This is a genomic window from Ensifer sp. 4252 (assembly GCF_050434565.1).
Lineage (GTDB): Bacteria > Pseudomonadota > Alphaproteobacteria > Rhizobiales > Rhizobiaceae > Ensifer.
The window spans coordinates 1-57,671 of record NZ_JBNDIU010000019.1 but is presented as its reverse complement, the minus strand read 5'-3'; the positions used below and the strand labels follow the sequence as shown (position 1 = coordinate 57,671).

Below are 57,671 nucleotides of genomic sequence, written 5' to 3'. Positions count from 1 at the left end.
GGATTAGAGCCTCGCCTCGGCCACCGGCTGCGGCGTGGCCTGCCGGTATGCTAACGCTCTGCAGAGGGCGGGCGGACATGCCTGGCATAGGTCCGTCCGACCCGGATTTCGCTTCCGTCCGATAGCAGTGCGATCAAGGCGGCAAAGGGAGCCTGCCGCAAGCCGACGATACAATGGCGCCGAACGATCGAGCTTCTGTGGAGCCGGAGAAATTCCGTCGGGTCCAGCCGGCCTTCGAGTGACGCCAGGCTCTCGTGGTGCAGGTAGGATTTGTTCTCGGTGTGAATGCGCACATAGTCGCGCTCCGCCTGGAACCGCACCACGCGATCGAGCCCGATGCGAATGAACTCGCCTCTTGCCTTCACCCAGATATCGGCGACCTGCGCTTCCTGCTTGCGAAGCGCCTGCCGGAGCGCCCGCACGGCTTCGTTGAGTTCCAGCACGCGTTCGGCGCTTGTTCGTGCCGCAATCGCCATGCGGGCCCGATCGATCGCAGTTCGTAGACGATTGGGCTCGATCGGTTTGGTGACATAGTCGACCGCGGCGGCCTCGAAGGCGCGAAGGGCATAGTGGTCGAAGGCGGTCACGAAAACGACGGCAGGTGCGTTGTTGCCCAGCCGTTCCAAAATGTCGAAGCCGGTGCCGCCGGGCATCTGGATGTCCAGCAGGATCACATCCGGCAAAAGTTCGGCGACGAGAACGCAGGCCTGCTGCACATTGCCTGCCGTCCCGACGATCTTGATCCCGGGCATGGCCCCGAGCAGGCGTATAAGGCGGCGCCGCGCCAGGGGCTCGTCATCGATGACGAGGATCGACAGGGGCTCTATCTGGACTTCGTTCATGCGAGCCTCAGGGGCATTGTGATTGCTGCTCTGAAACGCTTGGGCGTTATAAGGCCGGATACACAGGCGCCGACGCCTGGAAAGCGCGCCTGCACCCGATCGGCGACATTCTTGAGACCGATCCCGGTGCCGGAAGACTGGCGTCGCCCGCCCCCGGTCTCCGGCGCGATATCGTTTTCGACGGCGATCTCGAGCGCATGGCCGACCTTGGCCGCGCTGATGACGATCTCAACCTGATCAGGAGAGCGGCCGACGCCGTGTTTCACGGCGTTCTCGATCAAGGGCTGCAGGATCAGGCTTGGCACCAGAGCCTCTTCCAGGCCATCGGCGATGTCCATCCGCAGCTTCATCCGGTCGGAGTAACGCTCGCCTTCGATATGCAGATATCCGGTTTGCAGGGCGAGTTCATCCGCGAGCCGCACGTCGTGCAGCGGGTCGAGCTCCAACGTCGTGCGCAGAAAGTTCGAAAGCGACATCACCATGCGGGTCGCTGCCATGGTCTGCCCTTCCTCGATCAGGCCGGTGATGGAGTTCAGCGTATTGAACAGAAAGTGCGGATTGACCTGGTATCGGAGCGCACGCATTTGCGCGGCCAATGCCTCCTCGCGCGAGATCGCCAGGCGCCGTTCGCGCTCACGCAGCTCGAAGCTGTAGAGCAGCGCGACGAAGAAGAACGACCACCCCACGAACGTCGCCATGCTGTAGACGAGCGTGTAACCGGTATTCGTCCAGTCGACCGCGAGCGGGTCGGGACGCACGAATAAAACATAGAGCAGGAAGTCGATGCCGGTATTGGCAAAGGCGGCAATGAGAGAGGTCGAGAATCCAACGACGATCTTGGTGGCGATATGCCGGTGCCTGACCCGAAACATCGCCGCCGCGATACCGTAGGAAAGAGCCATGCCACAGGACATCAGCAGCAATTTGCCGGGGGCAGACACGATCGGATCGATTCCGAGTATGCCCCAAAGGATACTGCTGATGAGGAATTCCACGAACCAATAGAGAAAACCAAGCCAGAGCGTCGTGCGCCGAACGCTGCCGATATAGGCGCTTTCGTCCGGCGATTTTGTTTCGTCCTTGGGTTTCATGCCATTTTTATCGTTCAACCGGCCGCCAATGTCGATTGCCGTTCGTCGGCGAAATCAAGCCGTTTGCAGAAAGTCCTGACCTTTCAGGCGCTGCCATTTGCCGCTTGCGGAATGCAAATCCCCTTGCTTTTACCGGCTTGCCGCTCCGCGGAGGCCTTAGGGTCATGCCAGCCTCAAGGGCATGGTGATCGCCGCCCGAAAGCGGTGCGGTGCGACAAGACCGGAGATGAAGGCCCCCATCTCGGGAAATCGGGCCCTGATGCGGTCGGCGACATTCTTGAGGCCTGTTCCCGTTCCCGGAGGCTTTTTGGTCGCGCATTGCGGTTCGATCGTCAGGTCGTTTTCGACGGAAAGCTCGAGGGTTTCACCGTGACGTGCCGCGCTGATCAGGATTTCGACCGCACCGGCCGAACTGCCGACGCCGTGTTTCACCGCATTCTCGATCAGCGGCTGGAGAATGAGGCTCGGCACGAGCGCCTGCTCCAGGCCGGGTGCGATGTCAAGCTTCAGTCGCATGCGGTCCGAGAAGCGCTCGCCCTCGATGTTGAGATAGCCGATCTGCAGTGCCAGTTCGTCGGCGAGACAGACGTCCTGCATTGGGTCGAGTTCGAGCGTCGTGCGCAGGAAGGAGGAGAGCGACAGCACCATGCGGCCCGCCGCCGTCGAAGAACCTTCCTCGATCAGCCCGGCGATCGAATTCAAGGTGTTGAACAGGAAGTGCGGGTTGACTTGGTAGCGCAGCGCCCGCATCTGCGCCGTTAACGCCTCTTCTCGCGTCAAGGCCAGGCGCCGTTCGCGTTCGCGCAACTCGAAATTGGAGAGAAGCGCAATGTAGAAGAAAGCCCATCCGTGGAACAGCGCCACGCAATAGATGACGGTATAAGCGACATTGGTCCAGTTGACGTCCACCGGATCGCCATGCTCGATAAGAAAGTGGCAGGCGAGGTCGACGCCGGCGTTGATCACTGCCGCGACGAGCGACAAGGCGGAGCCGACCAAGAGCTTGAAGAGAATGGAACGCTCCCTGCACCTGAAGAGCGTGGCTGCCATCGCATAGGACATCAGCGTGCCGTTCAACACCAGGATCAAGGTGATCGGCGCAACTTCTATTGGGTCATATCCGAGGACTGCCCATAGTACGCTGGTGATAACGCCCTGCATGAATTGATAGAGGAAGCCGAAGGAAAGCGTCGCACGGCGAACACCTGCGGTATACTGAGTCTCTTCCGGCGAAGCCGTGTCATTTCCTCGTGCCATGTGGGTTTATCCCTCAGGCCGAGATGGTTGTCGATTGCCGTTCGTCGGCGAAATCGAGCCGTTCGCAGAAAGCCCCAACCATTGGGCGCTGCAATTTGCCGTTCGCAGAAAGCAGAATTCTCCCCTTTCCCCGCCTTGCTATAGCGCCCGATGACCCGCAAGCCCCCGGCTCGTATTCGCCTGGGGGTTGTGCGCTGACGAACGCAAATGAAAAGGGGCAGACATTGAATACCTGTGTGAAGGCGGACGTTTTGAGGATTAACCTTCTGAGTTCGACTGCGCTTGGACGCGCCGGTCTTGTGTCGATCATGCTGGCGGCCGTACCGTTCGGCCCGTCGCCGGCGAAGGCGGCCGGATTGCTCGTTCCAAACGACACGACCTGGACCACCGACCATACGATCAACGGCAATCTCGTGATCCGCGGCGGTTCCAGTGGCGCTACTCTGACGATCAAGGACGGCGCCTCCGTCGAGAGCAAGGGCGGCTACATCGCTGACGGCAAGGGCTCGGTCGGAACGGTCGTCGTCTCCGGTCCCGGCTCGACCTGGGATATCGTCGATCCAGATCCGCGCGGCTACCGCGTGCTTTTCGTCGGGGGTTTCGAGGGCGGCATCTACGGCGGCAAGGGCACGCTGATCGTCGAGAATGGCGGCAAAGTCTCCGCCAAGGAGACCTACATCGGCGCCTTGCAGGAAGGCGACGGAACGCTCGTGGTGCGCGGTGCCGGCTCCATGCTCAGTACCGATTTTCTGGGGGTTGCCTTCGGCGCGCTGACGCTCAACACTGGCGCGGTCAGGATCGAGGACGGTGGCGTCATCAACTCCAACAAGGCCATTTTCGAGAACGGCACGGTTCTGGTGAGCGGCGAGAATTCGCGCTGGATCAACGCCGGCGACTTTACGATCGGCGACAGCTTCACGATCGAGAAGGGCGCCGTGGTCTCGACCAACACCGCGACCCTCCGGGAGGATGAGAGCGTCAACACCATTCATGTGTCTGTCGACGGCGCTGGCAGCGAGTTCAAGGTCAATGATAAGCTGACGATTGGTGAGGCCGGAGACGTCAACCTTTCGGTCGCTAACGGCGCAAAGCTGTCAGCGGGCGGTGGTATCGTCCTTTCTGGCGTCGGTGGTGCGATCCGGGAAGGCATGGGCAGCCTTTCGATCGGCGGCAAGGTCGATATGGATCGTGTCGGCGGTCCGATCGCTCGGCAGGCGCAGGCGGCCGGTACGGTCGATCCCTCCTCGAAGATCGATTTCGGCCCAAGGAAGGGCCACGTCAATTTCAACCACACGAACACCGGCTATGAATTTGCCAACACGATCGGTGGCCAAGGGTCGATCAACAATTTCTCCGGCGAAACGACCGTGAGCGGCGACCTGACGAAGTTCCACGGCAAGGTGAACGTCTCCGGCGGTAAGCTGGTTCTCAAGAGCAACCTCGACACAATCGATAACGACGCGGACACGGGCCCCTTGGACTACAGCACGACCCGGTTCGACGTGAAGGATGGAACGCTGATCGTCGATGGCGAAGCGGGAAGAGTGCAGACAACTTTTCTTGGCGGAAAGACCTACACCAATTCCGTCGTCGTCTGGGGGGAAACGCTGAACCGCATTGGCAATCCGACATCGACGGCTTTCGGTCGCCTTGGCGGTTCCGGCACCATCGGTGACACAGCGATCGACAAGAGAGCGGTCATTGCGCCGGGAAACAATTCGACCGGCACGCTGACGATCATGGGGCAACTGGAAATGAGCGACGGCTCGATCTACGAGGCCGACATCGCAGGCGACGGTCGCTCCGACAGGATCGCCGTCAAGGGCCTGCAGAACGGTGTGCGGGGCGACGGCGTCGCGACGATCGGCAATGGCGTCAATGTCGAGGTGACGGCGCTCAATGCCAATACCAGCTATCAGAACGGCCAGACCTATACCATTCTGACCGCCGACAACGGCGTCGACGGCCAGTTTGCCCAGGCGATTTCGAAGTCCGCCTTTCTCGATGTCACGCTGGAGCAGAAGGACAAGCAGGTCGACCTCAAGATCGCGATCAAGGATACGGGTACTCCTAATCCTGGTAATCCCAATCCTGGTAATCCCAACCCCGGTAATCCAAATCCCGGCAACCCGAACCCTGGCAATCCCAACCCTGGAAACCCGAACCCGGGCACGCCGGGCACGTCGGCCAAGTTCGAACGCGTGGCCATCAGCGGCAATCAGAGGAACACGGCGCTCGCCCTCAACACGCTCGCGCAGAGCGGGCCATCGCTCGCGCTTTACAACAGTCTCCTGGCGCTCGACGCCGCAAATGCGCGCGGTGCTTTCGAAAAGCTGTCCGGGGAGGTCCATGCCTCGGCGCAGACCGCGCTGATCAACGACAGCAGCCTGCTGCGCAACGCGGCTAACGACCGCATTCGCGACGCTTTCGGCGACGTCGCTGCTGCCAATGTCCCGGTTCTGGCCTACGGGCCGGAGGACAAGATCACGACCGGTGCGGTCGGGGCGATCAACGCGGTCGCTGTCCCGCCGCCGGCTATGGTCGGCTGGGGGCAGGTGTTCGGCTCCTGGACCAATAGCGATGGCAACGGCAATGCCGGTCAGCTTGATCAGTCGACGGGCGGTTTCATCACCGGCTTTGATGCTGCCGTCTCGGACAATGCGTTGATCGGCATCATGGCCGGCTATAGCCGGACGAATTTCGATGTCGACAGCCGTGGTTCGAGCGGCGACAGCGATAACTACCATCTCGGCGTCTACAGCGGCGGTCGCTGGGGCGATGTCGCGCTGCGGTCAGGCCTTGCCTATACCTGGCATTCGATCAACACGTCCCGGACCGTCGCCTTCCCGGGCTTCAGCGATCAGTTGAAGGCCGACTATGATGCCGGGACGTTCCAGGCATTCGGCGAAGTTGGCTACCGCATCGACCTGCCAAGCATGGCGCTCGAGCCCTTCGCCAACCTCGCCTATGTCAGCCTGCACACCGACGGATTCAACGAACGTGGTGCTGCAGCGGCTCTGTCGAGCAGGAGCAACACGACCGATACGACCTTCACGACGCTCGGCCTTCGAGCCTCTGCACCTCTCAGCCTAGGCACTGAGGCGAAGGTGCGGGGCATGCTCGGCTGGCAGCACGCCTTTGGCGACACGACGCCCTTCTCGACGATGGCTTTCGGGACGGGCAATGCCTTCTCGGTTGCAGGTACGCCGATCGCCGAAGATGCGGCGATCATCGAGGCCGGCATAGACTTCGCGCTGACCGCCAATGCGAGCCTCGGTATCACCTACACCGGCCAGTTTGGCTCCGGCACGACACAGAATGCCGTCGATGCCAAGCTTGATGTGCGCTTCTGATGCGGCTTCTACGCTGGGCCACACTCTTGCTGATGGTGACGATCGTCGCCATCAGCCCGCTCCATGCGCAACAGGCGTCGAAGGACGGGCCGGCTCCTTCATCGCTCGCCGAAACCTATGACGACTGGAGTGTCGCCTGTTCAACGACAGACGGCAATCGCAGGTGCGTTCTATCGCAACGCCAGTTTCATGAGAGCGGGCAGCGTGTTCTGACACTGGAACTGGAATCAGTCGACGATGCTGCCGTCCAGGGCCAGCTTGCGCTGCCCTTCGGCCTCTATCTGGACAAGGGTGTCTCCCTTGGGGTCGATGATGCCACGGGCAGCAAGCCCTCGCGGTTTCGCACCTGCATGCCGGTCGGATGCATCGTTGCACTGACGTTCAATGAGGAGACGATCAAGCTGCTGCGTGGTGGCAAGGTGCTGAAGCTCATAGCCTTTGCCAGCGACACCGAGAAGCAGGTGAGTTTTTCGATCTCGCTCAAGGGGTTCGGAGCCGCCCTCGATCGAACCATTGTTTTGATGCAGAAGGCTTAGGCAAAGCTTTTTTTGACCGCGGTTGGCAGCGTGCCAACCGCCGGCTTGGCGTATGCTTTAGGCCGAAGGCTCAGGCGCATTCCGCCATCGGGCCTCTTTCGGTCCTCCGCGGGGAAGGCGCTCTCTCGTTTGGTTGGGCCGCCAGCCCCGACGCGAACCGGGGAGCGCCGTCCTTGCCGGAGATCCAGACGGCGTTTCGCCCTGCAGCCTTTGCCGCATAGAGTGCGCGATCGGCGGAAGACAGAAGCTCGCTTGCCTCCTGCTCGCTGCCGACAAAGGCCACGCCGATGCTGACGGTTGCCGAAAGCGTGGTGTTGCCCGCCTTGACCAGCGCCTGCTCGAAGGCACTGCGGATATCCTCGGCGATGGCTGCGGCCCGTGACCGGTCGACCCCGGGGAAGCAGGCAGCGAACTCTTCGCCGCCCATGCGCGCGAGGAAGGCCTGGCCGCCCACGGCTTGCGAGATGACGGCGGCGCACTCGATCAGCACCTTGTCGCCGACAGCGTGTCCATGGCGATCGTTGATCGCCTTGAAGTGGTCGATGTCCATGTACATCAACGCCCCTTCGCCGGGTTCCGTCGCCAGATAGGCGTCGAGGCTCGCCATGAAAGCGCGCCGGTTCTGCACACCGGTGAGGGCATCGGTTTCCGACGCCAGCTTGTATCTGTACTGCGTCCTTTCCTTGATCAGCGCGAAGAACGAAAACCCGCCGGCAAGGCTGTGAATGAACAGTTCGAAGGTCAGCAACTGGTACCACAGCGGCTGTTCGGCGCCTGACGCCGTGTTGCCGAAGAGCGGCCAGACGAAGATCAGTGGGATTCGCGCGAGGTAGAACAGCCCGTGCGTGGCGAAGAGAAAGGCGACGATGTAGGAGCTTGGAAGCCTGCGGAAATTTTCGGACCGGAAAATCTCGACCGCGATCATCGCCGAGTAGACAAAGATCAGTGCCGAAAACAGCACGATCCTGCTGGTGACGCTGTTCTGCACGTAATCGGAAAAGCCGGTGACCAACAGCCACAACACCGGACCGGACAATGCGGACGCGACCTTCAGCGGTTGATTGTCGAAGGCGCGCAGCCCGAGCCAGATGAGCGCCAACCCAAGAACCGCAAGGGCGTTGCCCAGCGACACCGGGACGAAGGAATAGCCAGGGCCCCTGAAGGCAAGCAGGGTAAATCCAACAGCAGCGACCAGGAATGCACCGGACCACAGCCGCAGCTCCAGACTGTTGCGCTCCTGACGCGACGCGAGTGCGAAGAAGACTGCAAAGACCACCAGCGTCGCGAAGGAGCTGATCATGATCGTCGGGGTATGTAGCGCTTCCACCGTCCACTCCTGGATTCTGCGGGACGTTATGCGCCAGAATCTTAAAGGTTTCACAAATGGCGGCGGCGAGGATTGGCAGGGGTCACGGCCGCCGAGGCGGGCACTTCCGATGTGCTATGACGGCGCGGTTTGTCGCATCGTCAGGTCGGCAACCAGCCGCCGCTGGCCGGCCCGGATCACCTCTTCCATCGCATGTCGGGCGCCTTCGGCGTCACCGCGGCGGATTTCCTCGACGATGCGGATATGGGTCACGGCGACGCGGTCGATTTCACTGCGGTCGGCGGTCGGGTTTGTGAGCTTGAAAACACCAATGAGCGCCGCTTCGATCAGGCTGCCGACCGTGCGCATGAACGGGTTGAGCGATGCCTCGAGCAGGTGCAGATGGAATTCGAGGTCCGCGTGCGCCAGCGTTTCGGCGCTGTGGTCGTCGTTGCCCATGGCGACGGCGAGCCGCATCATCTGGGCAATATCGGCGTCGGTGGCGCGTTCGGCAGCGAGCGCTGCCGCGGAGGGTTCGAGCGCCAGCCGGATCTCGCTCAGGTGGTTCAAGAAGTTCTCGTCGACGCCGACGCTGAAGTGCCAGGAGAGCACGTCGCTGTCGAACAGGTTCCAGTGCGCTCGCGGCATTACCCGCGTCCCGATGCGCGCGCGTGGGAACACCAGGCCCTTGGCCGCCAGCGTCTTCATCGCCTCCCGCAGCACGGTACGCGACACCTTGAAGCGCGCCTCCAACTCGATGTCGCCGGGCAGAATATCGCCGGCTGCGAACTCGCCGCCGATCACCGCGCGCCCGAGTTCATCGACCACATGGCCATGGCTTGAACGTTTCACCGGTTGTCTTGCGAAAGGTCCTGGCAGCATGAGGTACAACTGGACCCTTTCCTAGGCGTGTCGCTGTTTGCTGTGCGACACGTAGACGATGCCCTTCTGCATCAGGATGAAGACGAACAGCAGCAGGCCGATCAGGATCTTCGTCCACCAGCTGGAGAGCGAGCCGTCGAAGGTGATGTAGGTCTGGATCAGTCCCTGGATGAGGATGCCGATGAAGGTTCCCGCAACAAAGCCGGAGCCGCCGGTCAAAAGCGTGCCGCCGATCACCACTGCAGTGATCGCATCGAGTTCGACGCCGACGGCGGCAAGCGAATACCCGGCTGAGGTGTAAAGCGAGAACACGATGCCGGAGAGCCCCGCGAGCAGGCCCGACAACGCGTAGATCATGATGGTGGTACGCCCGACTGGTACGCCCATCAGCTTGGCGGTGGCGGTACCGCCGCCAAGGGCATAAACGTCCGTGCCGAAGCGGGTGCGATGGGCAATGAGGATGCCGATGGCAAAGACCAGCAGCATCAACCCGCCGATGAGCGTGATCCGGCCGCCGCCGGGCAGCTTGTAATAGAACCCCTTCAACGTGCCATAGAACGGATGCTTGATGGCGATGGAATCGATCGACAGCACGAAGGCCATGCCCCGCGCCAGAAACATGCCGGCGAGCGTGACGATGAAGGCGGGCATCTCAAGGTAGTGGATGATGGCACCCATCACCGCGCCGAAGAGCGTCGCGATGAGAAGGACCATCGCAAAGGCTGCGAGCGGATGAATGCTGGTGTTCTCCAGCGCGACGGCAAGGAACACGCCGGTAAAGGCGATGACTGAGCCGATCGACAGGTCGATGCCGCCAGACAGGATCACGAAGGTCATGCCGACGGCGGCGATGCCGAGGAAGGCATTGTCGGTGAGGAGGTTGCCGATGACCCGCGTCGACAGAATGTTGGGATACTGCGCCACGCAAAGCGCATAGCTCAGCACGAAGATGACGATGGTTGCGGTCAGCGGCAGGTACTTGGGTTTCATCGCGCTTGCCGCTCCGTCGGTTTTCTGCTGGCGCGCAGGAGCGCTAAAAAGGTGAAAGCGTTGCGCACCGGCGGCGACTGCAGCACGAGAATGAACACGATGATCGCCGCCTTGATGATCAGGTTGAATTCCGGCGGGAAGCCGGAGAGCAGGATGCCGGTGTTGATCGACTGGATGATGATGGCGCCAAGCACGGAGGCGGCGATGCTGAACCGGCCGCCGAGAAGCGAGGTGCCGCCAATGACCACGGCAAGGATGGCATCGAGTTCGAGCCAGAGCCCGGCATTGTTGGCGTCGGCGCCCTTGATGTCGGCGGCGGCGATGATGCCGGCAATGGCGGCGCACAGGCCGGACAGCATATAGGCGGCGATCAGCAGCACCGGGGTTAGCACGCCGGACAACGTGCTCGCCTGGCGGTTGATGCCGATCGCTTCGATCAGCATACCGAGTGCCGTCTTGCGCACGATCAGTGCAACCAGGATGCCGAAGACCAGCCAGATGATCACCGGCAGGGGCAGCCATGCGAAGGAGCCGCTGCCAAGGAAGGTCAGCCCCGGATCGTTGAAAGTGAGGATCGCGCCTTCGGTGACCAGCTGGGCGATGCCGCGCCCGGCAACCATCAGTACCAGCGTTGCGATGATCGGCTGGATATCGAGGATGGCGACGAGGACACCGTTCCACAGGCCGCAAAGGATGCCGGTGCCAAGCGTGATCAGGAGTGTCATCGCCAGCGAGTGACCCGACGTGATCGACGACGCAGCGACCGCCCCGCAGATGGCCATCACGGCGCCGACGGAAAGGTCGATGCCTTTGGTTGCGATGACGACGGTCATGCCGATGGCGAGAAGAACCACCGGAGCGCCGCGATTGAGAATGTCGATGACACTGCCATAGAGGCGGCCGTTCTGGATTTCGAGACGGAAGAAGCCCGGAAACACGAAGGATACCATCAGGAGAATGACCGCCAGCGCGATCAACTGCGGCAGAAGCCTGTGCGCATAGCTCCTTAGTATTGCTGTCATGCTGCTCCCCGTTCATTCGCCGATGCGATGGCCTCGATGATCTGGTCCGCCGTGATCCGCTCGCCTTCGAGCGAGGCGACGTGCTGGCGGTCGCGAAGCACGACGATGCGCGTGCTGTAGGCGACGAGCTCCTCGATCTCCGACGATATGACCATCAGCGACATGCCTTTTTCGCGCAGGCCCTCGATCAGCCGGACGATTTCCGCATGCGCCCCGACATCGATGCCGCGTGTCGGCTCGTCGAGGATGAGGAACTCGGGCTCCGTCGCCAGCCAGCGGGCAAGAATGGCTTTCTGCTGGTTGCCGCCGGATAAGAGCCGGATCGGCTTCTCGCGATCGGCCGTGCGGATGTCGAGTGCCCGGATATAGTGGTCCGCCAGGCGGTTTTGCTCGGTGCGGGAGATCGGGCGGGTCCAGCCACGTCGGGCCTGAAGGGCGAGCACGATGTTTTCGCGCACCGAGAGATCACCGATGATGCCTGCGGTCTTGCGGTCTTCGGGGCAGAAACCGAACTGTCGCGCGATCGCCCGGCGCGGCGACGATAGCTGGACGGTCTTGCCGTCCACTTCGGCCGTGCCGCTGTCGGCGCGGTGAGCACCGAAAAGGATCTCGGCCGTCTCCGTGCGGCCGGAGCCCAGAAGCCCGGCAATGCCGACGACTTCGCCGGCTCTGACGTCGAGGTCGAAGGGGGAGATGTGGCCCTTGCGGCCATAATTGCGGAAGCGATAGCGCACGGGACCGGTCACATCCTGCCCCTCGCGCGCAGAGCGGATCTCCGCTGCAAGCTCGCGGCCGATCATCATCGAGATCAGATCGCGCCGCTCAAGCGTCACTGTCTCGCGGGTGCCGACCAGTTGGCCATTGCGAAGCACGGTGATGCGGTCGGAGATCTCATACACCTGTTCGAGGAAATGGGTGATGAAGACGATACCGAGGCCGCGCGCCTTCAGCCGCCGGACGATGCGAAACAGCATCTCAACTTCGTGGGCGTCGAGACTTGCCGTCGGCTCATCGAGGATCAGCACCTTGCCCGAGAGATCGACGGCGCGGGCGATCGCCACGACCTGCTGTATGGCGACGGAATAGCTGTCGAGCGTGCGGGTGACGTCGAGGTCGAGTTCGTAGTTTTCGAGCAGTGCGCGCGCCTGACGGTTCATGGCGCGGACATCGATGAAACCGGATCGGCGCGGTTGTCGGCCGAGAAAGAGGTTTTCCGCTACCGTCAGGTTGGGCAGCAGGTTGACCTCCTGGTATACGGTGCCGATGCCGAGCTTTTGCGCATTGAACGTGTCGCGCGGATCGATCTCGACGCCGTCGAGCAGGATCGTCCCACCGTCGCGCCGGTAGGCGCCGGTAAGGCATTTGACCAACGTTGACTTGCCGGCGCCGTTTTCGCCGAGCAGCGCATGGACTTCGCCTGTGCGTAAGTGAAAGTCGACCTTGTCCAGGGCCTTTGCCCCGGGAAAGACCTTGTCGATCCGGGTCGCTGAAAGCAGATTGTCGCCAACGGCCTGCATGATCCCTCCCGGGCTGGAATACGGAGCATTCAATCGAGCGCGCCGCATTGCTTCAGTATGCCAAATGCGGCACGCGGCGCTGCAACGCTTGAAGCTCCGGATGTCTCGCTGGACTTCACTTGGTTCAGGGAGACATCCGGAAGCGCCTTGCGCAGGCGCCGGTTGCACCTGGGATCAGTAGCCGAGACCCTTCTTGGCTTCGTAGATCTTCATCGGATCGTCAGCCTGGGTGTAGAGCTTCGATTCCGTCTGGATCCACTTCGGCGGCTTCGTTCCGTCCTTCTGGAAAGCGGCGAGCGCGTCGAAAGCGGGGCCGGCCATATTCGGAGTCAGCTCGACGGTGGCGTTGGCTTCGCCAGCTGCCATCGCCTGGAAGATATCCGGCACAGCATCGATCGAAACGACCAGGATGTCACTGCCCGGCTTCAGGCCGGCTTCCTTGATCGCCTGGATTGCGCCGACGGCCATGTCGTCATTGTGGGCGTAGAGCGCGCAGATGTTCTTGCCGCCATCTTCGGCCTTCAGGAAGCTTTCCATGACTTCCTTGCCCTTGGTGCGGGTGAAGTCGCCGGTCTGGCTGCGGGTGATCTTGAGGTTGTCGTGGCCGGAAAGGGCCTGTTCGAAGCCCTTCTTGCGATCGATCGCCGGCGAAGAACCTGTTGTGCCCTGGAGTTCGACGATGTTGCACGGCTTGCCGGCAACCGTGTCGGCGAGCCACTTGCCGGCAACATTGCCCTCATGCACGAGGTCCGACGTCACGGCGGTCATGTACAGTTCATCGGACGCATCGACGGTGCGGTCGAGCAGGATGACCGGGATCTCCGCGTCTTTGGCTTCCTGGAGGACCTCGTCCCAACCGGTGGCGACGACGGGGGCGAGCAGGATGGCGTTGACGCCCTGGGCGATGAACGAGCGCAGCGCCTTGATCTGGTTCTCCTGCTTCTGCTGGGCATCGGCGAATTTCAGATCGATGCCGCGCTCTTCAGCCTGCTGCTTCGTCAGCGTCGTCTCCGCAGCGCGCCAGCCGGACTCCGAGCCGATCTGCGAAAAACCGACAACGAGATCTGCGGCAGATGCGCTGCCGAACGTGCAGGCAGCAAGGATCGTTGCACTCGCGAGTGCTTTGGCGAATTTCATGATTTTCCTCCCAAAGAAGCTGCTCTCCTCGCAGCGATTTTAAAAAATCATATAATAATACTTTTGTAAACTCACGTTTGAGAACATGCATCGCGGACGCGCATCGGATGCGCGGTTCGCTTCCGGCTTGCGTTCGCCGCATAGTCAAGAGCGTCGAAGACAGCCGCCGATATCGCCTGCATCCCGCCTTTATCCTTCGAGATCGTTCGTTGGCTGCGAGCACGGCATTCGGGGAACGACCCGGCCCAGAATGAGGCTTGTCATCAATGAACGCGTGTGCAAAGATGCTCGCGTGTGCAAAGGAGTCGTGCCCCGAATGAACCTGGAGAGAGTATTCTATCCGAACGATCTTGAGGGTCGGGCGAGCCTTTGCCGAGATGTTATCCTGTCAGCCGGAGCGCTTGTGCTCCGGGGTTTTGAAGACAGCGCGACGCGTACCTTTTCGCTGAAGGGCCCGCAGGACTTTCTGACCGAGACGGATGCCGCCTCCGAGGCGCATATCCGCAAGGCGATCGCCGAGCACTTTCCTGACGACGGCTTCTTCGGTGAGGAGGGCGGCGGCTCGATCAGCAATCGTCTCTGGGTGGTCGATCCGGTCGACGGCACGGCCAATTTCGCCCGCAGCATCCCACATTTCTGCATTTCGATCGCCTATATCGAGGACGGTCGGGCGGAGATCGGCGCCATCTACAATCCCGCATCGAATGAGCTTTATTTCGCCGAGCGTGGGTCAGGCGCTACCCGCAACGGGCAACCGATCACGGTCTCTGCCACCACGGCGTTTGAAACGGCGTCAGTGGAGATGGGCTGGTCCGGCCGCGTGCCGAACGAAATCTATCTCGAAACCATCCGCGATCTGCTGGCGCTTGGGACCAATGTCCGCAGGGCAGGCTCGGGCGCGCTGGCGCTTGCCTATGTCGCCGATGGTCGTTCGGATGCCTATGTCGAACTGCATATGAACTCCTGGGACTGTGTGGCCGGCTTGCTGCTGGTTGCCGAGGCCGGCGGCGATGTCTGCCCCTTCATGGAGATCGGCAGTCTTCGCGGCGGTGGCCCGGTTCTCGCATCCGCTCCGGGCATCGCCGTTGGGATCAGCCGGGCGTCGCGGATACCGATCGCGCCCGGAGGCGACGTCGTTGCCGAACTGCAGTTCGCCTGAACGGCTGCATCAAAGGCGCGGACAATGGGAATTCTAGACGGCAGGCCTTTCGGCGCCGTCCGATCTGGAAAGGAAACGGCATGGATGCACCTGTTTATGCACGCCCGGCGATCAGTCTAATCGCCAGGGGAATCGGCCCGCACAAATCCGATCTCTACATCGGCGGCAGCGAGGGCGCACGCGACCTCGACTTGCTGAAGCGCCACGGCATCTCGGTGGTGGTCAATTGCGCGATCAATCTCGATATCAACTGGGTGCGCGAGACGGACGCTGACGGTGGTGACGATCTGCGGCCCAGCGGCTATGCCGACATTCGCTACTATAAGCTCGGCCTGATCGACGGCGAAGGCAGCCCGGACACGATGATGCTCGGCGCCTATTACATCCTCGACGGGGCACTGCGTCAGGCGATGCCGAAGCGCGAAACCTATCCTTTCGCCGATGGCGGCAATGTGCTGGTCAATTGCCGCGGCGGACGCAGCCGCTCGGTGTCGCTTGTCGCCCTGTTCCTGCATAAGCAGCAACCGGAGTTGTTCCCGATGCTCGACGCCGCCGTCGCCCATATCCGCGAACATCGCGAATTGCGTCCGGACGAATGGTTCGAAACGCCGAAGCCGATGCTTTACGAGGCGGCCCGCCGGGCGTCTGAGTGGATCGACATGATCGCCGGCAAGGCGTCCGGGCGGGACTGATGTTGAAAGGCAGCCAACCTAGCATCGCCGTCATCGCCGACGCGCATTTCCACGATCTTGAAGGCGACTTCGATTTCCCCGGCATGACCATCGACGGGCAGCGGATGATGGTTCGCAGTTGGGCCGAAACACGCCAGTCGACCCGGGTTTTCAACGAGAGCGCCAAGGCGCTTTCAGTGGCATTGGATGAGGTCAGAGATCGCGGCATCCGGCATGTCGTCCTGCTCGGTGATTACACGGATGACGGCCAGCGGCAGACGACCGCGAGCCTGCGCCGCATCCTTGACCAGCACGCCAATGAATATGGTACGGCCTTCTATGCCCTTCCCGGAAATCACGACATTTTCGGTCCGACGGGGCGCCACCACACCAAGGAGTTTCTGGATCAGGATGGCGCCGGGGTCTGGGTAACAAGCGACCCGGCGTCGGCAGCGGCGGGCGAGATCGTCACCCCACGCATGTATTGTGAGGGATATCCAACCGGCCTCGGCCCGATGGCCGACTATGGCTATTTCCGCAAGCCGGAATATCTTCATTGGGAGACGCCGTTCGGCCTTTCCGACGATGTCGAAAGTCGGCGCTACGCGGTCGCGTCGCCGGATGGAAGCAACCAATACTCGTTGATGGACGCATCCTATCTGGTCGAGCCCGAGCCGGGTACCTGGCTGTTGATGATCGACGCCAATGTGTTCGAGCCGCGGGACGGCACGTGCATGAACGGCGAAGAAGCAGCTTTTGTCGACAGCACCGCGGCCGGGTGGAATGCCATGCTGCGGCTGAAACCCTTCATCGTCACGTGGATCACCGACGTTTGCGCGCGGGCAAAAGCCCTGGGCAAGACCGTTCTCGCCTTCTCCCATTACCCGGCACTCGATCCGTTCGACGGCGCCACCGGTGCCGAGCGCGTGCTCTTCGGGGAAACCAATATAGCCCGTCGCACGCCGCGCGTGGCCGTCACCGACGCCTTGCTCGGCGCGGGTTTGAGCGTGCATTTCAGCGGCCACCTTCATGTCGAAGGCGTGACGCGGCGCGGCCGTGGCGAGCGTCAGCTTACCAACGTGGCGGTTCCGTCGCTGGTCGCCTATCCGCCGGCCTTCAAGATCATCCAGCCGACAAACGACGGCATCATCGTCGATACCGTCGCGCTGTCGTCCGTGCAGGTGGATCCGCGTCTGTCGCAGGCCTATCGCCGTGAAACGAAGCAACTCGGCCAAGCGGACGATCTCGCCTTTGATGCCGAGGATTACGGAGCGTTTCTGCGCGCCCATAAGCTGGCTTTGGTTCACCACCGCTACTTCCCCAAGGAGTGGCCGCAGGATGTCGTGAGCCGCGTCTCGCGGGCCACTCTTGCCGATGTCTGCGCGGAACTTCTCGATGCCGATGCAGTGGAGCATGCATTGCACGCGCTTGCACATGCGTCGGGAATTGTGAGCGAGCAGGTCACGGCTTGCCGCATGATCGATGTCATCGCCGACTGGTACTGTCTGCGCCAGGCGGGTCACCTGGCCCTTCCTGCCATAGCGCAAGAGCGATTGCGTCTTTACCGCGCCCTTGCCGAGCACTTCGGCCGGGAGCCGGATGAAGGGTGGGACGGCTCTGTCGCCGGTTTCCTGTCGATCTTCCTGGGTGCGTTTGCCGCCTTTCTCGACCGCGCGGAAAACGGTGCGCGGCAGACCGAAATCACCTTGCAGCGAGAGGCGAAGGAGGTTGTATGACCATGGATCAGCAGTCGTTTGTCTTGCCCGGACGGCCCCGGAAACCACCGGCAAGCGTCCCGGAGTTGAAGGAGGCGTTTCGCCTCGGCGCCTGCGGGCTTAAGGGCGGGCGGCTCGAAGTCGCCAAGTTCGCGCTATCTCATCCCTACGACGTTGCCTTTGCCAGCGCGCGGGAAGTGGCTGAGCGAGCCGGCGTTTCGACCACCACGGTCATGCGGTTGATCAGCGACCTGGGCTTCGAGAAGTACGCCGGCTTCCAACAGTTGTTCCGCCAGGAGCTGCGCCGCGGCAGGCAATGAAACCGTGTTTTAGGCAGTAACGAGCTGAAGGACCGTCCGAGCGGAGTGCGCCCATGGAATCGACCATCGTCAGCATCAATCTCTTCGGCGCCGTGGCGTTGCTGCTGTTCGGCCTGTCCGAGGTCAAGAACGGCGTGCAGCGCGCCTTTGGCGCCAGGCTGAAGGCGGGGTTGGCCGCCGGGACGCGCGACGGTGCACGATCCTTCCTCGCCGGACTGGTCGCGACGATCGCGCTGCAGAGCTCGACTGCGACGGCGCTGATGATCGCATCGTTTGCCGAACGCAATCTCGTTGCGCCGCGCATGGCGCAGATCGTGCTTTTGGGGGCGAATGTCGGAACCGCGATGACCGCCTGGATCGTATCGCTCGGGATCGGCTGGCTCTCGCCGCTTCTGATCCTTGTCGGCGTTGTCCTTTCGCGCGGAACGTCGAATGCGCGAAAGGGTGGCGGCTCCGCCCTTGTCGGCGTCGGGCTCATGCTGCTGTCGCTGCATCTCATCGGCATTGCGACAGAACCGGTGCGCGCGTCTGCGGCGCTCTCCGCCTTTCTGGCGATGCTCGACAATGCCTGGCCGGTCGCCCTGATCTTCTCCGCCATGCTGGCGATCCTTGCATCTTCGAGCCTCGCCATCGTCGTCCTCATCCTGTCGCTTGGCGCAACGGGCGGCATTTCCACCGGGCTGATCATCGTCCTGGTTCTCGGCGCCAATCTCGGCGGTGCCGTGCCGCCGGTTCTGGCGACGCTGCGGGCGCCGGTCAGCGCCAGACGCGTGACGGTCGGCAATCTCATCGTGCGCGCCATCGGCTGCCTCGTGGCGCTGCCGCTTGCCGGCTATTCGGCACAGTTGCTCGACATCCTGCCGCTGGCGCACGACAAGCTGCCTGTCGATGCACATCTCATCTTCAATCTGGCGCTGACAATGCTTGCCTGGCCGCTGTCGCGACCACTCGCAGCATTGACCGCGCGGCTGTTGCCTGAACCCAAGCAGATGCCGGACGCACCGAGTTATCTAGACGAGGACAAGCTTTCGACGCCGGTCGCTGCCCTTGCCGGTGCAAGCCGCGAGGTTCTGGCTGTCGGCGATCTGATCGAGAGCATGCTGGCGCAGGCAAGCGATGCGCTGCAGCATGCCGACCCGACAAAGCTCGCTGGTATCAGCACGCTCGAGGGACGGGTCGATCGGCTGCAGCATCAGATCAAGGTCTATGTATCACGGCTTGGCCAGGCGGACATCGGCGAAGACAACCGTCGGCGAGCAATGGATGTTGTCGATTATGCCATCAATCTCGAACATATCGGCGACATCATCGAAAAGGGCCTGCTTGCCGAACTTGCAAAGAAGATCGCGCTGGGTCTGACGTTTTCGAGGGATGGCCATGAGGAGATGACACGGCTGTTTGCGATCACGCTCGACAATCTGCGCATGGCGCAGACCGTGTTTGCCACCCGCGATGCGGGCCTGGCCCGCCGGTTGGTGGAGGTGAAGGAAGACGTGCGTCGTCTCGAACGGCAATCGGCCGAGCGGCACCTTCAGCGCCTGCGCGAAGGCCGGGCGGAAAGCATCGAAACCAGTTCGTTGCACCTCGATATGCTTCGCGACCTCAAGCGTATCAACGCCCATATCGCGTCGGTCGCGCATCCGATCCTCGACGACAGCGGCCTGTTGATCGAAAGCCGCATCCGACAGGCCGGCTGATTTCGAGAGCGCCGCGCGGAGGACCTAACGCACCGTCTTGCGCTCGATCATCGACACGGGCACCACCTGCAGCCGGGTCGCAAGCTCGTCGGTTTCGAGCGCCGCCAGGACGTTCGCGGTCAGCGCCGACAAAGACTGCTCGATGGTGGTCAGCTCATAGCTCTTCCAGCCCGCCTGCGGAATATCGTCGAAGCCGATGACCGACACATCCTCAGGCACGCGTCGATGCATTTCGATGCGAGCGGCATCAAGGAAACCGAGTGCCAGCAGGTCGGTGACGCAAAATGCCCCGTCGATCTTCTTGTCGCGCAAAAGATCACAGCCGGCCTGATAGCCGCTTTCGTAGCCGGTCGGGCCGTCGGACCAAGCGACCACCTCGATGCCGGCGGTCTGCATCCTCTGCGTAAACGCCGTCGCGCGTCGAACCTGCGCTGGCGTCTGGCTGGCGCTTGAGACGACCGCGACCTTCCTGCACCTGGCGGAGATCAACCGGAGCGCGGCGAGGTCCGCTCCGCGCGAATCGTCGCTCAGCACCATGTTGGTATCGGTGCGATCGAGTCGTTGATTGACCAGGATCAGCCGCACGCCGTTGGCGATACATTCATCGACGATCGACGACGGGGGCTCGCCGGAAAGCACGACGATCGCCTGGGCGCGGAATTCAAACAGTAGCTCGATTAGCGGCGCGATATCCTTGCGGGCATCGGCGGCGTTCAACAAGAGGCACTGAAGCCCGCGTCTGAGCAGACCGATGCTGAGAAGATCAAGCTGCTTGGAAATGAAGGGCGCACTGAGGTTGGTGCCGACGACGCCGATCAGGTTCGAGCGGTCGTTGTTCAGCCCCTGGGCCAGCCGATTGACCCGATAGCCGAGCTCGCGCGCAGCCTTCAGTACCTTGCGCCGGACGGCCTGGGAAACGCTGGCGCCCGGTGTGAACGTCCGCGAGACGGCCGAGCGCGAAACACCCGCGCGCTTTGCGACTTCCTCGGCTGTGACGAACCCTCGTGCCATGATTTTCCTCAAGAATCAGCTCGCGGCTATCTGGGCCACAAAAGCCGGTTCATTCCAACGAAAAAGTGTCGCTTGCCTGGGGGCGCTATCACCTAAGCGCCGTGCGAACCGCAAGAAATTCGTCTGTTTGGTCCGCCGCTCGATCTGTCGTTGGCTCGTCTTTTGCCGATAGTCGCGTGGCAATGATCACGTGTTCGAAAAAAGTCCGTCAGGCGAGATAAAATATCCAATAAAAACAACAAGATAAATCATTGCTCACGTGTGCATTTTTTTGTTGACAAGGAGGCTCCGTCAATGGATCATGCATTCCATAGGCGGTTCAGAAATGGAATTTTTGTTCCGCCTATGTTCGTGATGATGGCGCCGGCTTCTGAGGAGTGGCCGGCTGTCGTCGGGCCCGATCCGGACAGGATCGTTTGAACGGGGTCGGTCGCGAACAGGGAGGATTGGATCGATGACGACGCACCGCGTTCTTGCGGCAGGTTGCCTTGCTCGACATGGAGCAGGGGCGGCTGCTCGTGCGGCTTTCGCTGACCTCTTTGTTCGCATGTTGGCTCGGCCGCAAGGCATTCGGGGCTTGGGCCCGTGGCATTGCGTGACGAGGTCTCAAGGGGAAAGAGCATGGCTTTTCTAAGTGATTCAGCGAAGGCGTCGCCGGCAGCGGGCGGCGAGGCCGCTGTGCCTTCGTCCTGGCAGGTCTGGCGATACCGGTTGAAGGTCGCCTCCCGAGAGCCGACGACGTTGATCGGGGTGCTGACGGCGCTGCTCTTCACCTATCTGATCGTCGTGCCGATCATCTCCATCGTGCTCGATGCCGTGCGTGTGCAATTCGGGCACGAGCGCCGGCTCGGCAAGGATTTCGGTGATCTGACGCTGTACTATCTCGACAGGACGTTCCTGTCCCCTGTCTCCGTCGACCTCTTCTGGCGGCCACTGTTCAACACGCTGTCGGTTGCCGTCGGCGCGATCCTCTTGTCGCTGCTGATCGGAACCATTCTTGCCTGGTTGATCAGTCGCACCGACATGTTCGGAAGGCGCTGGTTCGCAACCGCCCTGATCGTGCCTTACATGCTGCCTGCCTGGACCTTCGCGCTCGCCTGGACGACGCTGTTCAAGAACCGCACGGTCGGCGGCCAGCCCGGCTGGTTCGAGGCTCTCGGCTGGACGCCACCGGATTGGGTTGCCTATGGCCGGTTTCCGATCACCATCATTCTCGCCCTACACTATACCCCCTTCGTCATCCTGCTGTTCGGCTCGGCGCTCCGGCGCTTCGATTCCCAGCTGGAGGATTCCGCCCGCATCCTCGGTGCCAAGCGCTACCAGGTGGCGATGCAGATCATCCTGCCCTTAATGCGGCCGGCGCTGATGTCGTCGATGATCCTGATCTTTGCAAAATGCCTGGGCGAGTTCGGCGTGCCCTACGTTCTCGGCCTGCCGGTCAAATTCGAGGTACTTTCCACCTCGCTTTTCCGCAGCATCGCTTCCCGGCAGACCGGTGTTGCCGGTGTCGTTGCCGCATCCATCATGCTGATCGGCATCATCACCCTGATGATCGATGCGCGGCTGGTGCGCGAAGCGCGCCGGTTCGTCACCATCGGCTCCAAGGGCTCGATGAACCGGCAAAGCCGGCTCGGCAAGCTCAGGCTTCCGGCCACGGGTTTTGCCGCGACGATCTTCATGCTGAGCGTCGGCCTGCCGCTCCTGACCCTGTTCCTGTCGACGGTCATGAAGCTGCCGGCACAGTTTACCCTCGACAATTTCACGCTCGACTACTGGATCGGCCAGGATCTGCACACAGTCGCGCTGCAGACCGGTGTGCTTCTGAGCCCCGACCTCTGGGCGGCTGCGAAGAACACGCTGATGATCGTCGGCCTCGCGTCGCTGGCCTCGGGCATTCTTGGCCTGCTTGTCGGCTATGTCGTCATCCGCACCCCGGTCAGGGCGCTGTCGGTCTATCTGCGCCAAGTGACGTTCCTGCCCTATTTGGTGCCGGGCATTGCCTTTGCGGCCGCTTACCTCTCGCTCTTCGCCGTTCCGAGGGGCCCGATGCCGGCGCTCTACGGCACGGTCACCATCCTGGTGCTGGCGCTGATGGCGGACCAGATGCCCTACGCCTCGCGGGCCGGGATCTCGGCGATGACCCAGCTCGGCAAGGATCCGGAAGAGGCGGCCCAGATCGCCGGTGCCGGCTGGTTCCGCCGGATGATGTCGATCGTCATCCCGATTCAGAAGGGCTCGCTCGTCACCGGTGTGTTGCTGCCGTTCATCTCGGGCATCAAGGGTCTCAGCCTGTTCGTTATTCTCGCCGTGCCGAGCACCGACGTGCTCACGACCTATTCGCTGCGGCTCGTCGACTATCACTACACCCAGGCGGCAAACGCGGTCGTGTTGATCATCGCCGCCATCGCCTATCTCGGAACTCTGGCAGCCCAGAAGCTGACCAAGACCAATCTTGCAGAAGGACTCGGAAGCTGATGCCCACTATCAATCTGCGCGGCGCCCAGAAGAATTATGGCGTCAACTCCGCCAATGCCGTCTCCAACCTCGATCTGGAAATCCGCGATGGCGAGTTCATGTGCCTGCTCGGCCCATCTGGCTGCGGCAAGACGACGACATTGCGCATGATCGCGGGCCTTGAAAACCTGTCGGGCGGCGAAATCCGCATCGGCGACCGGGTGGTCGATTCGATTTTCGAAGGGGTCTTCGTGCCGCCGGAGAAGCGGGAGATGGGGCTCGTCTTCCAGAGCTACGCGCTCTGGCCGCATCTGACCATCGAGCGCAACACCGACTTCGGCCTGCGGCTGCGCAAGCTGCCCAAGGCCGAACGCGAGGCCCGGGTCGAAAAGGTCATGCAGGCGCTCGACATCGCCAAGTACCGCGACCGCTATCCGTCGCAGCTTTCTGGCGGCCAGCAGCAGCGGGTTGCCCTTGCCCGAATGCTTGCCGTCAATCCGGGCGTGCTGCTGCTCGACGAGCCGCTCTCGAACCTCGATGCGCGGCTGCGTCTCGAAATGCGCGCCGAACTCAAGCGGCTGCACAAGGAGTTCAAGACGACGATCGTCTTCGTCACCCACGACCAGTGGGAGGCGATGACATTGGCGACGACGATTGCGGTGATGAACGAAGGCACGCTGCAGCAGATGGGCACGCCGAACGACATCTATGATCGTCCGGCCAACCGCTTCGTCGCCGAGTTTGTCGGCAGCCCGCCGATCAACATCCTGTCCTTCGACAAGAAGGGCACCTCGGATGTGGCCAAGGAGGCGGAAGCTTACCTCTCCGCCCGCTACCCCGGCCTGCGCGGCATCGGCTCGGTCGGGATACGCCCGGAAGCGCTCAGCTACGCGACCAAGAAGGAAGACGTTCCGCAGGGCAGCTTCAGCGGCAAGATGGTCGTCACCGGCATCCTGCCGACCGGTGGCAGCTGGATCCTGGAGCTGAAGAGCGACAGCCACACGCTGTTCCTGACGACGCATGCACTGCCGCGGCTGGAACTCGGGGAAAAGGTCCGCTTCTTTGCACCGTCCGAGGCGCTGCACGTCTTCGGCAAGGACGGCCAGCGCATTGCCGAGGCCGACAAGCTGCTGCGCAGCGCGAAGCTGAACTGACGACATTACTGATCGCATCAACCGAAAGACGAACACCGCTTACTGAGGAGGAGCAGTCGATGCATTTTCGGAAGAATGGAACGGCAGACTATAAAAGGTGCTGCCTGTTGTGGACGACGGCCTTTGCCGGCCTCTTGGCCGGGCAGGTCATGGCTGAGGATGCCTTCGACCTGAACGCGCTGGTCGAGGCCGCCAAGAAGGAAGCGCCGATCACCGTCTATGACAGTACTGGCAAGATCGTCGAGATGGCCAAGGCCTTTTCGGCGAAGTATGGCGTCGCTGCCGAGGGATCGAAGGTGAAGGCGTCGGCGCAGCTCGAGATGATCATCCGCGAGGCGCGCGCCAACAATATCCAGGGCGACGTTTCGATCATCAGCGATGCGCCGGCCGCAATGGCCCAGTTGATCCCGCAGGGCTTTGCCGAGAGCTGGCTGCCGCCGGACATGGCGTCGAAAATCCCGGAGCAGTACCAGAATCCGCTGACGGTCGTGACCAGCGCCAATGTGTGGGCCTACAACACCGAGCTTTACGACAAGTGCCCGGTGACCAACATCTGGCAGCTGACCGGCCCTGAGTGGAAGGGCAAGGTCGCCATGCAGGACCCGCTCGGCAAGGCATCCTATGTCGACTGGTTCAACCAGATGGCAAAACACGGCGATGACAAGGTCGCAGCCGCCTACAAGGAGCTCTACGGCAAGGAGCTGGAGCTCGACGACGGCAGTGCGACGGCGGCCTGGGTGAAGGCGCTTGCCGCCAATGCGCCGCTCCTGACCGATGCCGATGCCGCGGCAGCCGATGCCGTCGGTGCACCGGGCCAATCGCAGCCGTTCATGGGGCTGATGAGCTCGGCGAAATTCCGCGACAACGCGGAAAAAGGCATGAAGCTTGGGCTCTGCACGGACCTGAAGCCATGGCTCGGCTGGATGTATCCGGGCGTCGGCCTGATCACCAAGGGCACCAACAGCCCGAATGCGGCAAAGCTCTTCATCCACTACGTCATGACTGAGGAAGGCATCGCGCCGCAGGCGGTCGACGGCAAGATGTCGACCAACACTGACGTCGCGCTTCCGGCCGACGAACCGTCGGGCATAGGCAGGGTTCTCGACCAGGTTCTGCCCTATCAGATGGCCACGAGCCTTGACGATTGGGATGCGCGTGAAACCTGGCAGGATTTTTGGCGGGTGAACTACCAGAAGTGATGGCCGGTTGACGGAAGCGCTGCGCATTGCGCGACCGCCCAATTGCCGGGCGGTCGCTGACAGCCTTGTCGTTGCGCCGTGCCAATGACCGAGAATGAACGATCGAAGTTCGGAAAACCGAACACGTTTCCTTGGGAGGGGAAAAGATGAAAAAGGCAGCGCCCACCATTCGGCATGGAATGACGATGACAGCAGTCGCCCTTGCGACCGGTCTGCTTTCGGCGCAAGCCCATGCGGCCGACGGCTTCGATCTGGAGGCCCTGGTTGCAGCGGCCAAGAAGGAAAAGCCGATCAACGTCTATGACAGCACCGGCAAGATCGTCGAAATGGCTGAAAACTTTACCGCCAAGTACGGCGTCAAGGCGACAGGCGTAAAAGTGTCGGCCAATAGCCAGCTCGAGATGATCATCCGGGAAGGCCAGGCGGGCAACGTTCAGGGTGACGTCGCGCTGATCACCGACGCGCCGGCGGCGCTCGCGCAGCTGTTGCCGCAGGAGTTCGTCGAAAACTATCTGCCTGCTGATATGGTCGCAAAGATCCCGCCGGAGTTTCAGAACCCCTTGGCAATTTCGACCAACGCCAATGTCTGGGCCTATAACACCGAGGCTTACGACAAGTGCCCGGTCGCAAACATCTGGGAGCTGACGGAGCCGAAGTGGAAGGGCAAGGTCGCGCTCGTCGATCCCCTGACCAAGGGCACCTATACCGACTGGTTCAACCAGATGGAGAAGCATGCCGACGACAAGGTCTCCGGCGCTTTCAAAGCCTATTTCGGCAAGGACCTGAAGACGGAGGAGAAGAGCGCATCGGCTGCCTGGATCAAGGCGCTGGCGCAGAACGCGCCGCTGGTGACCGACGGTGACGATCCGGTGGCGGAAGCCGTCGGTGCGACCGGTCAGAAGGAACCCTTCTTCGGCCTGCTCAGCTCGGCGAAGTTCCGCGATAACGAAGGCAAGGGCTACAAGCTCGGTATCTGCAAGGATCTCGATCCCTGGGTCGGCTGGACCTACGTCAAGCTCGGCTTGATCGCGACGAAGACGCAGAGCCCGAATGCGGCGAAGCTCTTCATCCACTACATCCTGACGGAGGAAGGCATCGCGCCGCAGATGAAGGACGGCAAGCTGCCGACCAACACCGACATCAAGATGCCTGCCGACGAGCCGTCGGGGCTGATGACGGTCGCCGACCGCTTGCTTGCCTACAATTCCTCGACCGGTCTTGAGGATTTCGACCGGCGCGAGGAGTGGCAGGACTTCTGGCGCGTGAACTACAGCAAGTGAACTGAAGCCGGCGCGCCAGAGAGTTGCGCACCGGCAATTTTTCGATACAGAAATGGATGCGTACCAAATGGAAAAGCGCCTTTCCGCGGCGACGTCGCCGGCGGCCGACCCCGAACAACGGCTGGAGCGGTCGAAACGTCTCGTCGAGATCGCCCGCGGCGCGGCCAACGAAGTGCGCGCGCCGCTCTTGAAGGCGTTCCGCTCCGATATGGTGGTCGACTACAAACGTGACCTACATGATGTCGTGACGATCCACGACAAGCGCGCCGAAACCACTATTCGCGATTTCATTTTTGCGCAGGAGCCCAATTCTTCCATGCTCGGGGAAGAGGGCGGACAGGTGGGCGAGGGCGACATTCAGTGGTATGTCGATCCGATCGACGGCACCTCGAACTTTGCAAGCGGACTGGCGTTCTGGTGCGTGTCGATCGCCGCTGTGGAACTGGGCGAGATTGTGGCCGGCGTCGTCTATGATCCGGTCGCCGACCTGATGTTTTCCGCCGATCTTGAACACAGCTATCTCAACGGCCGGGTGATTTCCTCGCAGGCGGTCGATGACGAGAACCGGGCAACGCTGATCACCGGCTATCCAGTGTCGCGCGATTTCCGCCTTGATGGCCGGGAGGCGGCGCTTGCCAATCTCGGCGAACTCGTCGAGACCTTTTCGACCCTTCGACGGCCAGGCAGTGCTGCCCTCAGCATTGCGCATGTGGCGGCGGGCTGGGCGGATGCGGCGACCGGCTTTGGCGTCAATTCCTGGGATGTGGCGGCCGCGACGCTGATCCTGAAGAATGCCGGCGGCCGTTACGAGCCGCTGACGCTCGGCAAGGTGCCCGCAGACGCGCCCGACTTCATGTGTCCCGGCTATATCGCCACGGGCGCCGGCGGAAACTACCCGACATTGCAGCGCGTGGCGCGGGCGATCGCGGCCAAACGCTTTGCGGCGGCAGCAAGCTGAAACGATAGCGGGGATAAAATGTTGGACATAAGCCAGGAAACCGAAAATACATCCCAGGCCTCGGCCGAACTTGCCAAGCTCAGCCTCGTCTACGAACAACACCCGCTCTATGGCATCGATATCTATATCGCCGGCAAGGAGGGCACAAGCGACCTCGAGCTTCTGAGACAGAACGGCATCACCACCGTCGTCAACTGCGCCGTCAATCTCGATTTCAATTTCGTCCGGCAGGCGCAGCTGGTGTCCGATCACGAGGGCAGCGTCTATGGCCCTGGTGAGATCCGTTACTACAAGATCGGATTGATTGATGGCGGCGGCAATCCCGACACGCAGATGCTGGCGGCGCACTACATTCTGCGTGCGGCATTGGAGCAAGTGCTGCCGGAAAAGCCGTCCTATCCACGCCGGGAGATGGGCAACATCCTTATCAACTGCCGCGGCGGGCGCTCGCGCTCGGTCATCGTCGTGTCGCTGTTTCTGCACCTGACCTTGCCGAACGAGTTCCCGACGCTGGATGCCGCGATTGCTTTCGTGCGCAACCGTCGCGGCTTGCCGGAGAACGAATGGTACAAGGCGCCGAAAGCAGTGCTGATCGAGTCCGCTGAGCGTGCTGCAAGCTGGGCGAAGATGATCGAAGCCCGGTAGCCCAGCCTCGCGACCGTTCGGGAGGCTGGGCAACCTGTTGGTGACAGCACTTGCGCGCAGGAAACGGGTTGAATTCGACCGCCTTCCGCACGATTTTCACCCTGTGTGAAAACGCGAGGGCGGTGCGATGGCGCAGACAGTTCACAACTATCATATCTTCGAGTCCGCTGCCGGCTTCTGCGGCATTGCCTGGAACGCCGTCGGCATCACCCGTTTCCAACTGCCGACCCGCAAGGCGCAGGATACCGAACGGCTGCTATTGCGCCGGCTTGCTGCCGGCGAACCGGGCACGCCGACGCCGGAAGTTGCCGAAGCGGTTGCCGCGGTTCGGCGCTACTTCGACGGCGAAGAGGTCGATTTCTCCGACATCACGCTCGACCTCGAAGGGCAGGATCCGTTTTTCAGGCAGATCTATGCCGCCGCCCGCAGGCTCGGCTGGGGGCAGACCACCACCTATGGTGCCCTGGCAAAGGAACTCGGCGTCGGCCCTGAAGCCGCACGCGATGTCGGCCAGGCGATGGCAAAGAACCCGGTGGCGCTGATCATTCCCTGCCACCGGGTGCTGGCCGCCGGCGGCAAGGTCGGCGGCTTCTCGGCTCCCGGCGGCTCGACATCGAAGATCCGCATGCTGGAACTCGAAGGCGTACGCCTCGGACCGGCGGAGCCTGCTCAGCAATCGTTGTTTTGAGCCCGGTGCCGACATAGGGCGATCTGCGCCGCCCGGTCCATGTGTGCGCAATCGCCGCACAACGTTTTCAGCAGAAGATGCCATGGGGGGATCACACGCTGGGCAGGTTGAAAGGCCCGCGGGCCGGCATTCGTTGGCGAAGGCTGAGGAACCCGGCCGTCTCGAAAGCACGCCGCGATTTCCAGGATTCGTTTGCCGTCCTTTAAGTTCTTGTTCTCTCACATGTCGTTGTCCCTAAACCGCTGCGCACTTTCGGGCGACATGCCCTAGGCCGGCCTGACGAGGCTCGCCGGGCGCGATCCGGTACTCGTCGCCGTGCGATAGCTCTCGGCGGAAGCGGGGCGGCCGACATGGAAGCCCTGAACGTGGTCGATGTGGAACTCGCGCACCAGCGCCATCTGCTCCTCGGTTTCGACACCTTCGACCAGGATCTTGTGGCCGCGATTGCGGACGAGACCGATGATATCCTTCAGCATCGCCTTGCCCTTTGGCGTGCCGCAGTCGTGAAGGAACGAGCGGTCGATCTTGACCGTATCGAAATCGATCAGCCGGAGCCAGGAAAGGCCGGCAAAGCCGGTGCCGAAATCGTCGAGCCAGATCCGGATGCCCAGCGTTTCGAGGTCGCTGATGCAACGCAGCACGTCCGAGTGCATCTCCATCTCGAGGCCCTCGGTAATTTCGAAGGCGAGCCGGCCGCCGGCCACCCCCGTTTCGCCGAGGATAGCGGCAACGGATGTGGCGAAGCCCGGCGTCTTCAGCTGGATCGGCGAGACATTGACGCTGACGACGGGCACATGATCGTTTGCGAGAAGCTCGCGGCAGACCGTGCGGATCGCCCAGCGTCCGAGGTCGATGATGGCGCCGGTGCGCTCGGCAATGGGAATGAAAAGGCTGGGCGGAACCGCGGTCCCATCCAGCATTCTCAATCGCATTAGCGCTTCTACGGCCTCGATGCGACCCGTCGCAACATTCTTGATCGGCTGATACACGAGGGAGACGAGATCCTGGTCGGTCGCGATCTTCAACAGCGCCGCAATGTTCTCGCTCTCGTCGCTGGTTTGCGGATCGTTCGGATCAAACACCTTGGCGCAGTTGCGACCGCTTGCTTTGGCGGCGTAAAGCGCCCGGTCCGCCTCATGGATGATCCGCTCGAGCTTAGAACCCGTCTGATGTCTGGTGAACGCGGCACCGACGCTGACCGTGACGATGGACGTACCGTCCCGTCGTTGCCCGTGCACCAGCCCAAGGTCTTGCACCGTGCGGCAGATGGCGTCGGCCAGATCGGCGGCCTCTTCGCGCGTGTCCAGGCGCGCGAGAATGACGAATTCCTCGCCGCCGTATCGGCCGATGAACGCGTCGAACTGCTCGATCGATTCCCTCAAGGTGTTGGCCACTAGAATGAGGCAGCGGTCGCCTTCCTGGTGACCATAGCAGTCGTTGTATTTCTTGAAGAAGTCGACGTCGATCAAGATCGCTGCGAAACTGTCGCCGAATTTCTGCCAGTCGCTCCAGTATTCCCGCAGCTTCTGGTCTACCGCCCGGCGATTGTCGAGACCGGTCAGGGAATCGGTGTTGGAGAGCCTGAGCAGCGCCTTGCCGCGCTCCGTTGCCTCCCGCTGCTGGACCCTTGCCTCGAACGCGTTGAGGAAGACCTTGTAGCGTTCGCGGTTGAGCTTCCAGTTTACGTAGGAGGTGAACACAAAACAGGAGACGTAGAAGGTGCCGAACGCCAGCTGGTAGGACGGGCTCTGCGGTGAAAAATAGAAGAGGTCGAGGAAAAATGCGCCAAGGATAATGCCCGACGAGATCACCGAAAGGCGGAACTGGAAGATGAAGAACAGATTGGCGCCCATCATGAAGATCGCACCGAAGATCATGTAGTAGGACATGTTCTGCGTGTACGCGGTCATCATTGCCGGAATGAGCCAGCCGAGATAACCGAAAACAAGCGCGCCCGAGCAGGTCCTGTCCAGCCAGTCCGTCTTAACGTTGAAGTGAGCCTGAATTTCCAGAACGGCAAGCGCAACTGCGCCTACGACAAAGCGCGAGGCAATCGTGTAGCGGGCGACATCGGGGATCAGCAGCAGGTCGGTAATCGAAAACAGGAGATAGACCGCGACGGCGATCCAGAGACCTTTTCTCGTCGCTTCCCTGCGGGTCGTTTCGCCTTCCTGGCGATAGAGTAAGCGCAGCTCCGCCGGCAGCGGTCTGAGTGGCTGCTTATGCAAATCTATCTCAACGACGTCGGCCAAGGTTTGCTTCATGCACCGGTCCGGGGAATTGCGTAGCGCTCAACGGAAATCTGGTCTCGTTTTTCCATCTCTGGACGTTGCTTCAGACGCTCCACGCTTGCCATTCACTGGATACCACAACAAGCACAAGCGGGCCTCAACGACATCGTAGAAGACGCCCATTAAATTTTGATAAATTAGCCGAGACTGACGGCCGGTGCAGGGGTGTATCCAAATGGATACTGTCCGCCAGAATTTACCATATACTCTACAAAAACTTGCAATTCGAGACGCAGTTCGCGCATTCTTACCCATATTGTTAACAGAGCATTAACGGATGGGTTTTGCGTGAGCCAGCTTCAAATCGTATTCGATGGCGAAAGTCTTATTACTCCCCAATCAATCGCAACCGAGTTCACTTCATCAAGAAGTGAGTTTTATGATGAGCAGTTTGCAACAGGAAAAGCCGAACTCGCCCTGATTCTCCAAATTGCACAGCAGCAATTTACCCAGGAACTGGACCCGAGGAAGATAATACATCGATTGGCGGCCGCACTTCATGAGACGCGTGCAAAGTTTCATCCAAGCGTTTGGCAGGAACTGATTCCGATCGCACAAAAGCATCCGGTGGCTGAGTTTTTCCTGCAGGACCCTTTTACCCGCTGGTCCTCCGAAAAGCCGCGGGGCTACTCCGGCGACGCCCAACTGCTCGACTTCATCTACGGCCACCCAAGCGTTGCCGGCGAGATCGCCAAGGCGTCGCCGGTTGGCAAGGCGCTTTACGACTATACCAAGGACGCATCCTCGTCGGTCGCCGTGCGCGAGCGACGGGACCTGCTGACAAAACATGTCGATGAAATCGCCGCCACACGCGGCGGGGAGGCGGAGATCTTGACGATTGCCGCCGGGCATCTGCGCGAGGCCAACCGATCGGTTGCCCTAAAGGAAGGGCGGATAAAGCGCTGGGTCGCGCTCGATCAGGACCCGCTCAGTGTCGGATCGATCACCAGGGATTTCCGGGGAACCAGCGTCGAGGCGATCGACGGTTCCGTCCGAGGGATTCTGACCCGGGCTCACAAGCTCGGTAAGTTCGATTTCGTGTATGCGGCGGGGCTTTACGACTACCTGCCCCACAATGTGGCGGTGAAGCTCACCCGCCGATGCCTGCAGATGCTGAAACCCAACGGCGTCTTCCACTTCGCCAATTTCGCAACCGACATTGGCGTCGATGGCTATATGGAGACGTTCATGAACTGGGCATTGTTGCTGCGCTCGCAATCGGACATGTGGCGCATCGTCAACGAAAGCGTCGACGACACCAATTTCGAGTCGCACGTGACGTTCGGGGAGAACCGCAACGTTGTCTATGCGACGCTGCAAAAGCGCTCCTAATCGCGACTGAAGCACACGACAGCGGCGCGCGTCATCTTTGACGCGCGCCGCTGTCGTTCGGCATCGGCCTGGTGTCGCCTCGGCGAGCAATGTGACACGCTGGGCGCTTGCGGTCCCACCTCAGCGGTTCGCGGCAACGCGCGGTTCTTACGCTCCCCATATGGACGTGTTTTGCCGGTGCGCCGGACGTGCGCAGCAGGTCTGGAGACGTTCAACGGATCCGCCTCGAGCTGTTATGCAATTATTTCATAGCGCCTGAAATTCTATGCATTGGCGAGCCGCTTGCCTTTTCTCTAGCATCCCCAGTTGCACAACTTGTGGCCGACCAGAGCGGCGCCCGGAATGGATGAAGGTCCAGTTTGGCGCGCACCTGGTGCGGGCGGGAGACACGGGTTCGTGCCGAGAGCGGGGTTTGTAATGAACCTTGCTCTGCATTGCAGCGACGGCCGAGGGAGGAGCCTTAAATGCCAGCGGGACAGTGTTTTTATGCCGACAGGATCGTGCACAACGGTGTGATCTGGTGCGGCCTCGCCGAGGGCGTCGTCGAGGCCCTGGCAATCTGGCAGGGCAAGATCCTGGCAACTGGCACCAGGCAGGAAATGGAAGCCTATCGCGGCGACCGGACCGAACTTCTCGACCTTCAGGGGCGATTCGCGACCCCCGGTCTCAATGATGCCCATCTGCATCTCATTTCAGTCGGCTTGACGCTGAACTGGGTCGATGCGACGCCGCAGGCAGCGCCGACCCTTGAAAGCTTGCTCGGCGCGATCAGGCAACAGGCGGCAACGACGCCGCCCGGCACCTGGATCCGCGCGCGCGGCTACGACCAAACCAAGCTCGATACCGGCCGCCACCCGCTTCGCGCCGAACTCGACGCGGTTGCGCCGAACCACCCGGTGATGGTGGTGCGCGCCTGCGGACACGTGTCGATCTTCAATTCTGAGGCATTTCGCCTTGCCGGCGTCGACGAGAGCACGGTCGTGCCGGAAGGCGGCTTGATCGAACAGGTCTCCGGTGTCCTGACGGGGCTGGTTGCGGAAAATGCGCAAGGACTGGTGCGTGCGGCGATCCCGAAAGCCTCGACCGACGAGATGATCGATGCGATCGAAAGCGCCGGCAATCTGCTTCTGTCCTACGGCATCACTAGCATCATGGACGCGGCCGTCGGTCAGGTCGCAGGCTTCGATGAGATCAAGGCATACAATCTGGCCAAGCTCCACAACAGATTGCCGGTGCGCACCTGGCTGGTGCTTCTCGGCGATCCCAAGGTTTCGATCGTGCCGCAGAGCTACGAGGCCGGCCTTGTATCCGGCGTCGGCGACGACATGCTCAAGGTCGGCGCCGTCAAGATCTTCCTCGATGGCTCGGCCGGTGGTCGCACTGCATGGATGGCCAGCCCCTATCTCGGAAACGACAATAACACCGGTGTTCAGATCCTTTCGGATGCGGAACTCGAGGCACTCGTGGTGGATGCCCATACCAAGGGCTATCAGCTCGCGTGCCATGCCATCGGCGACGCGGCGATCGATCAGTTGATCACGGCCTACGAGAAGGCGCTCGACGCGATACCGGATGCGGACCGCCGCCACCGGATCGAGCATTGCGGCTTTTCGAGCGACGCGCAGCACCAGCGGATGGTGAAGGCGGGCATCTATCCCTGTCCCCAACAGGTGTTCATCTACGATTTCGGCGATGCCTATGTCTCTGTGCTCGGCGAAGAGCGGGCGGTGTCGAGCTATCCCTTGAAAACCTGGAAGGATCTGGGGCTGAAGCCCGCAACCGGTAGCGATGCGCCGGTCTGTCATCCCAATCCGTTCCCCAATATCTACAGCATGCTGACGCGCAAGACCGCCAAGGGCACGGTGATGGATGCTGGCGAGCGAGTGTCCATCGAGGAGGCTCTGCAGGTCTACACCGAATATGGCGCCTTCTCGCAGAAGCTTGAGACGGTCAAGGGACGACTGGTGCCGGGGCAGCTTGCCGATATCGCGGTGTTCTCCAGGAACATGCTGACGGCGAGCCCCGAAGACATTCTCAACGACACGCACTGCACGCTGGCAATCCGCGGCGGCGAGGTGGTTTTCGAGCGACAGAACGCCTGACGAAGGCGAAACGAGCCGCTTGCCGCGGCTCCTTGCATCTTAGCCGATCCGGGAGGTCAGGCGGGATCGCGATCTTTTTCATCCATGAGCAAAACAACAAGTGGGGAGGAATACGGGAATGATGAAGAAATTAGCATTGCTTTCGACGTTGACGGCGGCGTTGCTGGCGGGGGTGGCTTCAGTCCAGGCGGCCGATGCGCCGCGGGCCGGCGGAACGGTCAATTTCGTGGCGCCCTATGGCGATAGCTTCTCGACGCTCGACATCCAGGCGTCGCCACAGACGCAGGACGAGTTCTACGCCAAGGCGATCCACCGCACCCTTTATGACTGGGACGCGGACAAGAACGTGCCGGTGCTGGCGCTTGCGACCGACGTCGACATCTCCGCCGACAAGTTGGTCTATACCTACAAGCTGCGGCAGGACGCCTATTTCCACAACGGCAAGCAGATGACGGCCGATGACATCATCTCAAGCTTCACCCGCATGGCCGATCCGGCCAAGGCCTATCCGCCCTCACGCTACATCGCCAACATCAAGGGCGGCGCCGACTATATGGCCGGCAAGGCCGAGGCGATTTCCGGCCTGAAGAAGGTCGACGACTTCACCCTCGAAGTGACGCTGACGGACCCGGTCGATCCGGCCTTCCTGTTCATGCGCAACAACACGGCGATCTATCCGGCAGGCGAAGCCGACAAGGAAGGCTTCCAGAGCCACCCGATCGGCCTCGGGCCCTACAAGTTTGCCGAATACGTGCCCGGCTCGCGGCTGACGGTCGAGAAGTGGGAGAAGTACTACGAAAAGGACAAGCCCTACGCCGACAAGATCAACATCCTGATCATGGGCGATGCCTCGGCGCGCGACGTTGCCTTCCGCAACAAGGAGATCGACGTCTCCGTCCTCGGACCGTCGCAATATGTCGCCTATCAGGCCGATCCTGAGCTGTCCATGGGCCTGCTCGAAGTGGCCGAAGTCTATACGCGCTATGTCGGCTTCAATCTCGATTTCGAGCCGTTCAAGGACAAGCGCGTTCGCCAGGCTTTCAACTATGCCATCAATGCCGACCTGATCATCAAGCGGCTGGCCAAGGACAAGGCCTACCGGGCGAGTGGCTGGCTGCCGACATCGTCGCCGGCCTATGACCAAGACGCCCAGCCCTACGCCTATGATCCGGAGAAGGCGAAGGCGCTGCTCGCCGAGGCCGGTTATGCCGATGGCTTCGATGTCGAGCTGACGGCGACGCAGAACGAAAGCTGGGGCCTGACGATCGTCGAGGCGATCATCCCGATGCTGGAAAAGGTCGGCATCCGCGTGAAGGCAAAGCCGGTCGAGGCTTCGGTTCTCTCCGAAGTCGTGCCATCAGGCGATTTCCAGTCCTTCATGTGGTCTTCGGAAAGCGGTCCGGATGCCTTGACGGCGATGCAGTGCTTCTACTCGAAAACGTCTCAGGCGGCGTGCAATTACCAGAAGTTCGCAAACGCCGACTTCGACAAGCTGTTCGAAGCTGCCAAGGTCGCCAAGACGCCAGAAGAAAAGAACGACCTGCTGCGCCAGGCAAACAACCTTGTTCAGGAAGAAGCGCCGGTCTGGTTCTTCAACTACAACAAGGCTGTGATGGCCTACCAGCCCTGGCTGCACGGCCTGCAGCCAAACTCGGCCGAGCTGGCGATCCAGTCCTATGAAAAGCTCTGGGTGGACGAAACCGTTCCGGCCGGACGTTGATGGAGGCGCCCCGATATCACCTGTGCGGTGTCGGGGCCCTTCCGCAGGCATCTGGCGTGCGTCGCGGTTGCAACCGTAAGCAATAACTTACAAATTGACGGCTCACCGGAACGATCTGGCCGGAGCCGACCTATCGGCCGACAGCATGTGCCGCAGAGCTATCGCCCGCGCATCTCCGGATGGGCGCAGCGAGGGGGAAAATGAATGCTTCAGTTCGTCGTGCGCCGCATGTTGCAGGTGATCCCGACAGTCATCGCGATATCGCTGTTGATCTTCGTAATCTTCAGCGTGGTGCCGGGCAGCATCGCCACCAGCCTGACGGCCAATGGCAAGGGCGGCGGCGATCCGAAGATCGTCGAGAAGATGACGCGCGAGTTCGGCCTCGACCAGCCGCTCTATGTCCGGTTCGGCTCGTATCTGTCCGATCTCGCAAGGTTCGATCTCGGAACGTCGTTCCGCAGCCGCCAGCCGGTGGCCCATCTGATCGGCGAGCGCATGTGGCCGACCTTGAAGCTCGCATTCGCGGCGATGGCGATCGCCATGTTCGTCGGCGTGCCGCTCGGTTTTATCGCCGCCTTGAAGCCCGGCAGCATCATCGACACGCTGACGATGATCGGCGCGATCTCGGGCCTTTCCCTGCCGCAGTTCTGGCTTGGGCTGCTCGGCATGTATCTATTCGCCCTGACGCTCGGCTGGTTGCCGAGCTTCGGCTATGGCGACGGCGGACCGATCAACCTGATCCTGCCGGCGTTGACCCTCGGCGTCGCGCCGATGGCGCTCCTGGCGCGCACGACACGCGCCGCCGTGCTCGACGTGATGAACGCCGATTTCATCCGGACCGCCCGTGCCAAGGGCATGAACGGCTTTCGCCTCGTCACATGGCATGTCGTTCGCAACGTGCTGGTGTTGATCATCACCACCATCGGCCTGCAGTTCGGCTCGATGATGGGCCAGGCGGTGGTGGTCGAGAAGCTGTTCTCCTGGCCGGGCCTCGGGTCTTTGCTGGTCGACAGCGTCAGCCTGCGCGACATCCCGGTGGTTCAGGGCGCGATCCTCGTCATCGTCCTGTGGTTCCTGCTCATCAACACCATCGTCGATATTCTTTACGCGGTCATCGATCCGCGCATCAGCCACGGATAGGTCCATGAGAATACGGCTCAATCTCCTCCTCGGTGGCGTCCTCTGCATCGTCATCATCGCCGCAGCGCTGTTTGCGCCCTGGCTGGCACCGACCGATCCCGTGCTCGACGCCGACCTGATGAACGCGGAACTACCGCCGGACGCACAGTTCTGGTTCGGCACCGACGCGCAAGGGCGCGACGTTCTCAGCCGCATTCTCTACGGCGCCCGCATCTCGCTCGCCGTCGGTATCGGCTCGCAAATCATCAATACGCTGATCGGTCTGGCTCTCGGTATTTCGGCCGGTTATTTCGGCGGCTGGTGGGACGATTTCGTCACCGGGCTCACCAACCTGATGCTGGCGATCCCGAGCCTGATCTTCGCGCTTGCGATCATGGCGATCCTTGGGCCCGGCCTTGCCAGCCTCCTGATCGCGCTGGGGCTTACCAACTGGTCGTGGACCTGTCGCATCGCGCGAAGCTCGGCGCTGTCGCTGAAGAAACAAGGCTATGTCCAGGCGGCAAAGACGCTCGGCTATGGCGACATCCGCATCATGATCACGCAGATCCTGCCCAACATGATCGGCCCGATCCTGGTGATTGGAACGCTTGGCATGGGCGATGCGATCCTTGCGGAAGCGGCGCTCTCCTATCTCGGCCTCGGCATAAAGCCGCCGTTCCCGAGCTGGGGAAACATGCTCACGGATGCGCGCGAGCTCATCGTCATTGCCCCTTGGGCGGCGATCTTTCCGGGGCTGGCGATCTTCGTCACCGTTCTCGGGCTTAATCTTTTCGGCGACGGCCTGCGTGACTGGCTCGATCCGCATATGAGGGCGCGGCAGCTATGACGGAGAATTTGCTTGAGGTCAGGGATCTGCGCCTCGATATCGTATCGGGCAGGGTGAGCCACAACGTCGTCGACAACGTGTCGTTCTCGATCGGCCGCGGCGAAGCCTATGGTCTCGTGGGTGAATCGGGCTGCGGCAAGAGCATCACCGCGCTGTCGATCATCGGCCTGTTGCGTAAACCGCTCGCCGTTACCGGAGGCTCGTTGAATTTCAACGGCCGCGATCTCAGGGAGCTTTCCAAACGCGAGCTGAGGCGGCTTCGGGGCGAGCGCATCGCCATGATCTTTCAGGAGCCGATGACGGCGCTGAACCCCTTGTCTCCGGTCGGCCGTCAGATCGCCGAGATGTTTGTCCTGCACAAGGGCGCCACCTGGAAGGAGGCCGAGAAGCTGGCGATCGAGGCGCTCGGCAACGTCCAGGTGCCGGCGCCGGAAGAACGGGTGAAGGCCTATCCGCACCAGATGTCCGGCGGCATGCGGCAGCGAGTGATGATCGCCATTGCGCTCGCCTGCAACCCGGACCTCTTGATCGCCGACGAGCCGACGACGGCGCTCGATGTCACGGTGCAGGCCGAGATCCTCAAGCTCGTCAAGGAACTCTGCGCTGCCCGTGGCACATCGGTGTTGATGATCAGCCATGACCTGGGCGTGATTGCCAACATGTGCAACAGGGTCGGCATCATGTATGCCGGGCGCCTGGTCGAGGAGAGACCGGTCGCCGACCTGTTCCTCCACCCGGCCCACCCCTATACCGACGGCCTGCTCAGATCGCTGCCGCATCTGGGTTCGCGCCGGCTGGAAGGGCGGAAGCGCCTGCAGGAAATCGAAGGCACGGTTCCTTCCATCGCCAGCTTTCCACCGGGCTGTCGCTTTCAGCCGCGCTGCCACAGGGCGACGTCCATCTGCGCTGCCGAAATTCCACCGCCAACCGGCCTCAGTCATGATGGCTTCGTGAAGTGTTTCAACCATGAGCGATAAGAACGAACCATTGGTCCGGGTCGATAATCTGAGCGTGCACTTCCCGGTGCGAAACGGCATCTTCGGCCGCTCGAAGCGTACCCTGCGCGCGGTCAACGACCTGAGCCTGACGCTGAACAAAGGCGAATGCCTGTCGATCGTCGGCGAGTCCGGCTGCGGCAAGTCGACGCTCGCACTGTCGATCCTCGGCCTGCAGGAGCCGACGGCGGGCGAGATCTTCTTCGAAGGACGATCGATCACCGGCAAGGCACGCCCCTCCCGGCTCGAACGCGCCGGCATGGCCCAGATGGTGTTTCAGGACCCTTATGCGTCGCTCAATCCGCGCCAGACGATCTACACGTCGCTGGCCGGACCGCTCAGACTGCATGGGGTTTCCGACCGCAAGGAGATCGCGCGGCGCATCGAAGACATGATGCAATTGGTCGGATTGAAACCGGAGCAGGCGGGGCGTTTCCCGCATGAATTTTCCGGCGGCCAGCGCCAGCGCATCGGCATTGCCCGCGCCTTGATCCTCAACCCCAAGGTCGTGGTGCTGGACGAACCGGTGTCGGCGCTCGACGTCTCCATCCGCGCCCAGATCATCAACCTGCTGCTGGAACTCAAGGACCGGCTGGATCTGTCCTATATCATGATCAGCCACGACCTGAGCGTCGTCGAACATATGAGCGACCGCGTGGCGGTGATGTATTTCGGCCAGATCGTCGAGACCGGCAGCTGGGACAGGGTTTTCATCGAACCGCAGCATCCCTATACCCGCCGGCTGATCGGCGCCATCCTCGACCCCGTCACCGAACTGACGGGCCAGAGCGCGGTCGATACGCGCGAGACTCCAGAACCGCCGCCCGGCTACGACTACTATCCCAGGGAACTCGGAAAGCACGACGTCTACAGCCTGCCGCCGTCCTCGCAATTGATTGCGCTAAGGGACGACCACAGTGTTCGTCTGATCGGGCGCGGCTGAGCCGGCATTCGGAGTTGCGAACTGGTTTCGATTGGAGGGCAAGAAACGGAGTTCTGCGCCCCGTCGCTCAGGCTACCTCTATGCACAGGCAACCGGCGTTATCGGCGGTCGAGCCTGTGTCCATGCGAGGAGAAAACCAATGAGCAAGGAAGAAGACAACAAGGCGGTGGTCATCAGATGGTTCACAAATTTCTGGGGCCGCAGCGTCGATCTTTCCATCGTCGACGAGATCGCGTCTGCGGACATGTTGCTGAAATATTCCCTGCATGCGCCGCGGCCATGACGATATCAAAGCCTTCATGACCGATTTCCGCGCCGCGTTCCCGGATCTGAACTTCTGGGGCACGGCCAACCTTATTGCCGAGGGCGACTATGTCGTCGGCCAATGGGAAGGCGGCGGCAGCCATACCGGCGCTGCTTTCGACGACTTCCTGACCGGCGGTCTGCCGGCAGCGACCGGCCGCAAGATGCACTTCACGGGGACGACCGTTCTGAAGGTCATCAATGGCAAGATCGTCGAGGAGATCGGTCTCGACGACGGGGTTGCGGCCCTCACGCAACTCGGATTGATGAAAGCCGCCTGAGCCATCGAGTGCCACGTCACGCGCAGGAAACGGGTGGCGTGGCACTGCCTTCTCGGCCAAGCTTGTTGGTGCTGCCACATGTTGGAGCAGCTGTCGATATCGAGCTGGAACGCAACGACCCGAATCCTCATAGCGGGGCCGTTGGTATGAGAGGCGTGTCTGACGATGAATATGGTGACGACATTCCTGGGCCCATATGGGGCGGCAAGAGTATCGGTGGCGGAGGATCCGCGCTGGGCCGCCATCGCCGACCGCGACAAGGCTGCCGATGGGCACTTCTGGTACTCGGTGACGACCACCGGCGTCTATTGCCGCCCCTCATGCCCTTCGCGCATGGCCAATCCCAGGAATGTCCAATTGCACGACACGCTTGAAGGCGCGAAGGCAACCGGTTTTCGCCCGTGCCGGAGGTGCAACCCGGATGGTCTGTCGAGCGACGAGGCAAACGGGGCGATCATCGCTAAGGCCTGCCGGCTGATCGAACACAGCGAGGAAGAGCCGTTGTTGAGCGATCTGGCCGCTGCAGTCGTCAAGAGCCAGAGCTATTTCCATCGCCTGTTCAAGACAGCGACCGGCTTGACGCCGAAGGACTATGCGGCCGCCCATCGAGCTGCCAAGGTTCGCCGTGGTCTGGAAGCGGGCAACAGCGTAACGGAGGCGATCTATGAGGCAGGCTTCAGTTCGAGCGGTCGTTTCTACGAGCACTCGACCGATATTCTCGGCATGACACCGACACGCTACCGCGCAGGCGGCACGGATGAGGAGATCCGATTTGCCGTCGGCCAGACGTCGCTCGGCGCGATCCTCGTTGCATCAAGCCGGAAAGGTGTCGCTTCCATCCTGCTCGGAGACGATCCGGAGGCGCTTGTGCGTGATCTTCAGGACCGTTTTCCGAAGGCGCAGCTGATTGGCGCCGATGCCGATTACGAGGCGCTTGTCGCACAGGTGGTCGGCTTCGTCGAAGCCCCTGGCATCGGCCTCGACCTGCCGCTCGATGTTCGCGGGACGGCATTCCAGCAGCGGGTCTGGCGGGCCCTGCAGGAAATTCCGGTCAGCAGGACGATGTCCTGCGCGGAAGTTGCCCGTCGCATCGGGCAGCCGAAGGCGGTTCGTGCCGTCGCCAGCGCATGCGCGGCGAACAACCTTGCCGTTGTCATCCCCTGCCATCGGGTGGTGCGGAACGATGGATCGCTGTCGGGTTATGCCTGGGGCATCGAACGCAAGCGCGCCTTGCTCGACCGTGAGGCCGCTCGGGGCGCCGCTTGATGGCTGTCGTCGCCTGGTCTCGCGCTCGAACGGTTATCGTCACGGCGACGAAGCGCTGCGTGGGGCATCGTATCGCTCGATCGTTCGATGGTATCATTTGCGGATGCATCGCGATCCGGGGAGATCTACCTGTATGAACAGTGTCCGCCGGCCCCTCCAGAATCGTGTGACCCCATTCGGCGACATTGTCGCTATCGCGCAGCGCGGCCTGTTCACCGGCAACCGCGGCATCATCCACGACCCCGAGACGAAAACCCTGTTGCGGCGGCGCTGGACGTCGAAGGCGTGGCTGATCTGCACCTGCGAATACGCGGATCGCCGTCGAACCGTCATAGCGGGCCGAAGCTGGACCGAGCTTTTCTTTCTCGACGAGGCCGTGGCGCTGGCCGCGGGGCACCGCCCGTGCTTATTCTGCAGACGGGAGGACGCACGTTCCTTCAGGGCCGCCTGGACGGTCGGCTCGAAGCCATTGCCTTCGGCGGGCGAACTCGATGCGGTGCTCCATGGCGAACGAGTTCTCCGCGGACAGAAGCGCATCCATCCGCTGCCGTCGGCGCTTGACGAGCTGCCGGACGGAACGATGGTGGTGGCATCCGGCTCCGCGTTCACGATCGTATCCGGGCGCTGTTTCCCCTGGACCGAGGCGGGCTACCGCGCACCGGAAACAGACGTCATCGCCGAGGGGGTGCTGACGCCGCCTTCGACCGTCAATGCCCTTCGGGCGGGCTACCGGCCGGTCCTTCATCCCGACATTGCCAATTTTCTCTCCGGATCGATGCCATGACCGACCTCTTTGCCAAGCTTGCCGTCGAACCATCACGCGAGAGCATCGCCGAAGGGGCGACACTGCTTCGCGGCTTCGCGCTGTCGCTCGAGGGGCAAATCCTGCCGGCACTGCGATCGGTCATCGCTGAGGCACCGTTCCGGCACATGGTGACACCGGGCGGCTACACGATGTCCGTTGCGATGACCAATTGCGGCGCTGCCGGATGGGTCACGGACCGGAGCGGGTACCGCTACGATCGGCTGGATCCTGAGACCGGCAAACCGTGGCCGGCGCTGCCATCGTCCTTCCTCGGCCTTGCCATCGCCGCGGCGAGCGAAGCAGGCTATCCGGATTTCAGACCAGATGCCTGCCTGATCAACCGGTACGAACCGGGCGCACGGCTTTCGCTTCATCAGGACAAGGATGAGCGCGATTTCTCGCACCCCATCGTTTCGGTTTCGCTCGGCCTTCCCGCGACATTCCAGTTTGGTGGGCCAAGCCGCACGGACCCGATCCGCAAATACGCGCTGCGTCACGGCGATGTCGTGGTCTGGGGTGGGCGGTCGCGCCTTTTTTATCACGGGGTGACCGATTTGAAGGAGGGCGAACACGAGACCCTTGGCCGCATGCGCATCAACCTGACTTTCCGGCGTGCACGCTAAGGAACCGTCGATGCCATGCGGGCGGCGCTGCAGAAGACAAGTCTTTTCGATTTGAAAGCAAGGAGCGGAGTTCGGCCAAGGCGACGCATCTCTAGTGTCGGTGGAGCAGACAGAACAAGGAGTTGATCTCATGAACCTCATCGACAACCGGACCCGCACCCCGCGACCCCGGCATACGCCAGCCGTTGACGTCGCTGGCCGCACAACCGTGGAGTATGGCGTTGCACAAGCCGAGTTGGGCTGTGTTCTGATCGCGCGCAGCGTCGGTGGTGTTTGCGCGATCCTGATCGGCGCCAACGCGGAGCAACTGGAGAGTGATCTTGCAGACCGCTTTCCTGGCCGTGCATTGAACCGGAACGAAGCCGGGCTTCGCATCGAGCTGGCGAAGGTCCTTGGCTTCATCGACAATCCTGGCGAGGGCCTGGATCTCCCGCTTGCGCTGCGTGGAACGACACTCCAGCGCCGTGTATGGCAGGCGCTTCGCGCGATCCCGGCTGGGACGACGATCACTTACGCCGAGCTGGCGGTTCGCGTTGGCGCGCCGACATCCACGCGCGCCGTTGCCAACGCCTGCGCCGCCAATGTCATCGCCTTGGCCATTCCATGTCACCGCGTCGTGCGCAGCAACGGTACGCTCGCCGGCTACCGCTGGGGCATCGAGCGCAAGCGTGTGCTGATCGCCAAGGAGGCGATGTTATGAATCCGCGCGCTTCAACCGCCCTTCCAGATCGGACCGAACCTACCGTAGAGACGCGAGTCGCGAGCTACGATTGGCAGGTGATTTCCGACGCGTTGAACGGCTATGGTTGCGCCGTCATGGAGAAGCTTCTGTCGGTGGAGGAGTGCCAGCAGATTTCGGCGCTCTACAAGGACGAGCGGCATTTCCGCAGCCATATCCACATGAGCAAGCACGGTTTCGGCAAGGGCGAATATCGCTACTTCAGGTATCCGTTGCCGGATCTGCTTGGCGGTCTTCGTACTGCGCTCTATCCGCGTCTCGCTGACATTGCCAACGCATGGAATGACCGCATGGGAATCGAGAGGAGATACCCGGCGGAGCACCCGGAGTTCCTCAGGCAGTGCCACGATGCGGGTCAGACGCGGCCGACGCCGTTGCTGCTGCAATATGTGTCCGGCGACTTCAACTGCCTGCACCAGGATCTCTACGGCGACCTTGCCTTCCCGATCCAGGTCGCGATCCTGCTTTCCGAACCGGGCCAGGATTTTACGGGCGGAGAATTTGTGCTGACGGAGCAGCGCCCGCGCATGCAAAGCCGGGTCGAAGTCGTTCCCCTTCGCCAGGGCGACGCTGTGGCGTTTGCCGTTCACAACCGGCCGGTTCAAGGCACGAAGGGCAATTATCGCGTCAACCTTCGCCACGGGGTGAGCCGTGTTCGATCAGGCTTGCGCCATACAGTCGGCATCATCTTTCACGACGCAAGATAGCGCAGCTCGGATCGTCTCTTTCATGGCTTGCGGTGAGCGTCCCTCGCTTTCGGGCGAGGGACTTTGTTTGACAACGACCTTCTTCCGCCTATCTGCCAAGCCAGCAGACAGGAGCAATTCGATGTTCAAAACGACTATTCTTGCCGGCCTTCTCGTACTTGTTTGTCAGGTCAGTTCCTGGGCCGCGGACACGGGTACGGTGCTCGAAGGGCAAAAGATGCCCAGCAGGATTCTCGGCAAGGATGTCGAGTATACCGTCTACCTCCCGCCGGAATACGAGGCCGGGAAGCGCTCCTACCCGGTTATCTATCTCATGCATGGTGGGGGCAGGGGCAGGAATACCGACTGGTACCGTTTCGGCGGCGCCGACCGGGTGTTCGACCGGATGATCGAAAACGGCGAAGTGCCGGCCTTCATCGCAGTCACCCCGGAAGGGCGCCGGGACAAGGAGAACAGGTTCAACACCTACTACATGAATGATGCCGATGGCGGCTACCGCTGGCAGGACATGTTCTTTCAGGAGTTCGTGTCCTACATCGACCACACCTACCGGACGGTGCCCGAGAAGGAAGCGCGCGGGATTCTTGGTCTTTCCATGGGCGGATATGCGGCCATCGCTTTCTCGTTCAAACAGCCTGAAATGTTCTCCGCCGCTGCGGCGCTGAGCGCGGCCTTTCGAACAGACGGTCAGGTCGTCACGATGGACCAGTCGGGATACGATCGTCGCTATGGCAAGGCCTGGGGGCTGGGGCTTGCCGGCAAGGGCCGCTTGAATGCGGCCTACCACGATAATAGCGTGCTCGATCTGGTCGAGAAGATCCCTGTTGAGCAAATCGGCAAGACAGCGCTCTATATGGATTGCGGTTCGAGCGACGATTTCTTCGCCGGCAATTCCGAGCTCCATTTGAAACTTCAAAAGCTTGGCGTGGAGCACCGCTTCATGGCACGGGAGGGCGGACATGACTGGGCCTATTGGCGCAGCGGTTTGCCCGAAGCGCTGAGCTTCGTCGGCGCCAGCTTCCGAAACGGCTAGGCATCGCCCCCGCGGCTTGGCACTGTGACACTCCTATGCGTCCAACAGGATGTGTTTTCGCAGAAACACGCTTGCCGTGCGCTAAAACTTGATTATAAAAGACAGGTATTAGCGCACGGCACCGACCGGCCCGTCGACGCGCTTCTTCCTAGGCCATCCGGCCGACTGATCGTCGATCGGCCCGGCGGAGCGATGGGCAAGCTCGTGAGGGCTTGGACCATCGCGCCGTCTCGGCCGCTCGTTCCGTCGCCGCAGGCCAACCGTTCGCGGCGATCTAGTGAAGCTATCCTCAAGTACAGGTTAGATTGCACCACCCGGTTGTCATAGATTTCCATAGGGTGCAGTGGGAGCACAGTGGGAATAGGATAGGCAGTTAGTTCATCCGGTCCAGATCTCAAGATAAGTGCTACGCAGAGCGCTGACAGTGGCTTTCCTCGTCCGGCAGGAGAAGGCAATGACGAAGGCGTTCAATTTACCTGGCAAAATCGGGCCGGAAGCATTGCATGCGGTGCGGATCATCGAGAGCGTGGTCGGCAACGCTTGGGCGGCAGATGCCGCTGGCGAGATTATCTACGTGAGCCCCGCGATGCTGTCGCGCCTAGCGATGTCGTTCGAGGAGTTCAGTTCGCCGGTGGATGGCGGGATTCTTGGCTGGAGGCGGATGATCCATCCAGACGATTACGGTCTTGTCACTACGCAATGGCACAGGTGCCTCGAAACTGGGCAGCATTTCAATGTCGAGCACCGCATGTTGCGTGCAAGCGGTGCTTACGGTTGGAGCCGGAGTTCGGCACAGCCCTTTCGCGACGGTCAAAATCATGTTCTTGGCTGGTACGGCGCCATCATTGACGGCGACAGCTCCGTTGCCATTGAGCGTTTTGCCGATGGCACAAGTGCCGCGTTGGAGACGAAGCCCACGGCGGAGCTGCCGAATTCGTTGAGCCGTATTCACCCAGATGACCGGACTACGGCCGCCCATGCAGCCGCGCGCGCCTTTTGGACGGGTGTTCCGCAAGTCACCAGGCACCGCCAACTCCAGGCAAAGGGCAACTACCGATGGACGGAGACCCGCGCAGAGCCTGGATATAGTGTCAGTATCGACATCGACGATCTGGTAACGGACAGGGAGCCGCACATTGCCGCGGTGTCCGACCTATCATCCGTAGACGATATCGAGCCAATACGGTCGGCAAGGGCCATCGAAAGCATATTCGGCAACGGGTGGGCATTCGATGCCACCGGGCGTTGGATCTATTTGCATCCGTTTGCCCAAAACTCGCTGGGAGTTACGCCGGAGCAGCTGAACGCCTCCTTGGATGAGGGGCATACTGCCTGGAAGCAGTTGCTTCATCCGGACGACTATGACCGTGTCGCAGCAACATGGCGTCGTTGTCTGGACACCGGCGATGACTTTAATGTCGAGTTTCGCTTTCGTCGCGTCAGTGGAAACTATGTCTGGGCCCGAGCCGCCGCGCGGCCCGCGCGCGACAGCCAGGGCCGCGTCGTCGGATGGTTTGGCATAGCGCTTGACATTGATGTCTACAAGAAAACCGTGGAGGCGTTACGCGGCCGGGAGCGTGAGCTTTCGCAGCTTGTCGACATGGTTCCGGTTCAGATCAGGCGCCTGACACCAGAGGGCGAACCGACGTTCTTCAACAAGCGCTTGCTGGACTTCTTCGGATGGACCGATCTTGCACCGCTGGAAAAATTGGGCGAGAGCCGATTGGCCAGGGCAATGGAAAAACTCATTCACCCTGATGATACCACCCGTCTTATGGGAGCGGTCCGCCATTCAGTGGCCACAGGCCAACCCTACTCCTTGAAGTATCGCATGCGCCGCGGGGACGGCGCTTATCGTTGGGTCGATGGTCGCGCAGAGCCACTGATCGATCCAGACGGAGCGATCATACATTGGTATGCGATCTCAATCGACATCGACGACGAAATGCGAGCGCAGGAAGCGCTGCGCGATCGAGAGAGGGAACTCTCGCAACTGGTCGGCATGGTTCCAAGCCTGCTTTGGCGACTGAACCGGGAAGGCACGCCTACCTTTTTCAACAAACGCATGATGGCTTTTCTGGGTTTGGATGCTGCGGATACAGAGCAGCCTGACACGGACCGGCTGGCTGCCACCCTGAAGGCGGCGGTCCATCCTGATGATGCGCCCGGCCTTGAGGAAGCGCTCAGCCGATCTGTCGCGACCGGGGAGAACTTCTCCAAGAGGTTTCGCCTGCGCCGGGTGGACGGCGTCTATCGCTGGGTCGAAGGCAATGCTGAACCCTTACGCGACGAGAATGGTCAGATCTTGCAATGGTACGGCCTGTCTCATGACATCGACGATCAGTTACGGGTCGAAGAAGCGCTACGCGAACGGGAACGTTCGCTTTGGCAGCTTGTGGAGACACTTCCGGCGATGATCGACTGTGCCACGCCGAATGGTGAACCGGTCTATCGCAGCCAGCAGCTTCGGGAGTTTCTCGGATACAACCTCGAAGAACTGGATGGCACCGGAAAGTCCCGATTGAACGGCACGCTTGATGCCGGAGTACATCCCGATGATGTTGCGGGCGTTAAGGAGAAATATGCGCATTGCTTGGCAACCGGCGAGCCTTATGCGCGCAAGCACCGTCTGCGACGGTTCGATGGTGAGTACCGATGGGTCGAGACCCGGGCCGCGGCGATGCGGGACTTGGAGGGCACGATTATCCAATGGAATGTAATTTGCCTGGACATTGACGGCGAGGTTCGGGCGCAGGAAGAGTTGCGTCTGGCGCAGGAAAGACTTTCTCGGGCCAGCCAGGCAGCTAGCCTGGCTGAGCTGTCCGCGTCGATTGCCCATGAGGTCAACCAGCCGCTGGCAGCGATTGTCGCCAATTCCAACGCCTGCCACCGCTGGCTATCGGCCGAGCCTCCGAATCTGGAACGGGCCAAGATCACTGCCGAGCGTATCATTCGCGACGCCAACTCGGCTGCGGGCGTCGTCAGTCGCATCCGCGCGCTCTTCAAACATCCTGTCGAGCCGAGGAGGAATACCGATCTTTCGAGCGTGGTTGGCGAAGCAAGCAATCTCATCGCCGAGGAAGCCTCACGACGTCGTGTCCGCGTCGACGTTGATGTCGAGCGTGGCCTTCCACACATCGCCCTGGATCGGGTGCATATCCAGCAGGTTTTGGTGAACCTCATCCGCAACGGCATGGACGCGATGGACTCTGTTGCGAGCGATCGGGTTGTGGCGGTCAAGGTACGTCGCGTGGCGGACATGATTCAAACCGAAATCAGCGACCACGGCACGGGTGTCGAGTATCCAGAACGAATTTTTGAAGCCTTCTTTACGACGAAAGTGAACGGAATGGGCATGGGCCTCGCAATTTGTCGTTCGATTATCGAGTCGCACGGAGGGCGATTGTGGGCGCAGAACAACGAGCCGAAGGGCGCTACCTTCGTGTTCACGCTGCCGATTGAAGTGGATCCGTCGGCATGATCAGTGACGAGCATATTGTTTTCATCGTCGATGATGACAATCGAATCCGTGAGGCGCTCTGCGAGCTTTTGGCGTCCCACGGCATTCGTGCAATGGCGTTTGGATCCGCCGGGGCCTATGTCAATTCAAAAAAGCCAGATGCGCCTGCCTGCCTGATCCTTGATATCGAACTGCCTGATATCAATGGGCTCGATCTGCAGAGTGAAATCGCGCAAGGAGAGCATCCGCCGATTGTCTTCATAACCGGCCACGGTGATATCCGGTCCTCCGTGCGCGCGATAAAGGATGGCGCGGTAGACTTCTTGACAAAGCCGTTTACCGACACGGATCTGATGAACGCCATACACGCGGCAATCGCGCAGGATAGGGAAAAGAGAGCCGAACGCGCCGAGTCCGGCAAGTTGAAGCGTCGCTATCTTGACCTGACGCCGCGCGAGCGCGAGGTGCTGCCTCTGGTTGTGAGCGGGCTTCTCAACAAGCAGGCGGCCGCGGAGCTCGGTATCAGTGAGGTGACCCTTCAGATACACAGGCGCAATGTGATGCAAAAAATGGCGGCGGCCTCCCTTGCCGACCTCGTCCGTATCGCAGAACGCCTGGAAATACCGATCACCCACTCTCGCAGGGCGGGAGGGAAGCCTAGAGTGACCAAGCATAGGCGGGTGGTGGCAATCGTTGATGACGATCTGAGGTTGCTAGAATCGCTAGAGGATCTCCTGGAGTCCGCAGGCTATCTGGCTCGCAGCTTCTCGTCGGCAGGATCGCTTCTTTCCAGCGGGTTGTCAGGCCTGGACGCGCTGATCACGGATATTGGCATGCCCGGCATGGATGGGTTCGAACTGCGAGATTTCGTGAAGAAGATGCGTCCGGATCTGCCCGTGTTCCTGATAACAGGACGTCACGAGATCGCCGAACAGCATAACGCTCAGGACATCAGCGGTTGCTTCCGAAAACCCTTCGATGCGCAGGTTCTGCTTGCGGCCCTTGCCAATGCCCTGCGTGACCGAGAAATGGAGGGTAACTATGAAACTTGATCAGCCAGTCCAGCGAAAGGCAGTATCGCAGCGCCGGTGTGAAGGCGAACGGCCGCTCGTAATCATCGTCGATGATGATGCCTCTGTCCGGGAGGCGCTGTCTGAACTGATCGCATCAGTAGGGTTCCGATCGACCTCTTTCGGTTCGACCCGCGAATTGCTCGCTTCCGACATTTTGGACAGCCCCGGATGTTTGATCTTGGACGTGCGCATGCCAGGAGCAAGCGGCCTCGATCTGCAGCGCCACCTGACCCAAACCGGAAACCCGAAACCGGTGATTTTCTTGACGGGACATGGGGACATTCCGATGACCGTGCAGGCGATGAAGGCCGGTGCAGTCGATTTTCTGATCAAGCCCGTACGAGACCAGACGCTGCTAGACGCAATCACCACTGCGATTGACTTGGATGCGGCTCGACGAGCAGAGGCGGCATTGGTCAAACGCAACATGGAGCGACATGAGACGCTGACACCACGGGAGCATGAAGTTTTGCAAGAAATTGCGCGTGGACGGCTCAACAAGCAGATCGCCTTTGATCTCGGCATCAGTGAAGTGACGGTGAAGCTGCATCGGGGCAACGTCATGCGCAAGATGGAGGTCGCCTCTTTGAGTGAACTCATCCGGGCCTGGGATAGTCTTCCTGGATCGATGCGCGATGCAGACCCGATCTAGAAGACGGCATGATGCGCAGGGGCGACAGTGTCGCGGGTTCCAAATGAGAAGAGATGCTGGACCACCTCGCAACGACAAGGGCCCTGGCATCCTACCAGCCTTTGCCGGAACTGAGCCGTCGTTCAGAGGTCGTCTCAAAACGTCGACTATGCCTGCCTAACTCCGGGGATAGGATTGGCGGTCGAGGCTATGCACGTCTGCCCGCACAGAGCAAATTCAGCGTCTTGGTTTCGCGCGATGACCTTTCTGTCGGCGGTATGAGCACCACGTCGTCTTGCCAAGCTCCGTACGCTCGAGAGAGTGAATGCCGCGGGATGTGGTCAGCATCGCGGCAACCGCCCTGGCCGTGTAATTCTGGGCGCAACTCAGTGGGTTGGAGGCAGGAATTCAAGGAGCGCTTCCGCAACGGCGGCGGGCTGTTCCTCTGGCACCCAGTGACCCGGACCTTCGACGACCAATGAGCGCACGTTTTCAGCAACGTGCCGGAGATGACCGTCATACATTGAACCCAGCCCGCCGACGCCACTTAGTTCCAGCACAGGCATTAAAACCAAGGTTTCGGGTCGGGCCGCGACGACATTCAGGTGCGATGGTCGATAAACAGCGGCAAGCAACACCGTTGGATGTCGGCGGTTCCATCGTCGCAAACGGTCGATGATCACGAAGCGCGGGCTTCGGTAGCGCGATGAGCGTGTTTCAAGCCACCATTGCTGCCACTGCGCATCGGGGTGAAGAAGGCGCTGTCTTGCGCGCAGTCGGCTTTTTATCGTTGGTTTCCGTGTATATAGATATTTCTTATAGGTGTTAAAGCGGACCGGATCGGGAAAGAGAAGGATGCCGCGGCGAAGCAGGGGGTCGGCCGGGGTATGCCTAAATGCGCTCGCACATCTGGCGCTAACGCCGTCTAATGGGTCATGAAGTTCGAATCTGACTGGAACAGGCTATGATGAGCGCCGCGTCACATCGCCCGCAAGCACTCTATGCGGGCCTGTTTATCGCGGCCTATGTCGCGGGTAGCGGGTTTGCTCACGTTCTCGCAATTGTCCCCGGGACGGGGATTTCGATCTGGCCCCCCAGCGGATTGTTCCTTGCCACCCTTGTCCTTGCTTCGCAACGCAGTTGGCCCTGGTGGATATTAGTGGCGCTCGTAGGCGAACTGCTTGGAAATCTCGTGTGGTTCCACAATCCCCTATCCGTGGCGACCTTGATTTACCTGGGGAATGCTTGCGAAGCAGTGCTTGGCGCATGGCTTTTGAAGCGCGCCTGTGACGAACCAGTTCGGTTTGAGACTTTGCATGAGGTGCTGGCGCTGCTCGTGCTGGGGGCCGGTGTCGCGCCAATCGTAAGCGCAACGATCGGTAGCGCGACACTTGCTTGGTTCGATATCCAATCCTTCGCCACAGCTTGGCCGCTATGGTGGATCGGCGACGCGACAGGGGTCGCGATCATCGCTCCCTTGGCGCTTGTGGTCTTCCAGAACTGGCATGGAAAGGGTGAATTCCTGGCGACGCGGTGGGCCGAGGTTTGTGCTCTGGCGCTGGTCTTTCTCGCTGTAACCGCTCTCTCTCTGAGCGGTTACCTGCCCTATGCGTACATCATCATGCCACCGCTTCTGTGGGTCGCGGTCCGCTTCGAATTCAAAGGTACCGTACTCGCGCTGTCGTTTCTCGCGCTCATCACTGCGGCCTTTACGATTTCCGGTGCGAGCCAGTTTGCAGGCGACGCAGAATCGCAGCGACACCAGCAGATCATGCTGCAGCTATTTTTGGGCATTTCTGCATTGTCGGCATTGGTCGTGGCCGCAATATCTCGGCAACATCAACTCGCGCTCCTCACACTGCGTAGAAGTGTGGAGACGTTGCGAGAGCGCGAGCGCGAACTTTCCCAGTTGGTCGACCTCGTACCCGTCCAGATCAGGCGGCTTAGCCCCGAGGGACAGCCGATCTTCTTCAACCGGCGACTGCTCGATTTCTTTGGCTTGAGCGACGTAAATCAACTGGATCGGCCAGGCACCAGTCGTTTAAGCGCGGCCATCCACTCTCTGGTGCATCCCGAAGACGCAACTCGTCTGTTTGAGGCCGTCCAAAATTCATTGGTGACCGGTGAGCCGTACTCCATGAAATATCGAATGCGACGTTCAGAGGGAGCCTATCGATGGGTTGACGGTCGTGCCGAGGCATTGCGGGATGACAACGGAGCGATCGTGCAATGGCTGGTCATTTCGCTTGATATCGATGATGAGGTGCGGGCGCAGGACGCAATGCGCGAAAGCGAACGACAGCTTCGGCGCCTGGTCGACGCGGTTCCCGCGCAGATCTGGTGTTCGAGCCCCGAGGGAGATCCAACCTACATCAACCGGAGGCTTCGGGATTTCATCGGTTTCGAACTCGACGATTTTGATTCACCAGATGAGCCAAGGGGTGATGTCGCCCGTCGACAACAGGTTCATCCCGACGATCTCGTGGCAGTCCGCGATCATTTGGCCGATTGTCGCCGCACCGGGCAGGCGTTCGTCATGCGGTATCGCATGCGACGGGTTGACGGAACCTACCGATGGGTGGAAGGCCGTTCGGAACCGTTCCGAGATGAGGACGGCTCCATCCTCCAATGGTACGGTGTCCTTTTGGATATCGACGATCAGGTGCGGGCCGAAGAAGCCTTGCGGGAGAGGGAGCGCTTTCTTTGGCAGTTGGTCGAAACCCTGCCGGCCATGATCGACTGCGCCGCTCCTGACGGGGAGCCAATATTCCGCAGTCAGGGGCTGAGGGAGTTCCTCGGCTATGAATTGCATGAGCTTGACGAGTCTGGAAAATCCCGGCTTGAGGGGACGCTGGATGCGGGGGTTCATCCCGATGACCTCGAGGGGGTTAAGCAGCAATATGCGCGTTGCCTTGCTTCGGGCGAACCTTACGCGCGAAGGCATCGTCTCCGCCGGTTCGACGGCGAATACCGTTGGGTAGAGACTAGGGCCGCTCCAATGCGCGATGCCTCGGGCACGATCATTCAATGGAATGTCATCTGTCTGGATATCGACGGTGAGGTCAAGGCCGAAGAGAAACTGCGCATGGCCCAAGAGGGACTGGCACGTGCAAGCCAGGCGGCCAGTCTGGCCGAGCTTTCTGCGTCGATCGCACACGAAGTCAGCCAGCCGCTCTCCGCCATCATCAACTCGACTGATGCTTGCGTGCGCTGGCTTGAGGCGGATCCACCAAACTTGGAACGAGCGAAGAAGTCGGCTGAGCGTATTACCCGGAGCGCAAATTCAGCCACAGAGGTTGTGAGGCGGATCCGCGCTCTTTTCCAGCATTCCATGGATGTTCGCGACTCCACTTCGTTGGAGGGCATTATCGAAGAGGTGGCCGATCTCGTGGCGGCTGAAGCATCGAGGCATCGCATCCGTGTTCAGGTCGAGATTGAGAGCAGCCTGCAACTTTTGGCATTCGATCGTGTGCAGATCCAGCAGGTTCTGATGAACCTTGTTCAAAATGGCTTGGACGCAATGATCTCAAGTTCGGATGACAAGGTGCTTGAGATCCGGGTTCACCGTGAAGACGATCAGGTTTTCACCGAGGTTACGGATCGGGGTGGAGGTGTTGAGTTTCCCGAGAGGATATTCGACCCGTTCTTTACGACAAAGGAAAGAGGGATGGGCATGGGCCTGGCCATATGTCGCTCCATCGTGGAAGCCCATGGGGGGAAGCTATGGGCGGACCAGAATGAACCCCGCGGCGCGAGGTTCATTTTCACGCTGCCTGCCGCAGCTATGGCCACAGCAGGCTCCGATGTCGCCTCGAAGGAGAACAACTCCCTAGTGGCAAACCTCGACGCTGGGGCGCCGTGAGGTATCGATTCTGGGAGGTTGCCTTCGGCCCCTCTCAGGCAGCGAGGAGTTCGTCCGACGGCCCGAAGAACTCGTAGTGGACCCGCTCGCTTGAAACGCCTTCCCTGACAAGAGCCGGGATGAGGGAGCGAAGGAACGGCTTGGGACCACAGAGGTAGAATTCGGCCTCGTGAATAGGCGTATTCTTTCGAAGCCATTCCGGGGTGATGTAACCATCGAAGTCGTGAGACAACCCAGCCGCATCTTCGCTACCGGGGTCGCTGTAGAAGCTGCTGATCTTGATGTTGCCGTGAGCGTTGGCGAGCTTGCGGACGTGCTGATCCATGGCGTGAGTAGTGCTATTCAACGCGCCGTGAACGAAGTGAGCTTCGAGATTCGGATGCTCTTCAACGATTGTCTCCAGAATGCTGACCATGGGTGTCAGCCCAACGCCGCCCGACAGCAAGACGACCGGTGCCTGCGGGATTTCCGGAAGATAGAAGTCGCCTGCCGGCGGGGTGACGCTTAGTAAAGTACCGACCGTCGCCGTATCGTGGAGATAGCGCGATCCACCTTGTCCCTGCGCTTCCCGCTTGACCGAGATGCGGTAGGAGCTGTCGCTCGGACCGCTCGAGATCGAATAGTTCCGCTTGATCTCGAGGCCATTCTCCAGCTTGAGGCGGAGAGTGAGATATTGGCCGGGTTTGTGCCTCACGACGCGACGACCATCCTTTGGCCTCAAGACGAATGATGTGACAACATCACTTTCCCGAACCTTCGAGGCGATGACGAAATCTCTCCAGCCGTTCCAGCCGCCGGATTTTTTCACAAGCTCGTCGCGTATTTCGGCCTCGCGCTCCTGAAAAACCTCCGCCAAGAACCAGTAAGCCTCGGCCCAGGCATTCAAAAGCTGAGGTGTTGCCGCGCTTCCGAGCACGTCCTCGATGGCGGCGAGAAGTGCGTTTGCTACATACGGGTAGTGATCCGGCAGGATGTGATAACCAATGTGCTTGTGAGCAATGCGCTCGACCACAGGGCCGAGCACTCCAAGGTTATCGATGTTCTGCGCATAAGCCAGAATGGCCGCGGCGAGCGCGTTGACCTGTGAGCCACCTTCGCCCTGGTTGGCATGGTTGAACAACTCCCGGATGTGATCGTCACGGAAGAGGCGGGCATACATGCTCTTCGTGATGTCCGTGCCGTGTGCCGCAAGCGCCGGAACACTCGCCTTAACGATCTGGATAGTCTCGGATGAGAGCGATTTCGGCATGATCTTTCCTTTCGATACGATGCGTTAGTCAGTGATTGGTTTGTGATCGTAGAAGTGCAGTTGGCATTTCACCGGGCCTACGATCTGGAGGTGATGAGCAACCTCCGGTGGGATGATGATCGTGGAGTCGGCGCCTGCGTCGATCACCGGCTGAGCATGAAGGTGATAGTGCAGACTGCCCTCGATCACGCTGAGCTTGGCCTAGATATCTGGTCGAAGCCGATGGTATTGCCGCAGCGGTCTGGGAATTGTCTCCTCGGTGAAGACGGGCGTGCTTCTGTATGGCTGCAAGGAGATCTGGGGCCGCAAGGTCTGGAGATCTGGGCGCTGTGCTCCAAACAAGGCGGTCGACAAACGCGAGGCAATTCTTGCCGCCCTTTGCTGGATCTCAGTTGCAACTTCGGGCCGGAGTGCGTCTGACGTAACCTTCTTCCAAAGCGCCAACCAACGCTCGAACATTTCCGGCTGAATGCGCCCCAGGTGGATCAAGTGCATTGCCACTGGGTTGCCCTTGTAGCGCCCGGTCGACAGCATCATCGACCCCCAGAACTCCGTCATGCGCTCAAGATGGTCGTCCCAATCGGTTATGGCGGAGAATGCTTCGTTTAGATTCTGGTCAACCCGAACTTCGTTGTAGAAGCGTTCCACGACCATTCGGATGTCTGCTTCGGTTATCGCTCCGGCGCTCATCGCAATTCGCCCTTAAACATGTATTTAAGATGCATCTATTGCTTCGGGAGAAAAGATGCTAATGAAATGCATGTTTTTGGATTGGACTTTTTGACGCAGACCCCGATGAAGCTCACGAAATACACCGACTACGCAATGCGATTGATGATCTATTTGGGCTCACGGTCATCGGGGCTTAGTTCGATCCGCGAAATATCGGACACTTTTTCGGTCTCACAAAACCATATGATGAAAGTTGTTCAGGACCTTGCGAGCGCACAGTTCCTGGTGTCCGTACGTGGTCGCAATGGCGGCATACGGCTCGCGCGACCTGCAAACGAAATCAATCTTGGAGCTCTGCTTCGGCACACCGAGGGTTTGACGGATCTGATCGATTGCCAAGGTTGTCGTATCGCGCCGGCCTGCACCTTGCCGATCGTCCTTTCAGAAGCCACTGCCGCCTTTGTGGCGGTTTTCGACAAATATACCCTGGCAGATCTGGTCGGGAGACGCTCGGCGCTCGGCGCGCTTCTGGGCTTTAGGGCCGCCGACCAGCCAGACGAATCCTTATCGTAAGGACGTTTAGCGTTTCTACGCGCCTTCCTGTGCCGCTTCGCGCTGGCGCTGCGGACGGATTATACGTATCAAGCGTCATCGTGAACTGGTCCTTGGGCGACACGCAAATCTGGTCCGCCAAGGGGTGTTAGTTAGTCTCCATACCGGCTGCCGTAGTGGAC

The 57,671-nt window shown here is 60.9% G+C and carries 46 protein-coding genes and 2 pseudogenes; 34 read left to right on the top strand and 14 right to left on the bottom strand.

The features are described from left to right. Positions 1 to 50 precede the first annotated feature (50 nt). The 3 genes from ABIE33_RS26940 to ABIE33_RS26930 form a co-directional block, all read right to left on the bottom strand. On the bottom strand, positions 51 to 842 hold the full coding sequence (locus tag ABIE33_RS26940; RefSeq protein WP_429130848.1) for a LytR/AlgR family response regulator transcription factor: 792 nt from the start codon (positions 840 to 842) through the stop codon (positions 51 to 53). Next, positions 839 to 1,933: a sensor histidine kinase gene (locus ABIE33_RS26935; protein ID WP_429130847.1), complete on the bottom strand. Its 1,095-nt coding sequence runs from the start codon at positions 1,931 to 1,933 to the stop codon at positions 839 to 841. Before ABIE33_RS26935 ends, ABIE33_RS26940 begins: the two co-directional genes overlap by 4 nt. Before the next feature lie 162 nt (positions 1,934 to 2,095). Beyond that, positions 2,096 to 3,190 carry a sensor histidine kinase gene (locus ABIE33_RS26930; RefSeq protein ID WP_429130846.1) on the bottom strand — a complete coding sequence of 365 codons (1,095 nt, stop codon included), beginning with the start codon at positions 3,188 to 3,190 and terminating at the stop codon, positions 2,096 to 2,098. 251 nt (positions 3,191 to 3,441) lie between these two features. Here ABIE33_RS26930 and ABIE33_RS26925 point away from each other — a divergent pair, with 251 nt between their 5' ends. Continuing rightward, entirely contained in the window at positions 3,442 to 6,543 is a 3,102-nt protein-coding gene (locus ABIE33_RS26925) for an autotransporter domain-containing protein (protein ID WP_429130845.1), read from the top strand. Next, a complete protein-coding gene (locus ABIE33_RS26920; RefSeq protein WP_429130844.1) occupies positions 6,543 to 7,079 on the top strand; it encodes an invasion associated locus B family protein in 537 nt (178 codons plus the stop codon). The genes ABIE33_RS26925 and ABIE33_RS26920 overlap by 1 nt, the downstream gene beginning before the upstream one ends. Positions 7,080 to 7,149: 70 nt before the next feature. On the opposite strand, the gene ABIE33_RS26915 is transcribed toward ABIE33_RS26920, so the two are convergent. The 6 genes from ABIE33_RS26915 to ytfQ all read right to left on the bottom strand — a co-directional run bounded on the left by ABIE33_RS26915 (position 7,150) and on the right by ytfQ (position 13,933). Then, positions 7,150 to 8,406 (bottom strand): diguanylate cyclase, encoded by a 1,257-nt coding sequence (locus ABIE33_RS26915; RefSeq protein WP_429130843.1) that lies wholly within the window; start codon positions 8,404 to 8,406, stop codon positions 7,150 to 7,152. 114 nt (positions 8,407 to 8,520) lie between these two features. Continuing rightward, complete coding sequence (locus ABIE33_RS26910; protein ID WP_429130915.1) at positions 8,521 to 9,264, bottom strand: FadR/GntR family transcriptional regulator; 744 nt, start codon at positions 9,262 to 9,264, stop codon at positions 8,521 to 8,523. Between the two features lie 24 nt (positions 9,265 to 9,288). Next, entirely contained in the window at positions 9,289 to 10,257 is a 969-nt protein-coding gene (gene yjfF, locus ABIE33_RS26905; protein ID WP_429130842.1) for a galactofuranose ABC transporter, permease protein YjfF, read from the bottom strand. Next, positions 10,254 to 11,279 carry an ABC transporter permease gene (locus ABIE33_RS26900; RefSeq protein WP_429130841.1) on the bottom strand — a complete coding sequence of 342 codons (1,026 nt, stop codon included), beginning with the start codon at positions 11,277 to 11,279 and terminating at the stop codon, positions 10,254 to 10,256. The genes yjfF and ABIE33_RS26900 overlap by 4 nt, the downstream gene beginning before the upstream one ends. Next, positions 11,276 to 12,796, bottom strand: a complete 1,521-nt coding sequence (ytfR, locus tag ABIE33_RS26895; RefSeq protein ID WP_429130840.1) for a galactofuranose ABC transporter, ATP-binding protein YtfR — start codon at positions 12,794 to 12,796, stop codon at positions 11,276 to 11,278. Before ytfR ends, ABIE33_RS26900 begins: the two co-directional genes overlap by 4 nt. Before the next feature lie 174 nt (positions 12,797 to 12,970). Next, positions 12,971 to 13,933 carry a galactofuranose ABC transporter, galactofuranose-binding protein YtfQ gene (gene ytfQ / locus ABIE33_RS26890; RefSeq protein ID WP_429130839.1) on the bottom strand — a complete coding sequence of 321 codons (963 nt, stop codon included), beginning with the start codon at positions 13,931 to 13,933 and terminating at the stop codon, positions 12,971 to 12,973. A gap of 316 nt (positions 13,934 to 14,249) precedes the next feature. On the opposite strand from ytfQ, the gene ABIE33_RS26885 reads away from it, so the two are divergent. The 5 genes from ABIE33_RS26885 (at position 14,250) to ABIE33_RS26865 (ending at position 19,495) form a co-directional block, all read left to right on the top strand. After that, a complete protein-coding gene (locus tag ABIE33_RS26885) occupies positions 14,250 to 15,092 on the top strand; it encodes an inositol monophosphatase family protein (RefSeq protein ID WP_429130838.1) in 843 nt (280 codons plus the stop codon). Positions 15,093 to 15,172: 80 nt separating this feature from the next. Next, a complete protein-coding gene (locus ABIE33_RS26880) occupies positions 15,173 to 15,784 on the top strand; it encodes a dual specificity protein phosphatase family protein (protein WP_429130837.1) in 612 nt (203 codons plus the stop codon). Next, positions 15,784 to 17,499, top strand: a complete 1,716-nt coding sequence (locus ABIE33_RS26875) for a metallophosphoesterase family protein (protein WP_429130836.1) — start codon at positions 15,784 to 15,786, stop codon at positions 17,497 to 17,499. The genes ABIE33_RS26880 and ABIE33_RS26875 overlap by 1 nt, the downstream gene beginning before the upstream one ends. Beyond that, on the top strand, positions 17,496 to 17,798 hold the full coding sequence (locus ABIE33_RS26870; RefSeq protein WP_429130835.1) for a MurR/RpiR family transcriptional regulator: 303 nt from the start codon (positions 17,496 to 17,498) through the stop codon (positions 17,796 to 17,798). Before ABIE33_RS26875 ends, ABIE33_RS26870 begins: the two co-directional genes overlap by 4 nt. Before the next feature lie 53 nt (positions 17,799 to 17,851). Then, positions 17,852 to 19,495, top strand: a complete 1,644-nt coding sequence (locus tag ABIE33_RS26865; protein WP_429130834.1) for a Na/Pi cotransporter family protein — start codon at positions 17,852 to 17,854, stop codon at positions 19,493 to 19,495. Between the two features lie 24 nt (positions 19,496 to 19,519). Here ABIE33_RS26865 and ABIE33_RS26860 read toward each other — a convergent pair whose 3' ends face one another. Further along, the gene (locus tag ABIE33_RS26860; protein ID WP_429130833.1) at positions 19,520 to 20,506 is read right to left on the bottom strand and encodes a LacI family DNA-binding transcriptional regulator; all 987 of its coding nucleotides are present in this window, start codon (positions 20,504 to 20,506) and stop codon (positions 19,520 to 19,522) included. Positions 20,507 to 21,127: 621 nt separating this feature from the next. Between ABIE33_RS26860 and ABIE33_RS26855 the strand changes: the two genes are divergently transcribed. From ABIE33_RS26855 to ABIE33_RS26825, 7 genes are all read left to right on the top strand, one after another. Continuing rightward, positions 21,128 to 22,981, top strand: a complete 1,854-nt coding sequence (locus tag ABIE33_RS26855; protein ID WP_429130832.1) for an ABC transporter permease — start codon at positions 21,128 to 21,130, stop codon at positions 22,979 to 22,981. Further along, on the top strand, positions 22,981 to 24,114 hold the full coding sequence (locus ABIE33_RS26850) for an ABC transporter ATP-binding protein (protein ID WP_429130831.1): 1,134 nt from the start codon (positions 22,981 to 22,983) through the stop codon (positions 24,112 to 24,114). Before ABIE33_RS26855 ends, ABIE33_RS26850 begins: the two co-directional genes overlap by 1 nt. A 59-nt stretch (positions 24,115 to 24,173) precedes the next feature. After that, positions 24,174 to 25,313, top strand: coding sequence for an ABC transporter substrate-binding protein (locus tag ABIE33_RS26845; protein ID WP_429130830.1), 1,140 nt, complete (start codon positions 24,174 to 24,176; stop codon positions 25,311 to 25,313). A gap of 185 nt (positions 25,314 to 25,498) precedes the next feature. Beyond that, positions 25,499 to 26,593 (top strand): ABC transporter substrate-binding protein, encoded by a 1,095-nt coding sequence (locus ABIE33_RS26840; RefSeq protein ID WP_429130829.1) that lies wholly within the window; start codon positions 25,499 to 25,501, stop codon positions 26,591 to 26,593. A gap of 67 nt (positions 26,594 to 26,660) precedes the next feature. Next, on the top strand, positions 26,661 to 27,551 hold the full coding sequence (locus tag ABIE33_RS26835; RefSeq protein WP_429130828.1) for an inositol monophosphatase family protein: 891 nt from the start codon (positions 26,661 to 26,663) through the stop codon (positions 27,549 to 27,551). 18 nt (positions 27,552 to 27,569) lie between these two features. Further along, positions 27,570 to 28,196 carry a dual specificity protein phosphatase family protein gene (locus tag ABIE33_RS26830; RefSeq protein ID WP_429130827.1) on the top strand — a complete coding sequence of 209 codons (627 nt, stop codon included), beginning with the start codon at positions 27,570 to 27,572 and terminating at the stop codon, positions 28,194 to 28,196. A gap of 127 nt (positions 28,197 to 28,323) precedes the next feature. Further along, positions 28,324 to 28,884, top strand: coding sequence for a methylated-DNA--[protein]-cysteine S-methyltransferase (locus ABIE33_RS26825; protein WP_429130826.1), 561 nt, complete (start codon positions 28,324 to 28,326; stop codon positions 28,882 to 28,884). A gap of 266 nt (positions 28,885 to 29,150) precedes the next feature. Here the strand turns inward: ABIE33_RS26825 and ABIE33_RS26820 are convergent, their stop codons facing one another. Further along, on the bottom strand, positions 29,151 to 31,148 hold the full coding sequence (locus ABIE33_RS26820; protein ID WP_429130825.1) for a putative bifunctional diguanylate cyclase/phosphodiesterase: 1,998 nt from the start codon (positions 31,146 to 31,148) through the stop codon (positions 29,151 to 29,153). A gap of 315 nt (positions 31,149 to 31,463) precedes the next feature. Between ABIE33_RS26820 and ABIE33_RS26815 the strand changes: the two genes are divergently transcribed. From ABIE33_RS26815 to ABIE33_RS26730, 18 genes and pseudogenes are all read left to right on the top strand, one after another. After that, positions 31,464 to 32,507 carry a class I SAM-dependent methyltransferase gene (locus ABIE33_RS26815; protein ID WP_429130824.1) on the top strand — a complete coding sequence of 348 codons (1,044 nt, stop codon included), beginning with the start codon at positions 31,464 to 31,466 and terminating at the stop codon, positions 32,505 to 32,507. 464 nt (positions 32,508 to 32,971) lie between these two features. Beyond that, the gene (locus tag ABIE33_RS26810) at positions 32,972 to 34,609 is read left to right on the top strand and encodes an amidohydrolase (RefSeq protein WP_429130823.1); all 1,638 of its coding nucleotides are present in this window, start codon (positions 32,972 to 32,974) and stop codon (positions 34,607 to 34,609) included. 121 nt (positions 34,610 to 34,730) lie between these two features. Further along, a complete protein-coding gene (locus ABIE33_RS26805; RefSeq protein WP_429130914.1) occupies positions 34,731 to 36,329 on the top strand; it encodes an ABC transporter substrate-binding protein in 1,599 nt (532 codons plus the stop codon). 204 nt (positions 36,330 to 36,533) lie between these two features. Then, a complete protein-coding gene (locus tag ABIE33_RS26800; RefSeq protein ID WP_429130822.1) occupies positions 36,534 to 37,469 on the top strand; it encodes an ABC transporter permease in 936 nt (311 codons plus the stop codon). A gap of 4 nt (positions 37,470 to 37,473) precedes the next feature. Further along, a complete protein-coding gene (locus ABIE33_RS26795) occupies positions 37,474 to 38,295 on the top strand; it encodes an ABC transporter permease (protein WP_429130821.1) in 822 nt (273 codons plus the stop codon). Further along, a complete protein-coding gene (locus ABIE33_RS26790; RefSeq protein WP_429130820.1) occupies positions 38,292 to 39,272 on the top strand; it encodes an ABC transporter ATP-binding protein in 981 nt (326 codons plus the stop codon). Before ABIE33_RS26795 ends, ABIE33_RS26790 begins: the two co-directional genes overlap by 4 nt. Continuing rightward, the gene (locus tag ABIE33_RS26785; RefSeq protein WP_429130819.1) at positions 39,262 to 40,233 is read left to right on the top strand and encodes an ABC transporter ATP-binding protein; all 972 of its coding nucleotides are present in this window, start codon (positions 39,262 to 39,264) and stop codon (positions 40,231 to 40,233) included. The genes ABIE33_RS26790 and ABIE33_RS26785 overlap by 11 nt, the downstream gene beginning before the upstream one ends. A gap of 139 nt (positions 40,234 to 40,372) precedes the next feature. Next, positions 40,373 to 40,817 (top strand): annotated as a pseudogene (locus tag ABIE33_RS26780) (ester cyclase). A 171-nt stretch (positions 40,818 to 40,988) separates the two neighbouring features. Then, positions 40,989 to 42,083, top strand: coding sequence for a bifunctional DNA-binding transcriptional regulator/O6-methylguanine-DNA methyltransferase Ada (gene ada, locus ABIE33_RS26775; RefSeq protein WP_429130913.1), 1,095 nt, complete (start codon positions 40,989 to 40,991; stop codon positions 42,081 to 42,083). Between the two features lie 133 nt (positions 42,084 to 42,216). Then, complete coding sequence (locus ABIE33_RS26770) at positions 42,217 to 42,867, top strand: hypothetical protein (RefSeq protein ID WP_429130818.1); 651 nt, start codon at positions 42,217 to 42,219, stop codon at positions 42,865 to 42,867. Next, a complete protein-coding gene (gene alkB, locus ABIE33_RS26765) occupies positions 42,864 to 43,511 on the top strand; it encodes a DNA oxidative demethylase AlkB (RefSeq protein ID WP_429130817.1) in 648 nt (215 codons plus the stop codon). The genes ABIE33_RS26770 and alkB overlap by 4 nt, the downstream gene beginning before the upstream one ends. Before the next feature lie 130 nt (positions 43,512 to 43,641). Continuing rightward, positions 43,642 to 44,211, top strand: a complete 570-nt coding sequence (locus ABIE33_RS26760; protein ID WP_429130816.1) for a methylated-DNA--[protein]-cysteine S-methyltransferase — start codon at positions 43,642 to 43,644, stop codon at positions 44,209 to 44,211. Further along, positions 44,208 to 44,957 (top strand): 2OG-Fe(II) oxygenase, encoded by a 750-nt coding sequence (locus ABIE33_RS26755; protein ID WP_429130815.1) that lies wholly within the window; start codon positions 44,208 to 44,210, stop codon positions 44,955 to 44,957. The genes ABIE33_RS26760 and ABIE33_RS26755 overlap by 4 nt, the downstream gene beginning before the upstream one ends. Positions 44,958 to 45,078: 121 nt before the next feature. Beyond that, positions 45,079 to 45,990: an alpha/beta hydrolase gene (locus ABIE33_RS26750; protein WP_429130814.1), complete on the top strand. Its 912-nt coding sequence runs from the start codon at positions 45,079 to 45,081 to the stop codon at positions 45,988 to 45,990. Positions 45,991 to 46,444: 454 nt separating this feature from the next. Further along, the gene (locus ABIE33_RS26745) at positions 46,445 to 49,471 is read left to right on the top strand and encodes a PAS domain-containing protein (protein ID WP_429130813.1); all 3,027 of its coding nucleotides are present in this window, start codon (positions 46,445 to 46,447) and stop codon (positions 49,469 to 49,471) included. After that, positions 49,468 to 50,103 (top strand): annotated as a pseudogene (locus tag ABIE33_RS26740) (response regulator transcription factor); the annotation flags it as partial. The gene ABIE33_RS26745 and the pseudogene ABIE33_RS26740, both read left to right, overlap by 4 nt. A gap of 9 nt (positions 50,104 to 50,112) precedes the next feature. Further along, positions 50,113 to 50,502 (top strand): response regulator, encoded by a 390-nt coding sequence (locus tag ABIE33_RS26735; protein WP_429130912.1) that lies wholly within the window; start codon positions 50,113 to 50,115, stop codon positions 50,500 to 50,502. After that, positions 50,492 to 51,175, top strand: coding sequence for a response regulator transcription factor (locus tag ABIE33_RS26730; protein WP_429130812.1), 684 nt, complete (start codon positions 50,492 to 50,494; stop codon positions 51,173 to 51,175). The genes ABIE33_RS26735 and ABIE33_RS26730 overlap by 11 nt, the downstream gene beginning before the upstream one ends. 365 nt (positions 51,176 to 51,540) lie before the next feature. On the opposite strand, the gene ABIE33_RS26725 is transcribed toward ABIE33_RS26730, so the two are convergent. Further along, entirely contained in the window at positions 51,541 to 51,837 is a 297-nt protein-coding gene (locus ABIE33_RS26725; RefSeq protein WP_429130811.1) for an alpha/beta fold hydrolase, read from the bottom strand. Positions 51,838 to 52,118: 281 nt separating this feature from the next. Between ABIE33_RS26725 and ABIE33_RS26720 the strand changes: the two genes are divergently transcribed. Next, positions 52,119 to 55,016, top strand: a complete 2,898-nt coding sequence (locus ABIE33_RS26720) for an MASE1 domain-containing protein (protein ID WP_429130810.1) — start codon at positions 52,119 to 52,121, stop codon at positions 55,014 to 55,016. 34 nt (positions 55,017 to 55,050) lie between these two features. Here the strand turns inward: ABIE33_RS26720 and hmpA are convergent, their stop codons facing one another. Together hmpA and ABIE33_RS26710 are read right to left on the bottom strand one after the other, a co-directional pair. Then, on the bottom strand, positions 55,051 to 56,265 hold the full coding sequence (hmpA, locus tag ABIE33_RS26715; RefSeq protein ID WP_429130809.1) for an NO-inducible flavohemoprotein: 1,215 nt from the start codon (positions 56,263 to 56,265) through the stop codon (positions 55,051 to 55,053). Between the two features lie 201 nt (positions 56,266 to 56,466). Then, positions 56,467 to 56,955, bottom strand: a complete 489-nt coding sequence (locus tag ABIE33_RS26710) for a preprotein translocase subunit TatC (RefSeq protein WP_429130808.1) — start codon at positions 56,953 to 56,955, stop codon at positions 56,467 to 56,469. A gap of 105 nt (positions 56,956 to 57,060) precedes the next feature. Here ABIE33_RS26710 and ABIE33_RS26705 point away from each other — a divergent pair, with 105 nt between their 5' ends. Further along, a complete protein-coding gene (locus tag ABIE33_RS26705; RefSeq protein WP_429130807.1) occupies positions 57,061 to 57,510 on the top strand; it encodes an Rrf2 family transcriptional regulator in 450 nt (149 codons plus the stop codon). Positions 57,511 to 57,671: the final 161 nt, after the last annotated feature.

Excerpts from the sequence above, each read along its gene's own strand:
- ABIE33_RS26940 (WP_429130848.1), bottom strand. The coding sequence starts at position 842 with ATGAACGAAGTCCAGATAGAGCCCCTGTCGATCCTCGTCATCGATGAC.
- ABIE33_RS26935 (WP_429130847.1), bottom strand. The coding sequence starts at position 1,933 with ATGAAACCCAAGGACGAAACAAAATCGCCGGACGAAAGCGCCTATATC.
- ABIE33_RS26930 (WP_429130846.1), bottom strand. The coding sequence starts at position 3,190 with ATGGCACGAGGAAATGACACGGCTTCGCCGGAAGAGACTCAGTATACC.
- ABIE33_RS26920 (WP_429130844.1), top strand. The coding sequence starts at position 6,543 with ATGCGGCTTCTACGCTGGGCCACACTCTTGCTGATGGTGACGATCGTC.
- yjfF (WP_429130842.1), bottom strand. The coding sequence starts at position 10,257 with ATGAAACCCAAGTACCTGCCGCTGACCGCAACCATCGTCATCTTCGTG.
- ABIE33_RS26900 (WP_429130841.1), bottom strand. The coding sequence starts at position 11,279 with ATGACAGCAATACTAAGGAGCTATGCGCACAGGCTTCTGCCGCAGTTG.
- ytfR (WP_429130840.1), bottom strand. The coding sequence starts at position 12,796 with ATGCAGGCCGTTGGCGACAATCTGCTTTCAGCGACCCGGATCGACAAG.
- ytfQ (WP_429130839.1), bottom strand. The coding sequence starts at position 13,933 with ATGAAATTCGCCAAAGCACTCGCGAGTGCAACGATCCTTGCTGCCTGC.
- ABIE33_RS26885 (WP_429130838.1), top strand. The coding sequence starts at position 14,250 with ATGAACCTGGAGAGAGTATTCTATCCGAACGATCTTGAGGGTCGGGCG.
- ABIE33_RS26880 (WP_429130837.1), top strand. The coding sequence starts at position 15,173 with ATGGATGCACCTGTTTATGCACGCCCGGCGATCAGTCTAATCGCCAGG.
- ABIE33_RS26875 (WP_429130836.1), top strand. The coding sequence starts at position 15,784 with ATGTTGAAAGGCAGCCAACCTAGCATCGCCGTCATCGCCGACGCGCAT.
- ABIE33_RS26870 (WP_429130835.1), top strand. The coding sequence starts at position 17,496 with ATGACCATGGATCAGCAGTCGTTTGTCTTGCCCGGACGGCCCCGGAAA.
- ABIE33_RS26865 (WP_429130834.1), top strand. The coding sequence starts at position 17,852 with ATGGAATCGACCATCGTCAGCATCAATCTCTTCGGCGCCGTGGCGTTG.
- ABIE33_RS26860 (WP_429130833.1), bottom strand. The coding sequence starts at position 20,506 with ATGGCACGAGGGTTCGTCACAGCCGAGGAAGTCGCAAAGCGCGCGGGT.
- ABIE33_RS26855 (WP_429130832.1), top strand. The coding sequence starts at position 21,128 with ATGGCTTTTCTAAGTGATTCAGCGAAGGCGTCGCCGGCAGCGGGCGGC.
- ABIE33_RS26850 (WP_429130831.1), top strand. The coding sequence starts at position 22,981 with ATGCCCACTATCAATCTGCGCGGCGCCCAGAAGAATTATGGCGTCAAC.
- ABIE33_RS26845 (WP_429130830.1), top strand. The coding sequence starts at position 24,174 with ATGCATTTTCGGAAGAATGGAACGGCAGACTATAAAAGGTGCTGCCTG.
- ABIE33_RS26840 (WP_429130829.1), top strand. The coding sequence starts at position 25,499 with ATGACAGCAGTCGCCCTTGCGACCGGTCTGCTTTCGGCGCAAGCCCAT.
- ABIE33_RS26835 (WP_429130828.1), top strand. The coding sequence starts at position 26,661 with ATGGAAAAGCGCCTTTCCGCGGCGACGTCGCCGGCGGCCGACCCCGAA.
- ABIE33_RS26830 (WP_429130827.1), top strand. The coding sequence starts at position 27,570 with ATGTTGGACATAAGCCAGGAAACCGAAAATACATCCCAGGCCTCGGCC.
- ABIE33_RS26825 (WP_429130826.1), top strand. The coding sequence starts at position 28,324 with ATGGCGCAGACAGTTCACAACTATCATATCTTCGAGTCCGCTGCCGGC.
- ABIE33_RS26820 (WP_429130825.1), bottom strand. The coding sequence starts at position 31,148 with ATGAAGCAAACCTTGGCCGACGTCGTTGAGATAGATTTGCATAAGCAG.
- ABIE33_RS26810 (WP_429130823.1), top strand. The coding sequence starts at position 32,972 with ATGCCAGCGGGACAGTGTTTTTATGCCGACAGGATCGTGCACAACGGT.
- ABIE33_RS26805 (WP_429130914.1), top strand. The coding sequence starts at position 34,731 with ATGAAGAAATTAGCATTGCTTTCGACGTTGACGGCGGCGTTGCTGGCG.
- ABIE33_RS26800 (WP_429130822.1), top strand. The coding sequence starts at position 36,534 with ATGCTTCAGTTCGTCGTGCGCCGCATGTTGCAGGTGATCCCGACAGTC.
- ABIE33_RS26795 (WP_429130821.1), top strand. The coding sequence starts at position 37,474 with ATGAGAATACGGCTCAATCTCCTCCTCGGTGGCGTCCTCTGCATCGTC.
- ABIE33_RS26790 (WP_429130820.1), top strand. The coding sequence starts at position 38,292 with ATGACGGAGAATTTGCTTGAGGTCAGGGATCTGCGCCTCGATATCGTA.
- ABIE33_RS26785 (WP_429130819.1), top strand. The coding sequence starts at position 39,262 with ATGAGCGATAAGAACGAACCATTGGTCCGGGTCGATAATCTGAGCGTG.
- ada (WP_429130913.1), top strand. The coding sequence starts at position 40,989 with ATGGTGACGACATTCCTGGGCCCATATGGGGCGGCAAGAGTATCGGTG.
- ABIE33_RS26770 (WP_429130818.1), top strand. The coding sequence starts at position 42,217 with ATGAACAGTGTCCGCCGGCCCCTCCAGAATCGTGTGACCCCATTCGGC.
- alkB (WP_429130817.1), top strand. The coding sequence starts at position 42,864 with ATGACCGACCTCTTTGCCAAGCTTGCCGTCGAACCATCACGCGAGAGC.
- ABIE33_RS26760 (WP_429130816.1), top strand. The coding sequence starts at position 43,642 with ATGAACCTCATCGACAACCGGACCCGCACCCCGCGACCCCGGCATACG.
- ABIE33_RS26755 (WP_429130815.1), top strand. The coding sequence starts at position 44,208 with ATGAATCCGCGCGCTTCAACCGCCCTTCCAGATCGGACCGAACCTACC.
- ABIE33_RS26750 (WP_429130814.1), top strand. The coding sequence starts at position 45,079 with ATGTTCAAAACGACTATTCTTGCCGGCCTTCTCGTACTTGTTTGTCAG.
- ABIE33_RS26745 (WP_429130813.1), top strand. The coding sequence starts at position 46,445 with ATGACGAAGGCGTTCAATTTACCTGGCAAAATCGGGCCGGAAGCATTG.
- ABIE33_RS26730 (WP_429130812.1), top strand. The coding sequence starts at position 50,492 with ATGAAACTTGATCAGCCAGTCCAGCGAAAGGCAGTATCGCAGCGCCGG.
- ABIE33_RS26720 (WP_429130810.1), top strand. The coding sequence starts at position 52,119 with ATGATGAGCGCCGCGTCACATCGCCCGCAAGCACTCTATGCGGGCCTG.
- hmpA (WP_429130809.1), bottom strand. The coding sequence starts at position 56,265 with ATGCCGAAATCGCTCTCATCCGAGACTATCCAGATCGTTAAGGCGAGT.
- ABIE33_RS26710 (WP_429130808.1), bottom strand. The coding sequence starts at position 56,955 with ATGAGCGCCGGAGCGATAACCGAAGCAGACATCCGAATGGTCGTGGAA.
- ABIE33_RS26705 (WP_429130807.1), top strand. The coding sequence starts at position 57,061 with ATGAAGCTCACGAAATACACCGACTACGCAATGCGATTGATGATCTAT.